The sequence below is a fragment of the Allokutzneria sp. NRRL B-24872 genome (genome assembly GCF_002155965.1).
Classification (GTDB): domain Bacteria; phylum Actinomycetota; class Actinomycetes; order Mycobacteriales; family Pseudonocardiaceae; genus Allokutzneria.
In genome coordinates this window covers 1-56,152 of the sequence record NZ_MUMH01000007.1, presented here as the reverse complement: position 1 = coordinate 56,152, position 56,152 = coordinate 1, and the positions used below count along the sequence as shown (strand labels likewise).

At 70.4% G+C, this 56,152-nt stretch carries 55 protein-coding genes (1 of these 55 cut by a window edge); 32 read left to right on the top strand and 23 right to left on the bottom strand.

The window, feature by feature from the left end; all coding sequences use genetic code 11:
• Together CCN37_RS01615 and CCN37_RS01610 are read right to left on the bottom strand one after the other, a co-directional pair.
• Positions 1–808, bottom strand: partial view of a class I SAM-dependent methyltransferase gene (locus tag CCN37_RS01615; protein ID WP_086818808.1) — the 5' portion only. 335 nt of this gene lie to the left of the window's left edge; only the first 808 of its 1,143 coding nucleotides appear in the window; it begins with the start codon at positions 806–808; the stop codon falls past the left edge of the window.
• 236 nt (positions 809–1,044) lie between these two features.
• Entirely contained in the window at positions 1,045–1,677 is a 633-nt protein-coding gene (locus CCN37_RS01610; protein ID WP_086818807.1) for a DUF4360 domain-containing protein, read from the bottom strand.
• Positions 1,678–1,950: 273 nt separating this feature from the next.
• On the opposite strand from CCN37_RS01610, the gene CCN37_RS01605 reads away from it, so the two are divergent.
• The 6 genes from CCN37_RS01605 (at position 1,951) to CCN37_RS01580 (ending at position 7,627) form a co-directional block, all read left to right on the top strand.
• The gene (locus CCN37_RS01605) at positions 1,951–2,595 is read left to right on the top strand and encodes a peptidylprolyl isomerase (protein WP_086818806.1); all 645 of its coding nucleotides are present in this window, start codon (positions 1,951–1,953) and stop codon (positions 2,593–2,595) included.
• 323 nt (positions 2,596–2,918) lie between these two features.
• Positions 2,919–5,231 carry a nitrate- and nitrite sensing domain-containing protein gene (locus tag CCN37_RS01600; RefSeq protein WP_143261361.1) on the top strand — a complete coding sequence of 771 codons (2,313 nt, stop codon included), beginning with the start codon at positions 2,919–2,921 and terminating at the stop codon, positions 5,229–5,231.
• An 8-nt stretch (positions 5,232–5,239) separates the two neighbouring features.
• Positions 5,240–5,653: a roadblock/LC7 domain-containing protein gene (locus tag CCN37_RS01595; RefSeq protein ID WP_210407826.1), complete on the top strand. Its 414-nt coding sequence runs from the start codon at positions 5,240–5,242 to the stop codon at positions 5,651–5,653.
• On the top strand, positions 5,650–6,087 hold the full coding sequence (locus CCN37_RS01590) for a DUF742 domain-containing protein (RefSeq protein ID WP_086818803.1): 438 nt from the start codon (positions 5,650–5,652) through the stop codon (positions 6,085–6,087). Before CCN37_RS01595 ends, CCN37_RS01590 begins: the two co-directional genes overlap by 4 nt.
• A complete protein-coding gene (locus CCN37_RS01585) occupies positions 6,068–6,694 on the top strand; it encodes an ATP/GTP-binding protein (RefSeq protein ID WP_210407825.1) in 627 nt (208 codons plus the stop codon). The genes CCN37_RS01590 and CCN37_RS01585 overlap by 20 nt, the downstream gene beginning before the upstream one ends.
• Positions 6,695–6,733: 39 nt before the next feature.
• Positions 6,734–7,627, top strand: coding sequence for a TIGR04222 domain-containing membrane protein (locus CCN37_RS01580; RefSeq protein ID WP_086818801.1), 894 nt, complete (start codon positions 6,734–6,736; stop codon positions 7,625–7,627).
• Positions 7,628–7,768: 141 nt separating this feature from the next.
• Here CCN37_RS01580 and CCN37_RS01575 read toward each other — a convergent pair whose 3' ends face one another.
• From CCN37_RS01575 to CCN37_RS01545, 7 genes are all read right to left on the bottom strand, one after another.
• On the bottom strand, positions 7,769–8,707 hold the full coding sequence (locus tag CCN37_RS01575) for a catalase family peroxidase (protein WP_086818800.1): 939 nt from the start codon (positions 8,705–8,707) through the stop codon (positions 7,769–7,771).
• Positions 8,708–8,771: 64 nt separating this feature from the next.
• Positions 8,772–9,695, bottom strand: coding sequence for an SRPBCC family protein (locus CCN37_RS01570; protein ID WP_086818799.1), 924 nt, complete (start codon positions 9,693–9,695; stop codon positions 8,772–8,774).
• 9 nt (positions 9,696–9,704) lie between these two features.
• Positions 9,705–10,025 carry a helix-turn-helix transcriptional regulator gene (locus tag CCN37_RS01565; RefSeq protein WP_086818798.1) on the bottom strand — a complete coding sequence of 107 codons (321 nt, stop codon included), beginning with the start codon at positions 10,023–10,025 and terminating at the stop codon, positions 9,705–9,707.
• Between the two features lie 4 nt (positions 10,026–10,029).
• Complete coding sequence (locus CCN37_RS01560) at positions 10,030–10,593, bottom strand: GrpB family protein (protein WP_086818797.1); 564 nt, start codon at positions 10,591–10,593, stop codon at positions 10,030–10,032.
• A gap of 20 nt (positions 10,594–10,613) precedes the next feature.
• Positions 10,614–11,009, bottom strand: coding sequence for a DUF3037 domain-containing protein (locus tag CCN37_RS01555; protein ID WP_086818796.1), 396 nt, complete (start codon positions 11,007–11,009; stop codon positions 10,614–10,616).
• On the bottom strand, positions 11,006–11,830 hold the full coding sequence (locus CCN37_RS01550; protein ID WP_086818795.1) for a HipA family kinase: 825 nt from the start codon (positions 11,828–11,830) through the stop codon (positions 11,006–11,008). The genes CCN37_RS01555 and CCN37_RS01550 overlap by 4 nt, the downstream gene beginning before the upstream one ends.
• A complete protein-coding gene (locus CCN37_RS01545) occupies positions 11,818–13,239 on the bottom strand; it encodes an amidase (protein WP_210407822.1) in 1,422 nt (473 codons plus the stop codon). Before CCN37_RS01545 ends, CCN37_RS01550 begins: the two co-directional genes overlap by 13 nt.
• A 51-nt stretch (positions 13,240–13,290) precedes the next feature.
• Here CCN37_RS01545 and CCN37_RS01540 point away from each other — a divergent pair, with 51 nt between their 5' ends.
• From CCN37_RS01540 to CCN37_RS01525, 4 genes are all read left to right on the top strand, one after another.
• Positions 13,291–13,884 carry a TetR/AcrR family transcriptional regulator gene (locus tag CCN37_RS01540; RefSeq protein WP_246842756.1) on the top strand — a complete coding sequence of 198 codons (594 nt, stop codon included), beginning with the start codon at positions 13,291–13,293 and terminating at the stop codon, positions 13,882–13,884.
• Positions 13,885–13,907: 23 nt separating this feature from the next.
• Positions 13,908–15,545 (top strand): ABC-F family ATP-binding cassette domain-containing protein, encoded by a 1,638-nt coding sequence (locus tag CCN37_RS01535; protein WP_086818823.1) that lies wholly within the window; start codon positions 13,908–13,910, stop codon positions 15,543–15,545.
• 13 nt (positions 15,546–15,558) lie between these two features.
• Positions 15,559–17,043, top strand: coding sequence for a HEAT repeat domain-containing protein (locus tag CCN37_RS01530; RefSeq protein WP_086818793.1), 1,485 nt, complete (start codon positions 15,559–15,561; stop codon positions 17,041–17,043).
• A gap of 198 nt (positions 17,044–17,241) precedes the next feature.
• A complete protein-coding gene (locus tag CCN37_RS01525) occupies positions 17,242–18,198 on the top strand; it encodes a hypothetical protein (RefSeq protein ID WP_086818792.1) in 957 nt (318 codons plus the stop codon).
• 88 nt (positions 18,199–18,286) lie between these two features.
• On the opposite strand, the gene CCN37_RS01520 is transcribed toward CCN37_RS01525, so the two are convergent.
• Positions 18,287–20,650 carry a Tex family protein gene (locus tag CCN37_RS01520; protein WP_086818791.1) on the bottom strand — a complete coding sequence of 788 codons (2,364 nt, stop codon included), beginning with the start codon at positions 20,648–20,650 and terminating at the stop codon, positions 18,287–18,289.
• A gap of 9 nt (positions 20,651–20,659) precedes the next feature.
• Complete coding sequence (locus tag CCN37_RS01515; RefSeq protein ID WP_086818790.1) at positions 20,660–21,469, bottom strand: putative RNA methyltransferase; 810 nt, start codon at positions 21,467–21,469, stop codon at positions 20,660–20,662.
• 121 nt (positions 21,470–21,590) lie between these two features.
• On the opposite strand from CCN37_RS01515, the gene CCN37_RS01510 reads away from it, so the two are divergent.
• Both CCN37_RS01510 and CCN37_RS01505 read left to right on the top strand, forming a co-directional pair.
• On the top strand, positions 21,591–22,199 hold the full coding sequence (locus tag CCN37_RS01510; RefSeq protein ID WP_086818789.1) for a UbiX family flavin prenyltransferase: 609 nt from the start codon (positions 21,591–21,593) through the stop codon (positions 22,197–22,199).
• A gap of 2 nt (positions 22,200–22,201) precedes the next feature.
• Positions 22,202–23,815: a UbiD family decarboxylase gene (locus CCN37_RS01505; protein WP_086818788.1), complete on the top strand. Its 1,614-nt coding sequence runs from the start codon at positions 22,202–22,204 to the stop codon at positions 23,813–23,815.
• A gap of 44 nt (positions 23,816–23,859) precedes the next feature.
• Here the strand turns inward: CCN37_RS01505 and CCN37_RS01500 are convergent, their stop codons facing one another.
• From CCN37_RS01500 to CCN37_RS01485, 4 genes are all read right to left on the bottom strand, one after another.
• The gene (locus CCN37_RS01500; RefSeq protein ID WP_086818787.1) at positions 23,860–24,390 is read right to left on the bottom strand and encodes a DUF305 domain-containing protein; all 531 of its coding nucleotides are present in this window, start codon (positions 24,388–24,390) and stop codon (positions 23,860–23,862) included.
• A 78-nt stretch (positions 24,391–24,468) separates the two neighbouring features.
• Positions 24,469–24,801, bottom strand: coding sequence for a hypothetical protein (locus tag CCN37_RS01495; RefSeq protein ID WP_143261359.1), 333 nt, complete (start codon positions 24,799–24,801; stop codon positions 24,469–24,471).
• Positions 24,802–24,827: 26 nt separating this feature from the next.
• Positions 24,828–26,405 carry a hypothetical protein gene (locus tag CCN37_RS01490; RefSeq protein ID WP_086818785.1) on the bottom strand — a complete coding sequence of 526 codons (1,578 nt, stop codon included), beginning with the start codon at positions 26,403–26,405 and terminating at the stop codon, positions 24,828–24,830.
• Between the two features lie 253 nt (positions 26,406–26,658).
• Entirely contained in the window at positions 26,659–28,353 is a 1,695-nt protein-coding gene (locus CCN37_RS01485) for a hypothetical protein (RefSeq protein WP_086818784.1), read from the bottom strand.
• Positions 28,354–28,486: 133 nt separating this feature from the next.
• On the opposite strand from CCN37_RS01485, the gene CCN37_RS01480 reads away from it, so the two are divergent.
• Positions 28,487–32,200 carry a PQQ-binding-like beta-propeller repeat protein gene (locus CCN37_RS01480; RefSeq protein WP_086818783.1) on the top strand — a complete coding sequence of 1,238 codons (3,714 nt, stop codon included), beginning with the start codon at positions 28,487–28,489 and terminating at the stop codon, positions 32,198–32,200.
• 55 nt (positions 32,201–32,255) lie between these two features.
• Here the strand turns inward: CCN37_RS01480 and CCN37_RS01475 are convergent, their stop codons facing one another.
• Entirely contained in the window at positions 32,256–33,146 is an 891-nt protein-coding gene (locus CCN37_RS01475) for an SGNH/GDSL hydrolase family protein (protein WP_086818782.1), read from the bottom strand.
• 355 nt (positions 33,147–33,501) lie between these two features.
• On the opposite strand from CCN37_RS01475, the gene ctaD reads away from it, so the two are divergent.
• The 3 genes from ctaD to CCN37_RS01460 all read left to right on the top strand — a co-directional run bounded on the left by ctaD (position 33,502) and on the right by CCN37_RS01460 (position 37,440).
• Positions 33,502–35,265 (top strand): cytochrome c oxidase subunit I, encoded by a 1,764-nt coding sequence (gene ctaD, locus CCN37_RS01470; protein ID WP_086818781.1) that lies wholly within the window; start codon positions 33,502–33,504, stop codon positions 35,263–35,265.
• Positions 35,266–35,403: 138 nt separating this feature from the next.
• Positions 35,404–36,606 carry a phosphoserine phosphatase SerB gene (serB, locus tag CCN37_RS01465; protein ID WP_086818822.1) on the top strand — a complete coding sequence of 401 codons (1,203 nt, stop codon included), beginning with the start codon at positions 35,404–35,406 and terminating at the stop codon, positions 36,604–36,606.
• A gap of 42 nt (positions 36,607–36,648) precedes the next feature.
• The gene (locus CCN37_RS01460; RefSeq protein ID WP_086818780.1) at positions 36,649–37,440 is read left to right on the top strand and encodes a peptidyl-tRNA hydrolase; all 792 of its coding nucleotides are present in this window, start codon (positions 36,649–36,651) and stop codon (positions 37,438–37,440) included.
• 401 nt (positions 37,441–37,841) lie between these two features.
• Here the strand turns inward: CCN37_RS01460 and CCN37_RS01455 are convergent, their stop codons facing one another.
• Positions 37,842–39,776, bottom strand: coding sequence for an ATP-dependent DNA helicase (locus CCN37_RS01455; RefSeq protein WP_086818821.1), 1,935 nt, complete (start codon positions 39,774–39,776; stop codon positions 37,842–37,844).
• A gap of 127 nt (positions 39,777–39,903) precedes the next feature.
• On the bottom strand, positions 39,904–40,674 hold the full coding sequence (locus CCN37_RS01450; protein ID WP_086818779.1) for a nucleotidyltransferase domain-containing protein: 771 nt from the start codon (positions 40,672–40,674) through the stop codon (positions 39,904–39,906).
• A gap of 205 nt (positions 40,675–40,879) precedes the next feature.
• On the opposite strand from CCN37_RS01450, the gene CCN37_RS01445 reads away from it, so the two are divergent.
• Positions 40,880–41,539: a hypothetical protein gene (locus CCN37_RS01445; protein ID WP_086818778.1), complete on the top strand. Its 660-nt coding sequence runs from the start codon at positions 40,880–40,882 to the stop codon at positions 41,537–41,539.
• Between the two features lie 35 nt (positions 41,540–41,574).
• Here the strand turns inward: CCN37_RS01445 and CCN37_RS01440 are convergent, their stop codons facing one another.
• On the bottom strand, positions 41,575–42,144 hold the full coding sequence (locus CCN37_RS01440; RefSeq protein WP_086818777.1) for a nicotinamidase: 570 nt from the start codon (positions 42,142–42,144) through the stop codon (positions 41,575–41,577).
• Between the two features lie 10 nt (positions 42,145–42,154).
• The gene (locus CCN37_RS01435) at positions 42,155–43,441 is read right to left on the bottom strand and encodes a nicotinate phosphoribosyltransferase (protein ID WP_086818776.1); all 1,287 of its coding nucleotides are present in this window, start codon (positions 43,439–43,441) and stop codon (positions 42,155–42,157) included.
• Positions 43,442–43,546: 105 nt separating this feature from the next.
• Between CCN37_RS01435 and clpS the strand changes: the two genes are divergently transcribed.
• The 9 genes from clpS to CCN37_RS01390 all read left to right on the top strand — a co-directional run bounded on the left by clpS (position 43,547) and on the right by CCN37_RS01390 (position 49,604).
• Complete coding sequence (gene clpS, locus CCN37_RS01430; RefSeq protein WP_086818820.1) at positions 43,547–43,846, top strand: ATP-dependent Clp protease adapter ClpS; 300 nt, start codon at positions 43,547–43,549, stop codon at positions 43,844–43,846.
• Positions 43,843–44,433 (top strand): DUF2017 domain-containing protein, encoded by a 591-nt coding sequence (locus CCN37_RS01425; protein WP_086818775.1) that lies wholly within the window; start codon positions 43,843–43,845, stop codon positions 44,431–44,433. Before clpS ends, CCN37_RS01425 begins: the two co-directional genes overlap by 4 nt.
• Positions 44,426–45,484 carry a P1 family peptidase gene (locus CCN37_RS01420; protein ID WP_086818774.1) on the top strand — a complete coding sequence of 353 codons (1,059 nt, stop codon included), beginning with the start codon at positions 44,426–44,428 and terminating at the stop codon, positions 45,482–45,484. The genes CCN37_RS01425 and CCN37_RS01420 overlap by 8 nt, the downstream gene beginning before the upstream one ends.
• Positions 45,485–45,579: 95 nt before the next feature.
• Positions 45,580–46,677, top strand: coding sequence for a ThiF family adenylyltransferase (locus tag CCN37_RS01415; protein ID WP_086818773.1), 1,098 nt, complete (start codon positions 45,580–45,582; stop codon positions 46,675–46,677).
• Between the two features lie 39 nt (positions 46,678–46,716).
• The gene (locus CCN37_RS01410; RefSeq protein ID WP_168200479.1) at positions 46,717–46,974 is read left to right on the top strand and encodes an ATP-dependent Clp protease adaptor ClpS; all 258 of its coding nucleotides are present in this window, start codon (positions 46,717–46,719) and stop codon (positions 46,972–46,974) included.
• The gene (locus CCN37_RS01405; RefSeq protein WP_086818771.1) at positions 46,967–47,686 is read left to right on the top strand and encodes a DUF2017 family protein; all 720 of its coding nucleotides are present in this window, start codon (positions 46,967–46,969) and stop codon (positions 47,684–47,686) included. The genes CCN37_RS01410 and CCN37_RS01405 overlap by 8 nt, the downstream gene beginning before the upstream one ends.
• 125 nt (positions 47,687–47,811) lie before the next feature.
• Entirely contained in the window at positions 47,812–48,288 is a 477-nt protein-coding gene (locus CCN37_RS01400; protein WP_086818770.1) for a Mov34/MPN/PAD-1 family protein, read from the top strand.
• An 82-nt stretch (positions 48,289–48,370) separates the two neighbouring features.
• Positions 48,371–48,649, top strand: coding sequence for a MoaD family protein (locus CCN37_RS01395; protein WP_086818769.1), 279 nt, complete (start codon positions 48,371–48,373; stop codon positions 48,647–48,649).
• Between the two features lie 4 nt (positions 48,650–48,653).
• Positions 48,654–49,604, top strand: coding sequence for a PLP-dependent cysteine synthase family protein (locus CCN37_RS01390; RefSeq protein ID WP_086818768.1), 951 nt, complete (start codon positions 48,654–48,656; stop codon positions 49,602–49,604).
• On the opposite strand, the gene CCN37_RS01385 is transcribed toward CCN37_RS01390, so the two are convergent.
• On the bottom strand, positions 49,605–50,447 hold the full coding sequence (locus CCN37_RS01385; protein ID WP_210407821.1) for an SMP-30/gluconolactonase/LRE family protein: 843 nt from the start codon (positions 50,445–50,447) through the stop codon (positions 49,605–49,607). It lies immediately after the preceding gene.
• Between the two features lie 80 nt (positions 50,448–50,527).
• On the opposite strand from CCN37_RS01385, the gene CCN37_RS01380 reads away from it, so the two are divergent.
• The 4 genes from CCN37_RS01380 to CCN37_RS01365 are packed head-to-tail and all read left to right on the top strand — an operon-like array spanning position 50,528 to position 53,516.
• Positions 50,528–51,133 (top strand): hypothetical protein, encoded by a 606-nt coding sequence (locus tag CCN37_RS01380; RefSeq protein ID WP_086818766.1) that lies wholly within the window; start codon positions 50,528–50,530, stop codon positions 51,131–51,133.
• A 35-nt stretch (positions 51,134–51,168) separates the two neighbouring features.
• Positions 51,169–51,819, top strand: coding sequence for a rhomboid family intramembrane serine protease (locus tag CCN37_RS01375; RefSeq protein WP_371503577.1), 651 nt, complete (start codon positions 51,169–51,171; stop codon positions 51,817–51,819).
• A complete protein-coding gene (murI, locus tag CCN37_RS01370; protein WP_086818764.1) occupies positions 51,816–52,640 on the top strand; it encodes a glutamate racemase in 825 nt (274 codons plus the stop codon). Before CCN37_RS01375 ends, murI begins: the two co-directional genes overlap by 4 nt.
• 48 nt (positions 52,641–52,688) lie before the next feature.
• Positions 52,689–53,516, top strand: coding sequence for an MBL fold metallo-hydrolase (locus tag CCN37_RS01365; RefSeq protein ID WP_086818763.1), 828 nt, complete (start codon positions 52,689–52,691; stop codon positions 53,514–53,516).
• Here CCN37_RS01365 and CCN37_RS01360 read toward each other — a convergent pair.
• Positions 53,472–53,987 (bottom strand): DUF2231 domain-containing protein, encoded by a 516-nt coding sequence (locus CCN37_RS01360; protein WP_086818762.1) that lies wholly within the window; start codon positions 53,985–53,987, stop codon positions 53,472–53,474. The two genes, CCN37_RS01365 and CCN37_RS01360, sit on opposite strands and share 45 nt — an antisense overlap.
• Positions 53,988–54,060: 73 nt before the next feature.
• Between CCN37_RS01360 and rph the strand changes: the two genes are divergently transcribed.
• Together rph and rdgB are read left to right on the top strand one after the other, a co-directional pair.
• The gene (gene rph / locus CCN37_RS01355; RefSeq protein ID WP_086818761.1) at positions 54,061–54,819 is read left to right on the top strand and encodes a ribonuclease PH; all 759 of its coding nucleotides are present in this window, start codon (positions 54,061–54,063) and stop codon (positions 54,817–54,819) included.
• Positions 54,816–55,424 carry an RdgB/HAM1 family non-canonical purine NTP pyrophosphatase gene (rdgB, locus tag CCN37_RS01350; RefSeq protein WP_086818760.1) on the top strand — a complete coding sequence of 203 codons (609 nt, stop codon included), beginning with the start codon at positions 54,816–54,818 and terminating at the stop codon, positions 55,422–55,424. Before rph ends, rdgB begins: the two co-directional genes overlap by 4 nt.
• On the opposite strand, the gene CCN37_RS39575 is transcribed toward rdgB, so the two are convergent.
• Positions 55,410–56,152 (bottom strand): serine hydrolase (locus CCN37_RS39575; protein WP_168200478.1); only part of this gene is annotated, 743 nt, incomplete at its 5' end. The two genes, rdgB and CCN37_RS39575, sit on opposite strands and share 15 nt — an antisense overlap.

The following is a 56,152-nucleotide window of genomic DNA, read 5'->3' as shown; positions in this document are numbered from 1 at the left end:
AAGTTGGCCGCGCGGGAAGCCACGGCGGGTTGCACACCACTAGTGGCGCTCGGCCGCGAGGGAAGAGATCAACGCGCTGCACCTCTGTGCGGCCCTCGTAGCCGAGCGCTGCCAAGTTCTCCCGTGCGCACGCCACGGCCCGTCTGTCCACATCGGTGGCGACGACATGTGCGACTCCGCGACGCGCTAGCACTGCGGCCAGCACGCCAGTTCCGGTTCCGATGTCGAAGGCCATCGTGCGCGCGGGTAGAGGAGCTTCGGCGACGAGTTGCACGTACTCGCCCCTTATAGGCGAGAAAACGCCGTAGTGCGGCCGAATCCGTGCACCGAGTGCTGGGATGCGCACGCCAGTCCTACGCCACTCGTGTGCGCCCACGACACCAAGAAGCTCGCGTAGGGGCATTGCGGACGGAGCGGTCGCTTCGTCGTAGACCTCGTTGCATGCCTGACGGACGTCGGGTGCACGCCGCAGGTCCAACGCGTAGTCGGAGTCCAGCAGCACCAACACCATCGCGAGCACGCGAGCGCGGCGCGCCTGATCTTGACGGTGTGCTTGAAACGTCGGGGCACGCGCTGTGGGGACGCGCCGGTCGAGAGCGCGTAGCAACTGGCGTGCGTTCTGGAAGTCGCCGCGCCACAACATGGCGACTCCGCGTTTGGCCAGGCGGTACGCGTGGTCGGCTGAGAGGTTGTCGTCCACCGCGACGGTGGAGGTCGGCGGCGGTGCGCCGTTCGCGGACCGCCACAGGGCAGTCCGGGGCTGGCCCGCCTCGGTCCACGAGACGAGCTGAGGTGCTGAAGTTGTCACGAGTCCGTTTCCGCTGCTGTGCTCGGCGATGCCTGAAAACGCGCCACCGGCCGCTGTGGGCGTGGTGGCGCGGAGGAGGGCTGGCTCGCCGGAGCTAGTAGAGGACAGCAGCGTGCGCGGGGTTCGTCACCCGGCAAGAATAGCTGAATGCAAACGTTGTTTCTTTGCTGGAGGTGAAGAAAGGAGAGCGCGACACTCCCGAAGGAAGTGCCGCGCCCCGTGCGCGTTTCGCGGGGTTACTGGTCGCACTTCTTCCACGCGAAGTGATAAATGGTGTTGACACTGCCGTCGGTGGAGTCCATCGACATGAAGCTGTGCCCGGTCGAGCTGCCCTTGCTCACCCGCAGCTCGCTGTTGACGTTCAGGTTGCGCTGTTCGCCGCAGGGGGCGTAGACCAGATCGGCGATGGCCGTCCTGTCGGTCGCCTGCCAGTTGTCGTTGAACGGGCCGCGGAAGGTGTGCCTGATGTGCGCGGTCGGCGAGGTGCCGGTGAAGTAGTAGTTCGCCTGCTCGATGCCGCTGGCGCCGCTCGCCAGGTTGGCGTAGCCGCGGTAGTCGGCCTGCGCGACCGCGTAGGTGAAGCCCTGCGGCACGTTCACCCTCAGGTTGAGCTGGCAGTTCTTCCTGATCTCGGTCGGGTCGGCGTCCCCGCCCGCCTGGGCGAGGTAGCGGCTGTAGGTCACGGTGAACGCGGTGTTGTCGTGGTTGACCGCCACCGCGGCGGTGCCTGCGGGGCAGCCGGAGCCGTTGACGCTGACCACGTCGACAGTGATCTTTCCGGGCGGAGGCGGCGCGTCGTCGGCCAGTGCCGGTGAGGGCACCGCCAGCAGGGATAACAGCACACCGGCGACCGTCGCGGTTCTCAACATGGAAATACCTCCGCTGCATTTAGGGCATGGGGGAAGGGTGTCACCTATATGGCGGTAGCAGGTGATTGAGGCGTTCTTTCTCGCTGCGCAGGGCTGAAGAACGCCACGATTGTAGGGGGATCCCGATGGGTGTGCATGCATCCAAATGGATGTCGTTACAGTGCTCCGTCCATCCCTTAACTGATTGCGCGATCAATATTTCCGCGATTGCGGAGAATGCTGCGCCGTTCAGTGGCCTTCCCCCTCGGGGGCGGGCTCGTTAGGTTGGCCCGTATGAGGAAGCGCTGGTCTGTCGCTGTGGTTGCTGCCCTGCTCGCCTCGCTGACGGTCGCGGCTCCCGCGCACGCGAGCGCGTCGGTCGCCCGGTGCGTGTTCACGCCGACTCCGGACGACCCCGCCGCGAAGCCGGTCCGCGCGCCACGCTCGCGTGCGAAGGCGCGCGGGACCGTCGACGTGACCATCAGGACCAACTACGGCGAGATCGATGTCGAACTCGACCGCGCCAACGCACCGTGCGCTGTGCACAACCTGCTTTCTCTTGCGCGGCAGCGCTTCTACGACAAGACGCGGTGCTGGCGGTTGACGAACTCCGCTCGGTTGGGCGTCCTGCAGTGCGGTGACGTCTACGCGGCCGAGAAGGGCGGTCCCGGCTACAAGTTCGACGACGAGGTCACCGGCAAGGAGACCTACCCGCGCGGAACTGTCGCGATGGGCAACTTCGGGCCTGACACCAACGGATCCCAGTTCTTCGTCGTGCACAGCTTCGCCAACATCAAGCCCGCGTACACCGTGCTGGGCCGGGTCACCAAGGGCATGCGCGTGCTGGACCGCATCGTGGCCAACGGGATCATCCCCGGGCCCACCGATCCGCTCGACGGCGCGCCCGCGAAGCCGGTGAAGATCCTCGGCATTCGGTGAGACGATATCCGCCCAACCACCCTCGTCTCGCACGAACGGGTGAGGTTTTCCGGGCTGTCCCAACGGGTCTGCCCAGGTGATGTCCGGAATGTCCTTGCTGATCACAGCGTGTCCACTGAGGAATTTTCGCGCTTCTAGCACAGGGGTTTGACGCGTTCTTCGACGGGTTCGCGGTGCCGCATGATGGATTGCGCGGTGCCAGCCGGTGCCGTATCACGGTTCAGCTTGAGTCGCGGGTCGACCGCGGAGCCCCGGGCTGGGTGGAGGTCCTTGTGAGCGCAGGTCACCGGTCGTCGTCCGGGTCCGACGACGTTCCCAGACAGGTGACCGCGCCGTCGAGCGAGACCCGTCCCTTCGGCACCATCCGCGGCAAGCTGCTGCGCATCCTCGCGCTCTGCCTGACCGTCGTGGTCGTCCTGCTGGGCATCGAGGTCGCCTCCGTCGTCCGGCGCGACTTAGCCGCCCGCGCCACCTCCGAATCGGTGACCGTCGAGATCACCGTGCAGCGGCTCGTGCACGAGGTCCAGCGCGAGCGCGGCATCAGCAGCGTGTTCCTCTCCGGCCACTACGAGTTCGGGCCGCTGTTCCAGGAGTACCGGGCCCGCACCGATGCCGCGCAGCGCGAGGTCGTCCAGCTCCTCGGCCAGGTGCCCGCCGACACCGCCGCGGCGGTGCGCCCGATGCTCGACCGGCTCAGCGACCTCTCCGCGACGCGGAGCAAGATCGACTCGAAGACGATCGGCTTCAACGCCAGCCACGACTACTTCACCGAGCGCATCGCGGCGCTCAACCAGGGCTACCTCGACTTCAACCTGATCAACGACAGGGAACTGCAGCACGGGCTCTTCGCCATGCGCTCCCTCGCCAACGCCAAGGAGCGCACCGGCCAGCAGCGGTCGTTCCTCAACGGCATCTTCAACTCCTCCGGCAACCGCTTCAGGGACGACGAGTACGTCACGCTCCTCGACATCCTCGCCAACAAGCAGGTCGCGCTCGCCGAGTTCACCCGCCAGGCCACGCCGGCCCAGCGGCAGCGGTTGGACCGCGCGCAGAGCACACAGGTCGCCGCGGACATCGCCAAGGCGGAGCGGATCGCGGTCGCGGCTTCCGGGGGCGCGTTGCCCGAGCGGGTCAACTCCCGCGCGCACCACGACTGGATGACCGCCTACATCGACGAGCTCCAGGGCGTGCTGCAGAGCGTCGCCGACGACATCCAGGGACGCGCCGACACGCTGCAGAACGAGGCCACGACGGAGCTGGTCGTCGTCATCCTCGTGGTGCTGCTGGTGATCGCGCTGCTGCTGTGGATGTTCGTCGACACCAACCGCTCCATCATCGGCCCGCTGGCGGTGCTCGCGGAGGACGCCGAGGACATCGCGACCCGGCGCCTTCCGGAGGCCGTCGCCGCGCTCCAGACCGCTCAGGAGCACGAACGACCACCACCGCCCGAGCCGATGCGGGCGCCAGCGGGGGCGGGAGCGGAGATCCACTCGGTGACCCGTGCGCTGGACCGCGTGCAGTCGACCGCCTTCGCGCTGGCCAACGAGCAGACCGTGCTGCGCCGCAACACCAGCGAGTCCATGGCGAACCTGGGCCGCCGCAACCAGAACCTGCTGCGCCGCCAGCTGGCGTTCATCACCGACCTGGAGCAGGAGGAGCTGGACCCGGCCGTGCTGGCCAACCTCTTCCAGCTCGACCACCTCGCCACCCGCATGCGGCGCAACGCGGAGAGCCTGCTGGTCCTCGCGGGCACCACAAGCCCTCGGCAGTGGACCGAACCGCTCCCGGCGGTCGACGTCGTGCGCGCGGCGCTGGCCGAGGTCGAGGACTACCACCGGGTGGTGTTCCGGCGGATCGACGACCAGTTGGTGGCGGGCGCGGTGGCCGCGGAGATCGCGCACATGCTGGCCGAGCTGATCGAGAACGGGCTGTCGTTCTCCCCGCCGGAGGTGGAGGTCGAGATCTACGGCCGCCGCGTGCCGAACGGCTACACGCTTGCCGTGATCGACCACGGCATCGGCATGTCCGCCGACGCGATGGCCAAGGCCAACACCCGGCTCGGGGGCAAGGAGAACTTCCTGGTCGCTCCGACCCGCTTCCTCGGTCACTACGTGGTCGGCCAGCTCGCCAAGCGGCTCGGTGTCCAGGTCAACCTGGCCGAGTCCCCGGCGAGCGGGGTAACCGCGCGGATCGTGCTGCCGACGTCCCTGCTGGTGACCGGCCCCGCGACGCGCCCCGTCGCGGAGGAGGAGCCCGAACTTCTCCGGCGGGCGCACGTCATCCCGCCACAGGCCGTTCCTGAGTCCGCCGAGCCGGTGCCCGCTCCGGTGGCGGTCGCCGTGCTGGAACCCGAACCCGTCCCGGACAACGTGACGCAGCACCAGCGGCCGAGCGGGGAGCGCACGCGCAACGGGTTGCTCAAACGCGTTCCCCGCAACCAGGGGAGCAACCAGAACCGCGGTGTGCGCGCCGTGCCCAAGCCCCCGGTCACCGACCGCACGCCCGCCCAGGTGCGCAGCATGCTCTCGGACTTCCGGGGCGGCCACAAGCGTGGTGAGCGCGCGTCCCGCGACTCGCCGATGGACCAGGCCGGTCCGCTCCCCGTGTCACACCAGAATGCAGAGGAACCCAGGTGACGGCCGAGCTGAACACAACACCCGAGACGTTCAACTGGTTGCTGGCCAACTTCGTCCGCAGCACCGACGCCGTGCGCGACGCGGTCGCGGTCTCCTCGGACGGGCTGCTGCTGGCGACCTCGGGTGGCCTGGACCGGACGGAGGCCGACCAGCTCTCCGCGATCGTCTCCGGCCTGGTCAGCCTCAGCCGTAGCGCCGCGCGGCGGTACGAGTTCGAGGGCTTGAAGCTGATCATGATCGAGATGCAGCGGGGCTTCCTGCTGGTCTCCTCGATCAGCGACGGCAGCTCGGTCGGCGTGCTGACGGAGCGGGACTGCGACATCGGCCTGATCGGCTACGAGATCGCCGTGCTCGCCGAGCGCGCAGGCGACCTGCTCACCCCGGCGTTGATCACCGAACTGCGAGGGCAGCTGGCGCTATGACCGATGGTCCCCGACTGCCGGACTCCCGCATGATCCCCGGCCTCGAGTCGCGCGAGGCGTGGTCGGCCGCGCGGCCCCAGGGGCCGGTCACCACCGGCTCGGCTGAGGCGGGCGACTCCTTCGTCCGGCCCTTCATCGTCACCGGTGGCCGCACCGCGCCCCGCACCGGCGGGCTCCGGGTGGACACCCTGGTCCGGGCGCGGCCCGGCGCCGTCGACTCCGCGCTGGAGTTCGAGCGGCTGAGCATCGTCCGGCTGTGCGCCGAGCGCGCGCTGTCCGTGGCCGAGGTGGCCGCCGGCATCGGTGTCCCCCTCGGCGTCGCGCGAATCCTCATCGCCGACCTCATCGCCGAGAACCTCCTGGACCACCAGGAGTCCACCGCCCTTTCTGGTCACGCCATCGAGAGGATCAGAGATCTTGTCCGGGCACTCTGAGCACACCCCGGCGGCCTGCCCGCTGCCGGTCAAGATCGTTGTCAGCGGTGGGTTCGGCGTCGGCAAGACGACGCTCATCGGGGCGATCTCGGAGATCGAGCCGTTGACCACCGAGGCGGCGATGACCGAGGTCTCGGTCGGCGTCGACGACACCGCCGTGCTCCCGGACAAGAGCACGACCACCGTCGCCTTCGACTTCGGCCGCATCACGCTGGACAGCTCCTACGTGCTGTACATGTTCGGAACGCCCGGGCAGGAGCGGTTCTCGTTCCTGTGGGACGACGTCTCCGACGGTGCGCTCGGCGCGATCCTGCTGGTGGACACCAGGCGGATCGAGGACTGCTACCCGGTGATCGACTACTTCGAGGAGCGGGAGATGCCGTTCGTCGTCGCGGTCAACACCTTCGACGGCGCCGACCGCTTCGAGACCGAGGAGGTTCGCGAGGCGCTCGGGGTCTCCGCGGACACCAAGATCGTGCACTGCGACGCCCGCAACCGCGCTTCGGTGAAGGGTGTTCTGGTCGAGCTCATCGAGAACGTGTTGCTGCAGCACGATTCTCGACACAGCTCGGACACGGAGGCGCCGGAGCGGCTCGTCACCGGTTAGCCTCGCCAGGAGTCCGTCGACTCCTGGGGGTGGCTGACCATGACCGATTCGTGGGGGATCTCCGGCCCGGCGTTCCTCGCCCTGTACGGCGTGTTGATCATCGGCGTGCTGCTGGTGAACAGCGTCTGGGCGCGACGTCAGCGGCGGGCCGGTGAGCACGGTGTGCCCGTGGGGACGTTGATCCCGCCGCCGTACCACTTGGCGTTCCTGGTGGGTGGCGCGCGCCGTGCCGCGGAGACCGCGCTGGCCACGCTGCTCGCGGACGGGCGGCTGCGCATCGCCAGCACCGGTGTGGTGAGTCGCACCTCCGGTGGGGTCACGTCGGACCCGCTGGAGAACGCCGTGCTGGACAAGGCGAACACCGTGCGGGCGCGGACCGTCGTGGATCGGGCGATGGAATCGTCTGCCTGCGCTGCGATCGCGGACGATCTCGCTGATCGGGGCCTGCTGGTGCCGCAGTCGGTGGCACGGAATCGACTGCGGTGGATCTCCTTGCTGTTCCTCGCGGTGGGCGCGGTCGGAGTCCTTCGCGTCGTTGACGGGGTGTCGGCTGCGCGGCCGGTCGGTTTCCTGATCCCGCTCGTGGTGATCGCCGGTATCGCCGCGCTGGTCGCGCGGGCTGCGTCCCGGCGCGTTCAGGCTGGTAAGCGGACCGCGCTCGGGGATCGTGTCGCCGCTGAGGCGCGTGGTCGCCATGACCACCACGCGGACGAGCCGGATCTGGTCGGAGTCTCCACCTTCGGCTTCGCTGCTGGGGCGGTGCTCTTCGGCGGCTTGGCGCTCTACCCCGATGCTCAGATCCAGGACGCGCTCACCTACGCCCCGCCACCGGTGTCCGGCGGCTCCGATGGCGGTGGTGGCGGTGACAGTGGCGGCAGCAGCTGTGGTGGTGGCGGCGGTTGCGGTGGAGGATGCGGGGGCTGTGGCGGCTGAGCCCCCGCGCGTTCGTCCTCCGTCGGGTGTCGTGCCAGTTCCAGCGTCGTGAGTCCAGGTTCCGCGTCGGTTCAAGGGCTGTCGCGGCGCGGGCGGTGCAGCAGCTCTGGGTGGCGTGACAGGTCAGGCGCTGCGGGTGGGTCAGGCGTTGTGGGAGCGGCGGTCGTAGGAGACCGCGTAGGCGTCGTGGCGGAACGCCAGGATCGGGTCGGCGGAGAGGGCGATGCCGTCCGTGACGCGGGTCGGGTCGAAGATCTCGGCGGCCCAGTGGGCCTGGTCGGCCACGGGCGCGGTGATCTCCAGACGGCCCGCGACGATCTCCTCGCGGTCGGTGGGCCACGTCCGGGTGGCGTTGTCGGTCGGATCGCCCGGCTCGGCCAGCTGAACGTGCAGGGTGAAGCCGACCGGGCCGTCCGCGAGGCGCTGCGCCAGTTCTGCGGTCAGGTACTCGGGCTCCTGGGCCAGACCGTCCACTTCGGACAGATCCTGGACGCCGGTGTCGGGCTCCCAGCGGTAGCGGACGAACTGGCTCTGTCCCTGGGCGTTCGTCCACTCGAACGCGTGGATGGCCCAGTAGCGGACCGTGCCGTAGCTGACCGGGATCGGCATAGTCGCCACGGCCTGGAAGCCCGCCGCGGCCTCGGGGTTCTGTTGGATGTACGCGCCGAGCCTGGCGGGGTCGGGCGCGCCGGTGACCGGGTCCTTTTCCAGTGCTCCCAGCAGGTTGAGGAAGTTCTGCGGAGTGGAGGCCAGGAACACCGGGAGGTTCACCGCGACGAGGTCGGTCGCCGTGCCGTTCGGCAGGTGGAACTTCACCGCCATGCCGCGCCCGGCCCGCGCGCCGTCGAGGATGCTCGGGCTGCCGTTGGAGTTGGAGAAGCGGACCGTCGCGGCCACCTCCGTGTGCTGGAGGTGGGCCGCGCTGGTCAGCCCCGCCGCGTCACCGCTCGGCGTGAACGTGGCGTCGAAGCACACGCCGCGCGCGTGGGCCCTGCGGTAGCCGGGGAACGCCCCGGAGACGCGTTCCATGCTGTCGACGACGTCGACCGCGAGCGTGGACGTGGTGGGGTGGCTCGTCATGGCCGCAGAGTAAGCGTTTTCCGCTGAAACTCCTGGTCAGGCTGTCGGTTGAGGGGTGTAGACCTCAGCCGAGATTCAATTGCTCGGTGTACTCCTGCGCGTATTCCGCGGCCAGGGCCTCGACGCGTCCTTCTGGCCAGCACGGGGTCTCGCCGCGCAGCCACTGTGCGAGCAGGTCGATGTGCACGTGCCACGCGCCGAGCGCCGTCGTGCGCTGGTCGGCCTGGGCCGAGGTCCCGGTCTGGGTGAGAACCAGCCGCGCGCCGCCGTTGCCCTGACGTAGCTCCCAGCGGATGACGCCGCCCTGCCACGAGTACTCCAGCAGCTCCCGCTCCTGGACCGCGGTGATGGGACCGACCTCGACGTAACCGGTGGTGAAGCGCAAGGGGGGCTCCGCGCCGACCTCCGGAGCGGAGTCGATCAGCAGGGCCCAGACCTCGGTCTGCGACTTGGTGAGGTTGCGCTCGAAGCGGACCGTCCAGCCGTCCTCGGTTTCCAGCAGCTCGCCGCGTGCCAGGCCGAACAGGGCCACGTACTCGTCGTGGCGCGGACCGTAGGGAGCGGCTTCGGTGATCTCCTGGCCGTCGAGGAGCTGTTCCAGCGCGGTGAGGCAGCCCTCCCAGCCGGTCGCGAAGCTCGCGGCGCCCGCGCGGTCGTCGAAGGCGTGCGTGAAGACGAGCACGCAGCCGTCGCCGTTCTCACGCAGCTCCCACCGCAGCGCCTCACCCTCCCAGGTGAAGGCGAACAGGTGCGGCGGCTCGAAGTCGGTGATCGTGCCCTTGGTCGGCGCCCCGTCATCACCCTCGAAGACGAAGAGGATGGTGGCGCCCTGCTTCAGCTCGGTGTGCATCGCGGCGGGGAACCACTGCTTCGAGTGCTCGGGGTCGGTGATCGCGCGCCACACCTTCGCGACCGGGTGCGCCAGCTCGCGCTCGAAGTGCAGCACGTTGCGGCCGTCGACCGCGCTCAGTTCGCCGTTGCGGGCCATGGTGGTCCCTCACTCGCTCTCGTTCTCGGTCATCACGTCGAGGTAGTTCTCCAGTGCGTCCAGCCGCCCCGCCCACAGGCGCCGGTACGGATCGAGCCAGCCGTCCAGTTCCGCGAGCGGCCCCGGGTTCAGCTCGTACCAGCGGCGCTGAGCCTCCTGACGGACCCTGACCAGGCCCGCCTCGCGCAGCACGCGCAGGTGCTTGGAGGTTCCCGGCTGGGTCAGGCCCAGCTCCTCGCTCAGCTCGCCGACGAGGTGCGGACGGCTGAGCAGCAGGTCAAGGATGCGGCGGCGGCTCGGCTCGGCGACGACCTCGAAGACGGTGGACACCGCGTCAATGTAACTCGTCGGGCATATAACCGCCAGGGCATGTTTGCAGAACGCGGGCGACGAATTCCGACTTGCCGGTCGTGTACGCCTCGCGGTCGGCGCCGTGCGAGGCGGACAACTGCCGCTTCAGCGCCGCGTACTCCCGCAGCAGGTCGGGGTTGGCGCGCAGCGCGTCGCGAAAAGCGAGCTGGTCGCGCCACCGTTGGTGCCCGGCGGAGACCAGGTGCAGGTGCGCGACGCGGTGCTGGCCGGACGCGTCGGGGCGGACGAAGAGCCGCCGCCACGGTCGCTCGTCCAGCTCGGGAGGCACGAGGTGCCATCCGTCGTCGAGCAGCGGGGCGTGCGCGGCGCCGTCGGTGTGCTCGCGAACGGAGGCCATCAGGTCGACGATCGGTTTTGCGGCCAAGCCGGGAACGGCGGTTGAGCCGATGTGCTCCACGCCCTCGGCCAGCCACGGCTCCAGCAGCTCAACGAGCCGTGCCCGTTCCGCGCCGGCGCGGTCGGCCCAGAGTTGCTGGTGCGAGACGACGACCGCTTTTTCGGTCGCCCACGCGGGGAAGTCAGCCACGCGATGACGCTAGCCGGAGCTCACCGGACGGGCAGGACGAGTTGTTCCAAGAGGCGGTCGGCGTCCGCGTCAGGGTCCAGCGTGAGGCCGGTGTGGACGGGACCGGCGCGGACGACCGTGCTGCGCGGCGCGGTCAGCCAGCGGAAGCGACGGCCGATCGCCTCCTCGGCGGCGAGTCCCGCGCGCTCTGACGCCGCGCAGACCTCGGCGAACGCCTGCACCGCCCGCCCGACCGCGTCAGGATCGGCGGTCGGGTCGAGCGCGCGCAGCCGGTCCGCGTCCAGGTGCGTCCGCGAGCCGAGGTAGTCCAGCCTGCGGCAGTACAGCAGCACTCCGGCGTTGATCGACTCGCCGCGTTCGGCGCGCGGCACGACCTGGAGCACGGCGTACTCGAAGACGTGTCGCCGATCGGTCACTTCCCGCCACCCTTGGTCAGCCAGTCCGGTCGGTTCGCCCCGACCTTCGTCGGCGTTCGATCCTTCCTGATCGTCGGGTCCGGCAGCCACGCGGTGCTCGCGGCGGCGCGCGCGGCGAGCTGGTCGACGTACGCCACGCGCAGGTCGTCGGGCGTGTCGAAGCCGGGCTCCTCGGCCAGCCACACGTCCGGGACCTCGGCCAGCGCGGCCTCCAGCACCTCGCGGGTGACCAGCGGCGCGAACGCGGCGTCGGCGGCGGCCACGTCGGGGACGAAGTCGATCAGGACGTGGTCGCTCGCGTCGTAGGGCTTGGCCACCCAGCTCTCCCGGCGTGGCCAGTTGTGGTGGAAGGTCAGCGCCGAACCGTGGTCGATGAGCTGCGGCGAGCCGTGCCAGGACAGCATGTTCGGGTTCTTCCACGACCGGTCGACGTTGCCGATGAGGCCGTCGAACCACACGACCCGCCCGGCGAACTCCGAGTCCACGGCGAACGCGGTCGGGTTGAGGTCCAGCGCGCCGGGCAGGTAGTCCATGCCCAGGTTGAGGCCGCCGCTGGCGCGCATCAGGTCCTGGATGTCCTGGTCGGGTTCGCTGGTCGCGAGCACCGGGTCCAGCTCGACCGCCACCAACCGCGGCACTGGAAGGCCCAGTGCGCGGGCGATGTGCGCGCTGACCACCTCAGCGACCAGCACCTTGCGGCCCTGGCCCGCGCCGCGGAACTTCACCACGTAGGTGCCGAGGTCGTCGGCCTCCATGATCCCCGGCAGTGACCCGCCCTCGCGCAGCGGTGTGACGTACCGGATCGCGGTCACCTGGTCCACGCTTGCTCGCCTTTCCAGTCGGGCGTGACGGGGGTGAAACTGCCGAAGCGCCGTTCGAGCGCCTCGGCGGCGGTGAGGCACAGGTCCTCGCGGAAGCGCGCGCCGATCACCTGGACCCCCATCGGCACACCGTCCACGACGCCGGTCGGCACCGCCACCGCGGGCACGCCGACGAGCGAGGTCACGGTGTTCAGGCTGATCGCCAGCGTGGCGCGCATGTGCTCCTCCGGGCCGGACACCCGTGGCCGCGGACCACCGATGAGCTGGGTGCTGACCGGACCGACCACGAGCGGGTACCGCTGCTGGAACCGCGCCCAGTCGCGCGCTATTCCGTGCCGCTCACCGGTGACCCGCACGTAGTCCTCCAGAGAACTCGGCGGCATGCGTTCCATGGACAGCTCCATGTGCCGGGCGCTCTCCTCGGTCAGCAGTGGTCGGATGCGCGGCCACGACAGACCGAACTCGGTGCTGATCAACTTCCCGTAGGCGGTCAGCGCGTCGGTGTAGCGCGGCAGCTCCACCTCCTCCACCGCGTACCCGGCATCGCCCAGGACCGCGGCGGCGCGTTCCACGGCGGCTCGGACGTCCGGGTGCACGCCGAACCCGCCCGGATCGGCGACCACGCCGACCCGGATCGGCTCGGACAGCGGAGGTCCGTCCAGTGGTACGGGCAGCGCGAGCGGGTCGTCCACGTCGGGACCGGCGAGCACGTGAAAAGCGGCACGGAGATCCGTGACGGTGCGTGCGATCGGTCCATCAACCGGCAGCAGCTGGGACGCCAGCGTCGGCTCGGTCCCACCGACGCGGTGGTCGGACGGCAAGCGCCCGTGACTCGCCTTCAGGCCCGTGACGCCGCAGCACATCGCGGGAAGCCGGATCGAGCCGCCGGAGTCGTTGCCCAATCCGAGCGCGGCCATGCCCGCGGCGACGGCCGCGCCATCTCCTCCGCTGGTCCCGCCGGGGGTCTTCGTCCGGTCCCACGGGTTCACGGTCGTGCCGAACAGTTGGCTGGTGCAGTCGTTGCCGTTGAGGGTCAGGTCGGGCATGTTGGAGCGGCCGATCGGGATCGCGTCAGCGGCGCGCAGCCGCCGGACCTGCGGCGCGTCCGACTCCGCTATCGCGTGTTCGAAGTGCGGGACGCCGTGCGTCGTCGCGGAGCCCCGGACGTCGATGTTCTCCTTCACCGTGAACGGGACCCCGGCCAGCGCACCGAGCCGCTCCCCGGACGCCCTGCGGCGGTCGATGTCCTCGGCGGCGGCCAGCGCCTCGCGCTCCAAAGTCCTGGTCACGGCGTTGACTGCCGGGTTGACCTCGGTGATCCGGTCCAGGTGCGCGCGGATGACCTCCACCGCGCCGACCTCTCCCGAGCGCACCGCCGCGGCCAGCTCGGTCGCGTTCTGCGTCCACATGCCAGTCAAGATACAAACCTGTATCTGAAAACACTAATGTATATTTGTGGGATGCGTCTGACCAGGGAACAGAGCCGCGCGCAGACTCGGGAACGGCTCCTTGCGGCCGCCGCGGAGCTGTTCGCCGAGCGTGGCGTCAACGGCGCCTCGGTGGAGCAGATCGCGGAGCGCGCCGGGTACACGCGGGGCGCCTTTTACGGGAACTTCGACGACAAGCACCAGCTGGTCGGCGAGCTGTTGAAGCAACGAACACTGCGCGAACTGGGCGAGGTCACCGCGCTCCAGAAGAGTGAGAACCCGTGGGAAGCCGTCCGCGAGTGGAACCGCGCCCGTGCTGAGAACCTGACCGAGTGGCTGGCACTGCGGACCGAGCTGATGCTCTACGCGCTGCGCAACGAGGAGATCCGGCCGCAGCTCGCGCAGCGCGAGACGATCGCCCGCGACGCGCACGCCCGGAGCATCGAGCGCGTCTTCGCGGGCAAGCAGCCGCCCGCCGATCCGGCGTTCCTGGCGCTGATCGTGCACGCGCTGGAGGACGGCCTGCTCATCCAGCGGCTGCTGTTCCCCGGCGAGATCGCCGACGACGTGGTCGTGGACGCCGTTGAGCTGCTGATGCGCACCTGGACCCGCTCGGCGGAGGGCTGAGCCCGACCAGCATGCTTCTCGGCATGAGCGCCACCCTCGTCGCCAAGGACCTCAGCGCCGGTCACGGCGATCGCACCCTGTTCTCCGGACTCGACCTCGTCGTCGCGCCCGGTGAGGTGATCGGCCTGGTCGGGGTCAACGGCGCGGGCAAGTCCACCCTGCTCAAGACGCTCGGCGGCCTCATCCCGCCGGAGCAGGGCGTCGTCCAGCTCAGCCCGCCGTCGGCGACCATCGGCTACCTCCCGCAGGAGCCCGAGCGCCGCGCCGACGAGACCGTGCGCGCGTTCCTCGGGCGCCGAACCGGGGTCACCGGCGCGCAAGCGGAGATGGACCGCGCGGCGGAGGCGCTGGCCACCGGCGACCCCGGCGCGGACGACGGCTACGCGATCGCGCTGGAGCGCTGGCTCGCGCTCGGCGGGGCGGACCTGGAGGAGCGGGCCGAGCAGGTGGCCGACGACCTCGGCCTGACGATCAGCCTCGACCAGCCCATGGCCTCGCTCTCCGGCGGCCAGGCGGCGCGCGCGGGCATGGCCTCGCTGCTGCTGAGCCGCTACGACGTCTTCCTGCTCGACGAGCCCACCAACGACCTGGACCTGGACGGCCTCGACCGCCTGGAGAAGTTCGTGACCGGCCTGCGTGCCGCGACGGTGCTGGTCAGCCACGACCGCGAGTTCCTGACCAGGACGGTGACCTCGGTCGTCGAGCTCGATTTCGCGCAGCAGCAGGTCTCGGTCTACGGCGGCGGGTACGCGGCCTACCTGGAGGAGCGCGAGGTCGCCAGGCGGCACGCCCGTGAGGACTACGAGGAGTTCGCCGACACGAAGGCGGCGCTGGAGGCCAGGGGACAGACGCAGCGGTCCTGGATGGAGAAGGGCGTCAAGAACGCGCGTCGCAAGGCCAAGGACAACGACAAGCAGGGGCGCGCGTTCCGGTCCGAGGCGACGGAGAAGCAGGCTTCCAAGGCGCGGCAGACCGAGCGCATGATCGAACGCCTGGAGGTGGTCGAGGAGCCGCGCAAGGAGTGGGAGCTGCGCATGGAGATCGCGGCCGCGCCCCGCTCCGGCTCGGTGGTGGCCTCGCTGCGGGCGGCGGTGGTGCAGCGCGGGGACTTCACGTTCGGGCCGGTCGACCTCCAGATCGACTGGGCCGACCGCGTCGCGATCACCGGCGCGAACGGCGCTGGCAAGTCCACGTTGCTCGCCGCGATGCTGGGACGGGTCGCGCTGGACGAGGGCCACGCCACTCTCGGCTCCGGTGTCCAGGTCGGCGAGATCGACCAGGCACGGGGAGCGTTCCTCGGCGAACAGTCCCTTTTGGACAGTTTCGCCGCGCAGGTGCCGGACTGGATGCCCGCGGACATCCGGACGCTGTTGGCGAAGTTCGGCCTCCGCGCGCAGCACGTCCTGCGCCCCGCCGCCTCGCTCTCGCCGGGCGAGCGCACGCGCGCCGGACTCGCGCTGCTCCAGGCGCGCGGGGTGAACCTGCTGGTGCTCGATGAGCCGACGAACCACCTCGACCTCCCCGCGATCGAGCAGCTGGAGTCGGCGCTGGAGTCCTATACCGGAACTCTGTTGCTGGTGACGCACGACCGGCGGATGCTGGACGCGGTTTCCACCACGCGGCGGATCGAAGTGGTGGCGGGCCGCGTGCACGACCGTTGAACAGGGGCGAACCGTGGAAGCACTGCGCGCTTTGGTCAGGAAGTGGCCGCGCCAAGGCACGATCACGTGGCCGCTTCCGTTGCGCGAGGACGTCTTCGAGCTGGCCGTTCTCGGCGGTCCCCTCGATGGCGAGAGCGCCGCGATGATGGTGCTCGCCGCTGCTCGCTCCGGCGACACCGCACACGCGGAAAGCGTGCTGGCCAAGGCGGATTCGCGGTTCTGGCGCCTCCTCGACATCGGGGTGCGGCGCGTGGTGTCGTTCCAGGTGATCAGGGAGCGGCTGCTCAGCACCGAGGTGTCTCGTCTTGATCTTGTGATCGCCGCGTGCTGGAACGACGGTCACGTGCGCGAGCTGGCGTTGGCAGAACTGTGCGCGGTGGACAGTCCGCTGGCGGGGCCGGTCCTCGCGCTGCGCGCGGCCGACTGGGTTCCGGAGATCTGTGAGCGGGCACAGGTGATCTGCGCGGAGCGCCTGGCCGTCGATCCTGTCACCGCGCTCGCCGGCCTCGGGCCGGTCGCCTTCGCGCTGGAGAACCGCGTGGCCGGGTCCTGGCTCGTGTCCGTTGTGGACAGTGCGCTGGTTGATGGGCGAGTTCTCCTTGCCGCAATGGGGAATCCGAGTCGCCGCGTTCGTCGCGCCGCCTACCTGAAGGGGATCGCCGAAGATCGCCTCGACATTGCGACCCTGAGCGACGCGGCACTGCGCGACCCGGATCAGTCCAACCGTCGTCTGTGCGCGGAGGCCGCCGCACGGCTGGCTCGGCTGAGCGGGGAAGTCGACGCCGTTCGCGTGCTGCTGAACAGTCGCTCGGCGGTGGTGCGCGCGGAGGCCATCTACACGCTGGGTGAGGTCGACGTCGCCGTCGACGCGTTGTGCGACCGCAGCGGCGCTGTCCGACAGGTCGCGCAAGTGTTGGTGCGCAGGGCCGAGCTCGACCCCGCCGAGCACTACCGCCGCCTCCTGCCCGATCCCTGGGCGGTGGCGGGGCTCGGAGAGACGGGAACGGCTGCGGATGTGGACAACCTGCTGCGGTGCTTGAAAGATCTACGCGTCCGCACCCGCGCGGAGGCGGTTCGAGCGCTGCGGCGGCTCGGGCACGCGGACACCAAGACCTTCGTGCCATTGCTCGACGACCCGGCGCCGGGAGTGGTGAAGCAAGCCACGACGTCCTTGCAGGGCAAGAGTTTGCCTGAGGAATTCCTGTTCGGACTCATCGAACCCGGCCGTGCCAGGGTGGTGCGCCTCGCCGGGCACCGCCTGCTCCGCGGGAGCGGTGTCGCGCCGCGGCTCATCGCGGACCTGGAGCTGCTCGGCGATCCTGAGCTGGGTGGGGCTGCGCGCGAGGACCTGCTGAACTGGCTGGCCAGAGAAGCGGCGTCCGCGTACCCGTCGCCGACCCCGGCGCAGGTGGGGCGACTGCGCGAGCTGACCGCCGCCGCCGAGGCCGAGCTGGGCCCCGGTGTCGTGCGCGAGCTGAGATTTCACCTTGATATGTAAGGGTTTCAGGTACGGCTGGTGGTCAGAGCCGGATGCCGTCCCGCGTGGGCGAATGACGGCGGGCCAGACGGGTGTACTTGGGTCGGGGGCCTGTCCTCCCCGGTGATCAGGTCTACTCTCCGAATTCGATCCAGCGTTCCAGCCCCAGACCCCGGCTGGCCTTGTTGCCTGAGTGCCTACCGAGGTCGGAGTTGGGTGATGACTGAGTCGGCGGAGAACGTGTTCGCGGCCATGCGTCGAACCGCGAGCCAGCCACGCAACCACGCGGAGACGCGACTGACCGCCAGGGTGTGCGCCGCGCGCCGCTCTGCCTACACCGGCGAGCCACCGACGCACGCCGTCGCCGCTGTCGGCTACCGCAGGACGAACCAGCTGGACAACTGCTCGGCCGCGCAGCGCCGGTTCCGCATGCTGCTCGCCCTGGTGGTGTTCAACGACGGCATCGGTCCCACGTCGATCGACCAGGGCCTCACAGCGCGGTGGCGGTTCGCGCGGTGGGGATTGAACTGGACAGCCGTCGAGTCGGTCGCGATCTCGCCGCTGCGGGACGAACTGGTGATCTTCACCGAGAACCCGCTCGCGCTGGCGCGGGCCCTGGCCGCGCGGCCTGCCAGGGTGAACCCGCAGGGCGTGCCGGGACTCCGGCCGCTCAACGCACATCCGAAGGGGCAGTGGTTCCGTTTCGTGCACCTGCCCACCAAGGCGTTGTTGCGGGTGCGCCTCGCGGAGACACAGCTACCGCCGCTGGACGGGTTGGGGCCGTGGAACGGGGCGGAGGGACTCACCACCGCGGAGCGGGAGACCATCGGCGCGCTGCCGGTCGTCTCGCCCGATGCTGAGCACCTGCTCGCGGCCCTGACCGTCCGGCTGACCGTGGACCACCCGGGAGGGCGGTGGGCGATCAGCTCCCAGGTGGTGCGCGGTCCCGACCCCGGCCGGGCGGGGCCGCTGTGGTCGCGGCTGTGGGGGGAGGGCACCACCTGGGAGCTGCGCGGCCGCAGCCTGATGGCCGCGGTCGCGCTCGCCTCGGCGCTCACCGATCCGGACATCGGCCTGTCCGGGGTGGGGGTGACCGAGATGAGCGAGAGTCTGATCGTGCTGCGGTACCGCGGATCGACGCTGCGCATCGTCATTCCCAAGCCGGGTCGTCGTTGAGCGAGGGCGAGCAACCGATCCCCAGGCAAGCTCGCCACGGCACGTGCCATGTCACCGTGCCGTGGCGAGCGCCTCCAGGACCTGAGCGCTACCGGTTGAGGCCCTTGTCGAACCCGGCTCGCCGCAGGGCGTCCGCGAGTGCGCCGCCGCCAGAACCACCGGCGGAGCCGCTGGAGCTGCTGTTCCCGCGCTGCTGACCGCCACCGCGACGTGGACCGCCTCCGCCGCCGCGCTGACCGCCGCCGCCGCTGGTGCGCGCGGCGGGCTCCGGAGTGTCCTGGAGCCGCAGGGTCAGCGAGATGCGCTTGCGGGGGATGTCCACGTCGAGGACCTTCACGCGCACGATGTCGCCGGACTTGACCACGTCGTGCGGGTCCTTGACGAAGGTGTTGGACATCGCCGACACGTGGACGAGGCCGTCCTGGTGCACGCCGATGTCCACGAACGCGCCGAACGCGGCGACGTTGGTGACAACGCCCTCCAAGGTCATGCCGGGCTTGAGGTCGGCCAGCTTCTCGACACCGTCGGCGAAGGTCGCGGTCTTGAAGGCCGGACGCGGGTCGCGGCCCGGCTTGTCCAGCTCCTTGATGATGTCGGTGACCGTCGGCAGACCGAACGTGTCGTCGACGAACGCCTGCGGGTCGAGGCTCTTGAGCACGCGGGTGTTGCCGATCAGCGACGCGACCTCGCTGCCGGTGTTCTGCAGGATGCGGTGCACGACCGGGTAAGCCTCGGGGTGCACGCTGGAGGAGTCGAGCGGGTCGTCGCCCTCGCGGATGCGGAGGAAGCCCGCGCACTGCTCGAAAGCCTTGGGGCCCAAGCGAGCCACGTCCTTGAGCGCCTTGCGCGAGCGGAACGGGCCGTTGGCGTCGCGGTGCGCGACGATGTTCTCCGCCAGGCCCTCGCCGATGCCGGACACCCTGGTCAGCAGCGGCACGGACGCGGTGTTCACGTCGACGCCGACGCCGTTCACGCAGTCCTCGACGACCGCGTCCAGCGAGCGCGAGAGCTTCACCTCGGACAGGTCGTGCTGGTACTGGCCGACGCCGATGGACTTCGGGTCGATCTTGACCAGCTCGGCGAGCGGGTCCTGCAGGCGGCGCGCGATGGAGACCGCGCCGCGCAGCGACACGTCCATGCCGGGCAGTTCCTGCGAGGCGTAGGCCGAGGCGGAGTACACCGACGCGCCCGCCTCCGACACCACGACCTTGGTCAGCTTGAGGTCGGGGCGGAGCTTGATCAGGTCACCGGCGAGCTTGTCGGTCTCGCGGGAGGCGGTGCCGTTGCCGATCGCGACCAGGTCGACCTTGTGCTGCTCGGCCAGCTTGGACAGCTTGACCAGCGACTGGTCCCACTGCTGCTGCGGCACGTGCGGGTAGATGACGTCGGTTGCGACGACCTTGCCGGTCGCGTCGACCACGGCGACCTTCACGCCGGTGCGGAAACCGGGGTCGAGGCCCATCGTGGCGCGCGAACCCGCGGGCGCGGCCAGCAGCAGGTCGCGGAGGTTGGCCGCGAACACGCGCACTGCCTCGTCCTCGGCGGCCTGGCGCAGGCGCAGCCGCAGGTCGATGCGCAGGTGCACCAGGATGCGCGTGCGCCAAGCCCAGCGAACGGTGTCGCTGAGCCACTTGTCCGCGGCACGGCCCTTGTCGGCGACGCCGAAGCGCGCGGCGATGCGGGTCTCGTACGTGCTGGGGCCAGTGGGGATCGCCGACGCGTCGCCCTCGGGCTCGGGGTCGAGGACGAGGTCGAGCACCTCCTCCTTCTCCCCGCGCAGCATCGCCAGCACGCGGTGCGACGGCAGCTTCGTCAGCGGCTCGTCGAACTCGAAGTAGTCGGAGAACTTGGCGCCGTCGGTCTCCTTGCCCTCGCGCACCTTCGACGCGAGCCGCCCGCGCGACCACACGGTCTCGCGCAGCTCACCGATCAGGTCCGCGTCCTCGCCGAAGCGCTCGATCAGGATCGCGCGAGCACCGTCCAGTGCGGCCTGCGCGTCGGCAACGCCCTTCTCCGCGTCCACGAACACCGCGGCGGCGGCCTTCGGGTCGGTCTCGGGGTTGTCCATCAGGCCGTCCGCGAGCGGCTCCAGCCCGGCCTCGCGCGCGATCTGCGCCTTGGTGCGCCGCTTCGGCTTGAACGGCAGGTAGATGTCCTCAAGGCGGGCCTTGGAGTCCGCGGCCAGGATCTGCGCCCGCAGCGCGTCGTCGAGCTTGCCCTGCGAGTCGATCGACTCCAGCACGGCCTTGCGCCGCTCCTCCAGCTCCCTCAGGTAGCCGAGGCGCTCGTCCAGGGTGCGCAGCTGCGCGTCGTCGAGCTCGCCCGTGACCTCCTTGCGGTACCGGGCGATGAACGGCACGGTCGAGCCGCCGTCGAGCAGCTCGACCGCCGCGACCACCTGGCGCTCGCGCACCCCGAGCTCATCGGCGATTTTCTGGGGAATGGACAGCATGGCGATCCTTCACTTCGGGCGGTAGCGGGTCAGCGACACCGACACGGTGGTCTTGAAGTCCTCGGGAAGGGCGGTCGTCCTGGCCGACCACGCGCTCGGTCCCATGCCCACGAGCTGGGCGAGCGCGGCGCCGCCAGGGGCGAGCGCGTACTCGACGGTCTCCCTGCCGAGCAGCGTGAAGTGCGGGTCCAGTGCCTCGTGCAGCCGTTCGTCCTTGCGCTCGTCCACCGTGAGCAGGTCCAGCTCCCGCACCAGTGACGCGAGGTGCGCCGGGGTGGGGGTGACCACGACCAGCTCGCCTTCGGGGTGCAGCACGCGGCGCAGTTCCGGGCCGTTGCGCGGGGCGAACACGTTGAGCACCAGGGCGGCCGTGCCGTCGTGCACGGGCAGCTCGCGCCACGCGTCCGCGACGACCGCGCCGATCCTGGGGTGCGCCTTGGCCGCGCGCCGCGCTGCGAACTTGGACAGGTCGAGCACGATGCCGTCGCGGTCGGGCAGGGCGTCGAGCACCGCGCGCAGGTAGTGCCCGGTGCCGCCGCCGATGTCGAGCACGCACCCCGCGGGCAGCGGGCGCCGCGCCGCGTTCGCGAGCGCTTCGGAGATCGGGGTGTAGTGGCCCGCGCCCAGGAAGGCATCGCGCGCGGCCACCATCTCGGCGGTGTCGACGCGGTAGGAGTGACCGCCGGCGAGCAGGCTCACGTAGCCCTGCCTGGCGATGTCGAAGCTGTGGCCGCCAGCGCAGGAAACGGTGTTCCCAGTCGCCGCGAGTGGTGCCGCGCAATGCGGACACCGCAGGTGTTCCAGGAGTTCGCTGCGCATGACGCGGCGAGTATATGCGTCGCCCGTGCCCACCCCGGCGGAGGCAAAGCCCTGGTGTCTTCCGAAAAGATGTCCGGATCTATACCATGCAGTCGCATTGTAAAAACTCGTGGAGGTTGCGATGCGCCTGGTAGTGGGGATGACCGGAGCGACCGGGGCCGAGCTCGGCGTGCGGGTGCTGCTCGCGCTGCGCGAGCTCGGCGTCGAGTCGCACCTGGTGCTGAGCAAGTGGGCGCGGGCCACGATCGAACTGGAGACCAGCCACTCCGTGCGCGAGGTGCGCGCGCTGGCCACGGCCGTGTACTCCGCCGACGACCAGGCCGCGCCGATCTCCAGCGGGTCCTTCCGCACGGACGGCATGGTGGTCGTCCCCTGCACCACCAAGACCCTGGCCACCATCCGGCACGGCACGGGCGATGGACTGATCAGCCGCGCCGCCGACGTGGTGCTCAAGGAGCGCCGCAGGCTGGTGCTGGTGGTCCGCGAGACCCCGCTGAGCACGATCCACCTGGAGAACATGCTCGGCGTGACGCAGGCGGGAGCGACGGTGTTCCCGCCCGTTCCCGCGTTCTACAACGCGCCGCACAGCCTCGACGACGTCATCGACCACACCGTCGCCAGGATTCTCGACCAGTTCGGTCTTGAGGTCCCCGGCGCGGCGCGCTGGACCGGGACGGCCGACGCCAAGGCGCAGCGACTGATCACCAACGGCTTCTCGTACAAGGAGTAGGCATGTCTGGCACCGGGATCTCCCGCAGAGGGCTCCTCTGGCGCGGCGGACTGCTCGCCGCGGGCTCGGTCGGCGCGAGCCTGGCCGGGATCACCGCGCAGAGCGCCGCCGCGGCCCCGCCGAAGTGGGACCCGCACGTCGCCGACGCCAAGCGGCGGCTGGGCAGCCTGCGCGAGTACCTGGACGCGCTGGACGCGCTCGGCGACCTGCGGCAGATCAACCGCGAGGTGGACACGCACCTGGAGATCGGCGCGATCGCCAGGCGCACCACCGAGATCAACGGTCCCGCCGTGCTGTTCAACCGGATCAAGGGACACCGCAAGGGCTTCCGCGTGCTCGGAGCGCCCGCCGCGCTCAGCTCGCTACCCAAGGCCCGCTACGCCCGCGTGGCGCTGTCGCTCGGCTTCAAACCGGACACCCACCCGCTGGCCATGGTGGAGGCGCTGACGCGGGCGCACGACCTCAAACCGATCGAGCCGATAACCGTCCACAGTGGACCGTGTCAGCAGAACGTGTTGCTTGGCAAGGACGCCGACCTCACCAAGATCCCGGTGCCGCTGCTGCACGACGGCGACGGCGGGCCGTACCTGAACACCTGGGGCACCTTCGTCGTCGGCACCCCGGACGGCAAGTGGGTCAACTGGTCGATCAGCCGCGCGATGCTGGTGGACGGCAAGCGCTTCGCGCCCCTGGTCGTCCCGTTCTTCCAGCACCTCGGCGTGATCGCGGCGCAGTGGGCGGAGCAGGGCAAGCAGGCTCCGTTCGCCCTCGTGCAGGGGGCCGAGCCCGGAGTGCCGTTCGCCTCGGCGATGTCGTTGCCGGACGGGGTGAACGAGGCGTCCTTCCTCGGCGGCTACTACGGCAAGCCCGTGGAACTGGTGCGCTGCAAAACGGTCGACCTGCGCGTCCCGGCGACGGCGGAGATCGTCATCGAGGGGCACATCGACTTCGAGAAGACCGTGCCCGAGGGGCCGATGGGCGAGGCGCCCGGCTACATGAGCACGCACGTGCGGCAGATGCCGACCTGCACGGTCACCGCGATCACCCACCGGGACAACGCGATCCTGCCGGTGGTCGCGGCGGGCAAGGCGGTGGACGAGGACCACACCGCGGTCGGCGTTCCCGCGTCCGCGATCATCCTGAACGCCTTGCGCAAGAACGGGATTCCGGCGACGAACGCGTGGATGGTGCCGGAGAGCGCCCTGCACGTGCTCGCGGTGACCGTGCCGAAGGACTGGCCCAAGCGCACCGGCATCTCGTCCTCGCGGGAGCTGACCAAGCGCATCGCGGAGATCATCTGCGACACGCGCGTGGTCATCTGGCTCTCGCAGGTGATGGTCCTCGACGACGACCTGGACGTGACCGAGCACCGCGACCTCATGTGGGGCTTCGCCACCAGGACGCACCCGGTGAAGGACCAGGTGGTGATCCCGCAGCGGTCGTTCAACGCGCTGATGGTCTGCTACGGCAAGGAGGAGCAGGAGAGCTACCTCGCCCCGCTGCTGGCCTTCGACTCGTTGCTGCCGCAGGGCCCCGAGCGCCCGCGCAACGCCGCCTTCGAGGACAACTACCCGGCGGCGCTGCGCAAGAAGATCCTCGACAACTGGGTGCACTAGCGGAGACGCCGCGGCGGGTCACGACCCCGCCGCGGCCACTCAGATCAGCGCTCCGCGAGGAGCGCGGTCATCTCGTCGATCTCCTTCTGCTGCGAGTCCAGGATCGACTGGGCGAGCTTCTTCGCGTCGGCGTCGGAGCCCTTGGCCAGCTCCGCGCGCGACATCTCCAGCGCGCCCCTGTGGTGCTCGATCATCATCCGCAGCCACGCCTTGTCGAAGCCGACGCCCTTGCCCGCCTTCAACTCGGCCATCTGCTGCGGCGTCATCATCCCCGCCATCCCGTGCCCGGCGTGGCCGCTGTGGTCGGTGGGCTCTGGGGCGCCCCAGCGTTTGAGCCAGCCGGTCATCGCGTCGATCTCCGGCTGCTGCGCCTTGCGGACCCGCTCGCCCAGCGCGAGCAGCTTCGGGTGGTCGCTGCGGCCCGGGATGAGGTCGGCCATCTCCACGGCCTGCCGGTGGTGCGGCACCATCCCGGAGGCGAAGTCCACGTCCGCCTGGTTGTGCGCCGGGGCCTGCTGGCCGCAGGCGGTGAGGGTGAGCGCGGCCAGTGCGGCCACGAGGAACCTGAGCTTCATCGCTTCTCGTTTCGAGGAGTCGTGACGGTGGGCCGGGTCCGGGGCGTGCCAAGAAACGCACGCTCTCCGGCTAACCGGTCACAACCGCAGTACGCACAACTCCGCGAGCTTCAGCCGAACCGGTGGCGCGCGACCGGACAGACGGCGCAGCCACCGCAGCAGCGACGGGCGGGCGAGCACGACGGGCTCGCGGCGCAGCAGCGCCACCAGGCTCAGCGCCCCGAGCGCGGCGACCACCACGACCAGTCCGGCGCACATGTGCGTCACCGGGTCCGCAGGGCTCCCGCCATCGCAGTGGTGTTGCTGCACAACGGAAACCGCGTGCGGGACCTGGTGCATCGCGAGCACGCTGAAGCTGAGCCCGGCCACGAGCAGCCCGAGCAGGAGCGTGCTCATGGGTGCCCGGCGCATACCCCCGAGGGTATACGCGCTCCCCGTCAGCCTCCGCAGAACAGGCGCTCCGCGGCGACCGGGTCGGCGGGCACGCGCAACGTGGTCCTGCCGAAGGAGCCGAGGAAGTTGTCCACGAACCGCTCCCACGACATGGGCGCGCGCACGGACTCCTGGAGCTCGGCGAGAGCACCGCAGGACAATGCCCGCCTGGCCGCCTCGTTCTCCTTCGTCGGAGCGCCGTAGTCAGCGGTGATCCACACCCTTGGCAGCTTCTTCTCGTGCCCGACGCGGCCACCGCGATCGGTCAGCTCCAGGTGCGCGGCCAGCGGGTAGGACAGGCCGATCGGGTCCACCACGGTCTCGTCGAGCGTGGTCAGCGCGCCCGCCGTGCCCAGGACCGGCCAGACGAAGGCCACGCGCTCCTCGCGGTGCGGCGCCAGCGGCTCGGTCCTCGGCTTCTCCAGCGCGAACACCAGCTCGCCCTCGGCGGCGCGCACCCAGTTCCGCTTCTCCGGCTGCGCCTCGACGTAGTCCCGCTTGGAGATCGGGTTCACCACGTGGGTGGAGTTCACGTAGTGGCTGCGCTCGTCGGCGACGCCCATCGGGCCGAAGTGCGGCGCGTAGATCGGGCGCAGCAGGGCGGCGGAGAGCAGGGCCCAGCCGATGAGCCCGGCGCTGGCCCACTTCATCATCTCGGGGTTGGCGGGCCTGGGCATGCAGAAGAACGGCAGCAGGATCAGCAGCAGACCGGGCAGCAGCATCCGGCCGTGCATGAAGTCACCGCCGACCTTGATCACGTAGACCATGGACAGCGCGCCCGCGATCACCGGCGCGAACACCAGCACTCGGTCGCTGCGGTTGTAGTGCCGCCGCAGGCCGACCCAGAGCACGATGCCGACCGGGATGATCGCCCCGTAGGTGAGGAACAGGTCGAAGAAGTAGGAGAAGCCGCGCAGCCAGTACGAGCCGGAGGCTTCCTTGCTGATCGCGGGCAGCGGCACGAGGATGCCGTAGTAGCCCATCCGGAAGATCTGGTAGGCCACCGGCAGCGCGCCCGCGACGCCGAGCATCGCGATCGTGGTCCGCCGCGCGGGCCGGTGCAGCAGCCACAGCGCGACCAGGAACACGATCGAGACCAGCGCCAGGTCCGGCCGCACCAGCGGGCCGAGGCCGAACACGAAGGCCAGCCCGAAGTGGGTCTCCCGGTCGCTGTCCCGCGAGTGCACCAGCAACCACCAGCTGCCCGCGATCCAGGCGAAGGCGAACCCGGTCTCCAGTCCGGAGGTGGCGAAGTCCCACATCGGCGACAGCGCGAGCAGGATCACCACGCCCGCCGGGACCGGGGCGCCGCCGTGCAGCCGCTGCGAGGCGGTCACCCCGAGCGCGAACGCCGCACCGGCGAAGCCGAGCCCGAGGTAGACGGCCAGCTGCGGCAGGCTGTCCGGCAGCACGAACCCGACCACGGTGAGTAACCACTGCCAGAGGGTCCCGGTGGAGGTCTCCGCCCGCTCCCCGGCGTTGAAGACCGGGCCGTTGCCCTCCAGGATCTGCTCGACGGCGCGCACGTAGATCAGGCCGTCATCGGAAATCCAGCGCCTGGAGTATCCCGCGACCAGGATCACCGCGACGGCCGCGACCGCGACCCCGGTATTCCAGCGCCGGGAAGAACTCTCCGTAGTCGTTTCGTTATATGCGGTTGCGACACCGAAGGTTGCTTTTGGATTTCCGATATCGTCGAACGGGGTAACTGTCACGTATTTCACTCCATGCCGTGCCGCAACCCCGTTCGGGGCGCCCCCCATTTATAGAGTGAAGCTCGTTGTGCGTGTTCACCGGGGTGCGGCACGGCGTCCCAAAAGACGGGAATTGCGGGCCTCAGCCGCAGAAGCGGCGCTCCGCCTCGACCGGATTCTCCGGTATGCGCAAGGAGGTCCTGTCGAACGCGCCGAGGAAGTTGTCCACGAATCGGCTCCAGGTGAGCGGCGCCCTGACCGACTCCTGGAGCTCGGCCAGCGCGCCGCAGGACAGCGCCCTGCGCGCCGCCGCCGTCTCCTCCGTCGGGAGGCTGTAGTCCGCGAGCACCCACGCGTTCGGCAGCCGCTTCTCGTGGCCGACCCGCCCGCGCGGCTGCGGTTCGAGGTGCGCGGCCAGCGGGTAGGACAGCCCGATCGGGTCGATCACCGTCTCGCTCAGCGGCGTGATGGCTCCCCCGGAGCCCAGGGTCGACCAGACGGTGCCGACGCGCTCGGTCCGCTCCGCGGTCAGCGGGTGGTACTCCCCGGTGAAGCCGATGAAGACCAGTTCGTGCCGCGCTTCGCGCACCTGTTCGATCAGGTCGCCGAAGCGGTCCAGGTACGGCTGCTTGTCGACCGGGTTCCTCGTACCGACGTCCCTGGTCCAGAACGCGCGCTCGTCGGCGATGCCCGCTTCGCCGATCAGGGGCGAGTAGGACGGGCGCGGGTTGATCACGCAGAACGCCGTCGTGGCGACCAGTGCCAGCGAGAGCACGCCGAGACCCGCCCTGCCGGGGCGGGGCAGGCAGAAGAACGGGAGCATGACCAGCAGCAGGCCGGGCAGCAGCATCCGGCCGTGCATGAAGTCGCCGCCGACCTTGACCACGTAGAGCACCGACAGCGCGCCCGCGATCACCGGCGCGAACACCAGGATGCGATCCGCCCTGGTCAGGCGCGTGCGCAGGCCCAGCCAGAGCACCACGAGGATCGGGACCCACAGCCAGTAGGTGACGAACAGGTCGGCCAGGTAGCCCACGCCGCGCTCCCAGTAGGAGGTGGAGGCCTCCTTGCTGATCGCGGGCAGCGGCACCAGCACGCCGTAGTAGCCCATCCGGAAGACCTGGTAGGCCACCGGCAGCGCTCCCGCCACCGCGACCAGTCGCAGCGTCACGCCCAGTCGGGGCCGGTGCAGCAGCCACAGCGCCACCAGGAACACGATCGACACCAGGGCCAGGTCGGGCCGCACCAGCGGGCCGAGTCCGAGCACCACCGCGAGCAGGTGCAGGCCGCCGTCAGCGTCTCGCGAGCGCACCAGCAGCCACCAGCTGCCCGCGATCCAGGCGAACGCGAAGCCCGTCTCCAGGCCAGAGGTCGCGAAATCCCACATCGGAGGCGTCATCAGCACCACCACGACACCCGCGGGAACGGTCACTGAGCCGTGCAGCCGCTGCGCGCCGGTGACGCCGAGAGCGATCGCGGCCGTGGTGCACGCCAGGCCGAGGTAGACGGCGGCGAGCGGCACGTTCGGCACGATCAGCCCGGCCAGTGCGAGCAGCCACTGCCAGAGCGTCCCGGTCGAGCTCTCGGCGCGTTCGCCGGCGTTGAAGACCGGGCCGTTGCCCGCCAGGATCTGCTCCACGGCGCGCACGTAGATCAGGCCGTCATCAGCGATCCAGCGCTGCGCGAACCCGGCGACCGCGATGATCGCGACGGCGCCGATCACGACCGTGCGGTTCCAGCGGCGAACGTGCGCCGGTGTCTCGCGCGGCTTTCCGGTGATGGCCTCATCACTGACCGCAGTACCGACCGCGCCGTCGTGCGCGGAAGAAATGGTCACGAATTCTCCCCAGGTTTTCCTGCCCCGAACGGGCTCCTTTCCGGTGTATGTCGCGTCACGTTGTCCGGCTCGGCGCGGGTAGGGTGGACAAACAACGGCGGACAACATCCGTCCCGGTCAGGAGGGTGTGCGAGTGCCCCGACCCGAGCGCCCGCTGGCCGCCGACGACAGCGCTGTGGCCCGCTTCGCGGCCGCACTCCGCGAATTGCGGGAAAGCGCGGGGAGTCCTGGATATCGCCAGCTCGCGAAACTCGCTCACTACTCGGTCACGACGTTGTCCGACGCCGCCGGAGGGCGGAAGCTGCCCAGCCTCGCGGTGGCGCTCGCCTACGCCGAGGCGTGCGGCGGTGACCGCGCGGAGTGGGAGCGGCGGTGGCGAGAAGCCGACCGCGAGCTGCTCGGGGACGCCGACCGGCTCGCGGAGGACGGTCAGGACTCGCCGTACCGAGGCCTCGCCGCGTTCCGCGAACAAGACGCAGAGTTGTTTTTTGGCCGCGACGAGCTGGTCACCGACCTGGTCGACCGCCTCGGCCGGGACCGCTTCCTCGTGGTGGCCGGGGCCTCGGGAGCGGGGAAGTCCTCGCTGCTGCGCGCGGGCGTCGCGCACCGGGTCTCCGTCGACGGCCTGGCCGGGCAGCAGGGCTGGCGCACCGTGGTGTTCGCGCCGGGCGCCGCACCGCTCGCCAGGTGGGTCGAGCGGCTGGCCGATGCGCTCGGTGACGTGCCTGGAGACGTCGACGCCCGCGCCGCGCTGACCGAGGACCCGACCGCGCTACCGCGTCTCGTCGAGCTGGCGGGCGTCTCGCTGCTCGTCGTCATCGACCAGTTCGAGGAGGTCTTCGGCACCGAGGTCGTGAAAGAGGACCGAGAGGTCTTCCTCGCCGCTGTCCTCGCGACCCGCGGCACCAAGCGGCTGCGGATGGTGCTCAGCGTGCGCGCGGACTTCCTCGGGCACTGCGCGCGCCACACCGACCTCGTGGACGCGATGCGCGACCGGCACGTGCTGGTCGGCCCGATGACCGTCCCGGAGTTGCGCAGCGCGATCACCGAGCCCGCCTTGCGAACGGGCTGCACCGTCGAGGCGGCGCTGCTGGCCACCTTGGTCGCCGAAGCCGCCAACGAGCGCGGCGGACTGCCACTGGTCTCGCACGCGCTCCTGGAGACCTGGCGCCGTCGACGGGGACGCGTGCTCACGCTCAGCGGCTACGAGGCCGCCGGTGGAATCCACGACGCGGTCGTGCGGACCGCGGAGGCGGTGTACGCGCGGCTCGGCGAAGAGGAGGAGGTCGCGGCCCGCGCGCTGTTCCTGCGCTTGGTCGACGCGAGCGAGGGGATTCTGCGCAGGCGAGCCACGAGCGCGGAGCTCGACCGCGAGAACGCGATCAACGCGGGCGTGCTCGAAGCCTTCGCCGACGCGCGACTGCTCACCGTGGACGCGGGCGCCGTCGAGATCGCGCACGAGGCGCTGATCAGCTCATGGCCCCGGCTGACCGACTGGATCGCCGAGGACCGCGAGGGCCACCGCGTGCACCTGCGCCTCGCCGTCGCCGCCGCGGACTGGGACGAGCTCGGCCGCGACCCCAGCGCGCTCTACCGGGGCACCAGGCTGGCCGTCGCCCGCGAATGGGCGGCGGGGGACAAGGTCGTCCTGGCCGCGCGGGAGAGGGACTTCCTCGACGCCGCCGACGCCGCTGAGCGGGCTGAACAGGGCCTGCACGACCGCAGGACACGACAGCTGCGGCAGCTCGTCACGGGGCTCGCCATCGCACTGGTCGTGGCGGTCGTCGCGGGACTGATCGTGCTCAAGCAGCGGCAGGACGCCATCGACCTGCAACAGCTCGCCCTGTCCCGCCAGCTCGCCACGCAAGCCAAGGAGGAGGCGCCGCGCGATCCGCACACGGCCATGCGCCGTGCGCTGGAGGCCTACGAGGCCGCGAGGACGGAGGAAGCTCGCAGCGCCGTCCTCAGCCTCGCCTCGCACCAGGCCAACCACGGCGTGATCACCAGGGAGCCGACCGCCAAGGCGCTCGTCGCGGTCAGCCCGGACGGGTCGCTGGTCGCCACCGACACCCCGGTCGGCGTGCGGCTGTGGGACACGCGGACGTCGGCGGAGCGGGGGGAGCTGCGGATGAAGGACATCGGGCACGGCCTGTCCGCGCTCGCCTTCAGCCGCGACGGCACGCGGCTGAGCGCGGCCAACCTGCACGGCGGGACAGCCACGTGGGAACTGACGAGCCGGGCCGTTGTCACCGAGACAGCTGACCTGGGCGTGGGAATGGCGCCCGAGCTGCTCAGCCCCGGCGGCGATCTGATGGTCATCAGCAACCGCGGCGGCGGGTTCTCGATCTGGCGCACCGGGCAGCGCCAAGCGCAGTACCAGCTGCTGCCCGGCGTGGACTGGCTCGACACGGTCAGCACGACCTTCTCCTCGGACGGCCGAACCCTGTTCACCTCGGACGAGACCGGGCTCGCCGCGAAGTGGGACTCGGCCACCGGTGCCAAACTCGCCGAGTTCCAGCACGGCCAGGGAGCGCTGAGGGCGATCGCGGTCGCCGAGGACGGCCACACCGTCGCGCTCGGCACCAGGGAGGGGCGGCTGCTGCTCTGGGACTCCGCCAGCGGTCGGACCGAGGTCGGCGACAAGCCGCTGCCGGGCCCGATCAGCGACATCGCCTTCATGCCGGGCGGCGCGAGCGTGGTCGTCACCGGCGGCGTCGCGACGACTCTCGTCCGGACCGAGGACCTGCGGGTCCTCACCCACCTCCGGTTGCCACCGGAGCAACTGGTGCACCAGATCGCCACCGGGAAACCGGGCACGGTCGCCGTGGCCAGCACGGACGCGGTCGTGCTCTTCCACATGGAGTGGCTGCCGATGCTGGGGCAGGACGAACTCGGCCAGAAGTCCATCGCCTTCCGCCTCGACGGCGCCGTGGTCGCCGCCGGGCCCCGGCAGGTGTTCACCTGGGCCCTGCCGCGCCCGACCGAACCGCGCCGGGTCCCGCTGGCCACCTCACCCGTCGCGGACCGGATGCGACGGGTCGCCGAGGACCACCTCCCCGTCCCCGCGCGGCCGGTGCTCAGCCCGGACCTCCGGCTGGTCGTGGCGCGCTCCGACGACGAGATCACCCTGTACGACCCGGAGACCGGGGAGGTGGTCGGCTCCCTGCCGGTCTCCCTGCCCGCCCGCCTCGGCGACATGCGGATCAGCGCGGACGGCAGCAGGCTCGCCGTTGGCCGCGACGACGGCTCCGTCACCGTGTGGGACCTGCGCGAGCGACGGGCCGTGGCCACCATCGCCGACGTGACCGCCGAGTTCGCGCTCAACGCCGACGGCACGCGGCTGGCCAGGCGCGGCGAGGACGGGATCGTCGTGTGGAACGTGGACGGCACGCCCAAGCCGACCCGGCTGCCGAGCCCGGGCAGCCCCTACCCGGGGCAGATCGTGTTCAGCCCGGACGGCGCGACGCTGGCCCGCCCCGAGTTCACCGCCGTGACCCTGTGGGACGCCGCGACCGGCGCGCTGAAGAGCCGCGTCGAGACCGGTGCGAGCGTGGTCACCGCCGTGGAGTTCTCCCCGGACGGCCAACTGCTCGCGCTCGGGCACGGCAAGGGCGAGATCACCGTGTGGTCCAGGGCGAACGGACACCTCGTCACGAGCCTGACCGGTGGGCACAGCCGCACCATCCACGCGCTCGCCTGGAAGAAGGACGGCAGCGCGCTCGCCTCCACCAGCTGGGACCGCGACGTCATCGTGTGGCAGTTGCGGCCCGAGGACGCTGTGCGGACGCTGTGCCGGATTCTCGGCGAGTCCAGCGGGGGAGAGCTGCCGGAGAGCTGCCAGACCTAGACCGCGTGCCGCGTTCGGCGGTCTTCAAGCACCTCGACCCCGTGCGGGACGGGCCCTAGTCCTTGCCCCTGAGCACGGCGTGCACGAGCTTCGCCACCGCCGTCATCCCGGCGGCGTTCGGGTGCGCGGGCGCGGTGGGCGAGCTGGGGATGACGCCCTCCATCCACCTGACCTCGGGCGCCTGGCAGGCGTCGCGGCCCTCGCTGGCCCGGTAAGCGTCGACGAAGGGAATCCCGTTCGCGGCGGCCTGCGCGGCGAGCGCCTTGTTCAGCTTCTGCTGGAGCCCGTCTAGGTACTCCACGTCCCCGAAGGCGATCGGCACGGTCGGGAAGCAGCCGACGGCCGCCGGCACCAGACGGGGGTAGCCGACGAAGACCACCTTCGCCTTGGGCGCGCGCCGCTTCAGCTCCGCGAGCACCGCGTCGACCTTCGGCGCGGCGGCCTCGATGCGCTTGCCGATCTGCTCGACGCCGTCGACGGTGTGCTTCTTCTTGCACGGGGTGCCGAGCGGGTCGCTGAAGCTGGCCAGCGCGCAGTCGATCGCCAGCTGCATGAAGCCGATGTCGATGCCGCCGGTGGTGATCGTCACCAGGTCCGTGTCGGGGGTGAGCCGGTCCAACTGCGGCGGGTTGTCGATGTCCCACGACGGCTCGTCCTGCGCGGTGGTCATGTGGTGGGTGAACGCGCCGATACAGCTGGCGTCGGCGTGCTCCCGCACCTTCAGCGCGGCGGCCAGCACCGTCGGGTAGTTGCCGGTCGTGCGCAGGCAGCCGCGCGACTCCGGCCGCGGCTGCGGGATGTACGGGCCGGAGACGAAGGAGTCCCCGAGCGAGACGTAGCGCTCGAACCTCGCCGGCTTCGCGACGGCGGTTGTCGTGCCCGCGCCCAGCGCGGTGATCACGAGCGGCAGGACGAGCAGGCGGCGGAGCGCGGCGGAGAGTGCCATCGGGAGCCCTCGGTGAAAGGAAGCGGCGGCTGGGATGGCTCCGGATGTTGATCTAACTCGGCCGAACGGGTCAATCGTCGATAGGAGTCTCGATAGCGCGGATCGCCGAGCGGGGCACGGCCGTTCGGAGCAACGGCCCGGTGTGAGCCGACCGGCGCCGCACCGCGCGGCGAGGTCTCCGGGCGCGGGTGGTTGTGACCTGGCCTACGCCCCCGGTGGTGGGAGAGCCGTGGGAGCGGCCCAGGCGCGCCGCCGTCGGGCGAGCGGTCTACGATCCTCTCGGATGTCCGGGCAGGCTACGTATGCCGGACGTCGACGGCCCAGAAAGGCGCCGCAGTAGAGCTCAGGAGGCATCGTGACGGCCGTAGCCCCCCAGCCGATCGCCACGCGTCCTTACCCGACGCGTGACTCGGTCAAGGGTTCGTTCCTGCTGCGGATGTTCAGCACGACGGATCACAAGCAAATCGGGATCATGTACATCGTCACGGCGATGGCGTTCTTCCTGGTCGGCGGCGTCATGGCGATGCTGATGCGGACCGAGCTCGCCGTCCCGGGGATGCAGGTCCTCTCGCAGGAGCAGTACAACCAGCTGTTCACCATGCACGGCACGGTGATGCTGCTGCTGTACGCGACGCCGATCGTCTTCGGCTTCGCCAACTTCATCATGCCGCTGCAGATCGGCTCGCCCGACGTGGCGTTCCCGCGGCTCAACGCCTTCTCGTACTGGCTCTACCTCTTCGGTGGCCTCATCGTGATGGCGGGCTTCATCACCCCGGGCGGCGCCGCGGACTTCGGCTGGTTCGCCTACACGCCGCTCTCGGACGCGATCCACTCCCCGGGCGTCGGCGCGGACCTGTGGATCTCCGGCCTGGTCGTCGGTGGTCTCGGCACCATCCTCGGCGCGGTCAACATGATCACCACGGTGATCTGCCTGCGCGCGCCCGGCATGACGATGTACCGGATGCCGATCTTCACCTGGAACATCCTGATCACCAGCCTCCTGGTGCTCATCGCGTTCCCGATCCTGACCGCCGCGCTGCTCGGCCTGCTGGCCGACCGTCACCTCGGCGCGCACGTGTTCGACCCGGCCAACGGCGGCGTGATCCTCTGGCAGCACCTGTTCTGGTTCTTCGGCCACCCCGAGGTCTACATCGTGGCGCTGCCGTTCTTCGGCATCGTCTCCGAGATCTTCCCGGTGTTCAGCCGCAAGCCGATCTTCGGCTACAAGGGCCTGGTCTGGGCGACCCTGGGCATCGCGGCCCTGTCCGTGGCGGTGTGGGCGCACCACATGTACGCCACCGGCGCCGTGCTGCTGCCGTTCTTCGCCTTCATGACCTTCCTCATCGCCGTCCCGACCGGCGTGAAGTTCTTCAACTGGATCGGCACGATGTGGAAGGGGCAGCTCACCTTCGAGACGCCCATGCTCTTCAGCATCGGCTTCATCGTGACGTTCCTCTTCGGTGGCCTCTCCGGCGTCCTGCTGGCGGCCCCGGCGATCGACTTCCACGTCTCGGACAGCTACTTCGTGGTGGCGCACTTCCACTACGTGCTCTACGGCACCATCGCCTTCGCCACCTTCGCGGGCATCTACTTCTGGTTCCCGAAGATGACCGGCCGGATGATGGACGAGCCGCTGGGCAAGCTGCACTTCTGGACCACGTTCATCGGCTTCCACCTGACGTTCCTGGTGCAGCACTGGCTGGGCAACGAGGGCATGCCGCGCCGATACGCCGACTACATCCCCACCGACGGCTTCACCACGCTGAACATGATCTCCACCATCGGCGCCTACATCCTCGGCGCGTCGATGCTGCCGTTCCTGTGGAACGCCTTCAAGAGCTACCGCTACGGCGAGGTCGTGACGGTGGACGACCCGTGGGGCTACGGCAACTCGCTGGAGTGGGCGACCTCCTGCCCGCCGCCTCGGCACAACTTCACCGAGCTGCCCCGCATCCGCTCCGAGCGCCCGGCGTTCGAGCTGCACTACCCGCACATGGTCGAGCGCTTCCGCGCGGAGGCGCACATCGGCGGCAAGCACGGCAAGGCGGCCCCCTCCGAGGTGGCGGCGGCAGCGGTGCAGCCGGATGATGAGACCAAAGGCGACCCCAAAGCCAAGTAGCTAGGCAGTACCAGCAGCTGTGCTCGACGACGAGCCCCTGGGCAGTGATGCCCGGGGGCTCGTTCGCGTTTTCCCAGGCAGTTACCCCGTGAAGAGGAGCCAGACACCGTGACCGGCCCGAACGCGACCCCCGTGCTGATGACCGTGACCGGCCCGGACAAGCCGGGTGTCACCTCGGTCCTGTTCGCCGCCCTGACCAGGCACGGCGTCGAGGTCCTCGACGTCGAGCAGGTGGTGATCCGCGGCAGGCTGGTGCTCGGCGTGCTGGTCTCCACCGACCACGATCCCGAGGGCCTGCACGAGAGGGTCGAGCAGGCCATGGCCACCGTGGGCATGCAGGTCGACGTCGAGGTCGGCGCCTCGGTGTCCAGCGCGCAGCTCGGCTCCACCCACCACCTGATCGTCATGGGGCGCCCGGTCACCGCGCGGGCGTTCACCGAGGTCTCGCGCAAGCTCGCCGCGCTGGAGACCAACATCGACTCCATCCGCCGCGTCGCCGACTACCCGGTCACCGGCCTGGAGCTGTCGGTGACCACCGCGGACCAGACCCCCCAGGGCGACGCGGAGCTGCGCGCCGCCATGGTCGAGCTGTCCTCGCGCATCGGCGTGGACATCGCCGTTGAGCAGTCCGGCCTCACCCGCAGGGCCAAGCGCCTGGTCGTCTTCGACGTGGACTCCACGCTCATCCAGGGCGAGGTGATCGAGATGCTGGCGGCGAAGGCGGGCCACGAGGACGAGGTCCGCGAGATCACCGAGGCCGCCATGCGCGGCGAGCTGGACTTCGGCCAGTCGCTGGAGCGCCGCGTCGCGCTGCTGAAGGGGCTGCCGGAGAAGGCGCTCGACGAGGTCGCCGACGCGGTGGAGCTGACCCCGGGCGCGCGGACCACCGTGCGCACGCTCAAGCGGCTCGGCTTCCGCTGCGGTGTCGTCTCCGGCGGCTTCACCCAGGTCGTGCTCCGCCTCGGTGAGGACCTCGACCTCGACTTCTGCGCCGCCAACGACCTCGAGGTGGTCGACGGCGTGCTCACCGGGCGGGTCGTCGGCGAGGTGGTCGACCGCGCCGGCAAGGCCGAGGCGCTGCGCCGCTTCGCCGGGGAGTACGACATCCCGCTCGCGCAGTGCGTGGCGGTCGGCGACGGCGCCAACGACATCGACATGCTCTCCACAGCGGGCCTCGGCGTGGCCTTCAACGCCAAGCCCGCGCTGCGCGAGGTCGCCGACACCGCGCTGTCGCTGCCGTTCCTGGACGCCGTGTTGTTCGTGCTCGGCGTGACCCGTGCCGAGGTGGAGGCCGCGGACGCGGCGGACGGCCTGCCCGCCGACCGCATCGAGATCGGGTGAGCGGCCAGCTGGTGGTCGACCAGCCGGTGGTTGACTAACGGGGTGCTGGCAACCGCCTCGATCCTGGACCCGCTCGCCGACCGCTACGTGTCGTGGCTGCGCCGGTCAGCAGAGTCCACTGTGGACACTTCTGATGAGGTGCCCGAGCTGGTGCGCGCCATGCCCATGGTGCTGCGCATCGAGAAGGCCGACCCGCCGTCGCGTTCTGCCGTGCTCGCGGCGGCGGCGTCCTCAGCGATCGCCGTCTGCCTTGACCCGCTCGCCGCGCCGGGGCAGCCGTGGCACGACGAGGTGCACGCGTGGATGTGCGGCCGCATCCGCAAGGTCTCCCGCCGTGCTCGCGGAGCGCACTGGACCGCCGTCCAGGACCTGCCCGGCGTGACGGTGTCCCACTCCGGCGCCGAGGTGCGGTCGCTGCTGCCCGGCCTCGTCGTGGAGACCCCGCGCGTGCTGGGCCGCCTCCAGATCTCTGGCAGTGAGCTTCCCGAGGACGAGCAGTTGCCCGCCCCGCCCGCGAACGCCCCGGTGCTGTGGCTCAACCCCGGCGTGGCGATGACCGTGGGCAAGGCGGCGGCGCAGGTCGGTCACGCCACGATGCTGCTCGCCGCGCTGCTGCACGCCGACGGCCGCCACGCGGACCTGGCCGACTGGGCCACCGCCGGGTTCCCCTGCGCGGTCCGCAAAGCCGACCCGTCCCGCTGGCGCGACCTGCACCCCGGCGAGGACCCCGCCCTCGCCTGGAAGTCCAAGCGCGTCGTCGCCGTTCGCGACGCGGGCTTCACCGAGGTCGACCCCGGCACCATCACCGTCATCACCCAGTGGCCCCACGTCTGACGGCTTCAAGACCAGCAAACCCCCTGTCGATCATCGTTAACCACGACAAACCCTCGTTCCCTCGGTCGCGAACCGCAGCAAACCCGCGCGTGCCGCGAACCACGGCAACCCCGCTGATAGCGACACCACCAGCGGTCGCGCGCCTGCGTCACGGAAACCGGTGATCGGACCGGCGCACAGTCCAGCGGCCGCACCAGCGCGGATGAACGACCACGCCGGTACCGCAGACCACCGATCGCACGGGCGCGACGACCGGTGACCACGCTCGCGCGGCCCGGCGCACAACAACGTCCCGACCCATCCGGAAGGGCGCCGCGCGCCAGGGCGGTTAGCGACTCCGCAGGCGGGGGTTCGCCGGTCTTGAAGACTGCCCAACCTCCGCGCGGCGGGCGGAGCGGGCGTCAGGTGTTGATGCGTTCGAGGGCGCTGCGCACGACGGCGGGGTCGGTGGTGGTCCAGAACGGCGGCAGGGACGCGCGGAGGAAGTTGCTGTAGCCGGCGGTCATCAGCCGTGGGTCGAGGACCGCGATCACGCCCTTGTCGTCGTTCGAACGCAGCAACCGGCCCGCGCCCTGCGCGAGCAGCAGCGCCGCGTGCGTCCCCGCCACGGTCATGAAGCCGTTGCCGCCGCGCGCCGAAACAGCCTTCTGCCGCGCGGACGCCAACGGGTCGTCAGGGCGCGGGAAAGGGATGCGGTCCATCACGACGAGCTGCAACGACGGCCCGGGAACGTCCACGCCCTGCCACAGGGACAGCGTGCCGAACAAGCAGGTCTCGACGTCTTCGGCGAACTTCTTCACGAGCTGACCGGTGGCGTCGTCGCCCTGGCACAGGATCGGCTGCTCGATGCGCTTGCGCAGCTCCTCCGAAGCTTGCTTCGCCGCGCGCATCGACGAGAACAGGCCGAGCGTGCGCCCACCCGCCGCCTGCACCAGCTCGGTCAGCTCGTTCAAGTACTCCTCCGGCAGGCCGCTGCGGCCGGGCTGCGGCAGGTGGCGAGCGATGTAGAGGATGCCGCTGCGCTGGTGCTCGAACGGCGAGCCGACATCGATCCCGGTCCACCGGGGCGCGCTGGAGTCGGAGGGCACCTCCTTCTCGATGGCGGCCCCCTCCGCCCGGGTCGCGGTGGACGACGGCGGCAGCCCCCACTGCCTGCCGAGCGTGTCGAACGAGCCGCCGAGCGCGAGCGTCGCGGAGGTGAGCACGACCGAGCGCGGCCCGAACAGTTTCTCGCGCAGCAGCCCGCCAACCGACAGCGGCGCGACGTACAGCGAGGGCGGCCGGACGCGCTCCCAGTCGGCGGAGAGCCACACGACGTCGCGCCGCTCGCCCTCGGGCGCCTCGAACGCGCCGAGCAGCCGGTAGGCGGTGTCGTGCACCTCGTCGAGCGACGCGCGCGCGATCTTGCGGTTGGCGGTGCCGTCCTGGTCCTCCTTGCGCTCCGGCCCGAGCGCGGTGATGCACGCGTGCGCGGCGTCGCGGATGGCGGCCAGTGCCCCGGCGAGCGGCTTCGGCAGCGCCTCCAAACGGCCGGAGGAGACGTCGTCCATGATCAGCGCGAGCCCGTCGGCGGTCTCGGCGAGCCGGTCGGCCACGTCTTGGTCGATCATCCTGCCGACGCGCCGGGCCGCGGCGCCGACCATGCCCGAGGTCAGCTCGTTGGTGGCCACCGAGGTCACGCGGTCCACCAGGTCGTGCGCCTCGTCGATGATCACCACTTCGTGCTCGGGCAGCACCTTGTAGCCCTCGAGCGCGTCGATGGCCAGCAGCGCGTGGTTGGTGACGACGACGTCGGCCTTGCCGGCCTCACTCCGCGCGCGCTCGGCGAAGCAGTCCACGCCGACCGGGCACTTGCTCACGCCGAGGCACTCCTTGGCGGTCACCGACACCTGCCGCCACGCCTGGTCGGTCACGCCGGGCACGAGTTCGTCGCGGTCCCCGGTCTCGGTGTCCGATGACCAGTCGTGCAGCCGCTTCACCTGGCGCCCCATCGCCGAGATCGCGAACTGGTCGAAGAGCGCGTTGTCCTCGGGCTCGTCGTCGATCTCGCCGTGGATCTTGTGCATGCACAGGTAGTTGCGGCGGCCCTTGAGGATCGCGAAGCGCGGTTCGCGGCCGAGCAGCGGCTTGAGCGTCTTGGCCAGCCGGGGCAGGTCGCGGTCGACCAGCTGGCGTTGCAGCGCGATCGTCGCCGTCGACACGACCACGGTGGACTCCGCGGCGACGGCGTGCCGCAGCGCGGGAACCAGGTAGGCCAGCGACTTGCCGGTGCCGGTGCCCGCCTGCACGGCGAGGTGCTCGCCGCTGGAGATCGTGTGCGCGACCGCCTCCGCCATGGTCAGCTGGCCTGGCCGCTCGGTCCCGCCGACGGCCTCGACGGCGGCGGCGAGCAACGCGCGCACTCCGGGGATCTCGTGCGGTTTCCGCGTCGCGGTCAGGGTGCTGGGGGAGGCAGGGGACACGTCACGAGACGGTACCGCCCGCCCCCGACAACTCGTGCAGCACGCGCTCGCCCAGCTGCACGGCGGCGTTCCCGTGCCGTGCCGTCAGCTTCACGTTCTGCCCGGACCGCGCCGCCAGGACGTCGCCCAGCTCGGCCGCCAGGTCCGGCCAGCGCGCCGCCGCGAGCCGACCGGCCTGGGACTTGCCGATCACCTCGCCGGTGCGCGCGGTGTGCCACAACCGGGGCGGCCCGAGCGCGACCCACTCGACGCCCTTCGGGTCCGCGTCGGCGCCCGGGGCCAACGTGGCGAGCAGCTGCCGCGCTCCGTCCAGCACCGGCGCCCAGTACTCGGTGATGTTCCCCAGGCAGAACCGCTTCGCCGCCTCGACGTCGGCGCGCGGCTTCGGCGCGGGGCCGCGCAGCGTCTCGGCGGGGCCAGCCAGCTGGAGCCAGGTGATGGGGTTGAGCTGGAAGGAGCGCTCGGTGGTGTTGAGGACGCCCAGGTTCGCCCACGGTCCGTCCGAGACGTCCTCGACGCGCCCGTTGAGCTCGCCCTCGCGCACGTAGACGGCTTCGACGGCGGTTCCGGGACCGGTGTGCAGGCCCGCGAGAACGGCGGGATCGACGGGACCGGAGAGTTCGACGACGACGTCGAGGTCGGAGTGGCCCGCCCGGTAGTCCTCCAGCACCGCGGAGCCGACCACGTGCAGTCCGGCGACGAGCCCGGGGGCCGCCTCGTCCAGCTCGGCGAGGAACCGGAGAGCGACCTCGCGAGCGGCAGTGTCGATCATGTCCGCCGACGGTACCTGGGTTTCGTCGCTCTCCGTCGCAATCCGCCGTGTCGGTGACCCGGACGAGCGGATGGTTTTCCCGATCGGGTGGCTGCCGGTGAATCTTGTACAGCGTTAGGCCGTTCGGCCGATGAACCGAGCAGGAACGCGTCCGTCCTCAATGGACGGGCCGTCGCTGTCCCTGGCGCGGAAGAAGGTAGCAACAATGAGCACCAAGTCGGTTTTGCGACGCAGCGCCGTCATCGGCGCAGTGCTGGCCACCACCGTGGCGATGGGCTCGCCCGCCTACGCGGCGGCGGAGATCCAGGACGGCGCGGCCAACGTCGGCGACGTCAACGTCACCAGCGGTGAGACCACGACCAGCAGCGGCGAACTCGCGCTCTGCGACGTCGACCCGGACACCCCCACGCCCGCCAACGGCACGGTGCCCGCGAAGACTTTCGGCAGCATCGCCAAGTTCGGCAAGGGCACGACCACGTGCAAAAAGAACGGCGATGACAACATCGTCAAGATGAGCGGCACGAAGTTCGAGCTGACCGCGCTCAAGCAGTACGGCTACACCACGATCACCCGCGTCTCCACGTACTCCGCGGAGTGCACCTCGACGCCGACCGGCACCAGCGGCAAGTTCTCGCTCGGCGGCGTCAGCGGCCTGGACATCCCCAACCCGATGCCGGCGGGCCACATGATCCCGCTGAAGAACAAGAAGGGCGAGCTGCTCGCCCGCGTGTTCTTCAACGAGGTCACCAAGGACCAGGGCGCCATCCGCCTCAACGTGATGCGCGTGGCGTTCCCGCCCGCCGGGGTCACCCCGCTGCGCGGCAGCATCATCGTCGGCAGCGTGGAGTGCCGTCCCAGCTTCTGAGGCTGACCCAGCAAGACGGCGAACCCCGGTGGGCCCTAGCGGACCACCGGGGTTCCGTCTGTCCGGACACCCGCCTCGCCGAGCGCGGTCAGCGCGGTGTCCACAGTGGACTGCGCGACACCCGCGGTGAGTCCGAGCAGCACTGTCACCGCGAAGCCCTCGCGCGCCGCGTCCACCGCTGTCGCGCGTACACAGTGGTCGGTCGCGATGCCCACGACGTCCACGGTGTCCACATTCCGCTCACGCAGCCACTCTGCGAGCGTGCGCCCCACAGTGTCCGCGCCCTCGAAACCGGAGTACGCGGCCGAATAAGCGCCCTTGGAGAACACGGCCTCCACGCGGGTGATGTCCAGCTCCGGGTGGAATGACGCGCCCGCGGTGCCCGCGACGCAGTGCACGGGCCACGAGTCGACGTAGTCCGGGTTGTCGCTGAAATGCGCACCGGGGTCCACGTGGTAGTCCCGTGTCGCCACGACGTGGTCGTAGGCGTTGTTCGCCATGTGTTCGGAAATCGCGACCGCGACCGCGGCGCCGCCGTTGACCGCGAGCGAACCGCCCTCGCAGAAGTCGTTCTGCACGTCCACAACGATGAGCGCTCTTGTCATCGAAGCCCCCTCACGCGAAGACAGTCGGGATGACCGGCTCGCCGCCGGAGAGCGCCAAGCCCTCCCACGGCACGCTGACCAGTGCCTGGCGCAGCCGCTGCCTGCCGTCGTCCAGGGTGGGCAGGTCCGGCACCACCTGTCCAGCGCGCACCAGGGGGATCTGCATCTCCCTGTCGTGATCGTGACGTTCCGGCGTGGGACCGTCCACGTGGTAGACGACCTCCTCCAGCGCGGTGCCGGTCGCCTTGTAGCGGCGCAGCGCGGCCTTGCGCCCGCCCCGGGACTCCTTGTGGGAGCTGCGTTTCGCGACCGGGCGGCCGTCCACCTCGACCAGCTTGTAGACCATGCCCGCCGTCGGAGCGCCGGAGCCGGTCACCAGCGAGGTGCCCACGCCGTAGGCGTCCACCGGCTCGGCGCGCAGCGCGGCGATCGAGTACTCGTCCAGGTCGCCGGAGACCACGATCTTGGTCTCGCGCGCGCCCAGGTCGTCGAGCTGTTCGCGAGCCTGCCTCGCGAGCACGCCGAGGTCACCGGAGTCGATGCGCACCGCGCCGAGCTTGGGCCCCGCGACGCGGACGGCGCGCTCGATGCCCCTGCTGATGTCGTAGGTGTCCACGAGTAGCGTGGTCCCCACGCCGAGCGCGTCGACCTGTGCGCGGAACGCGTCCTCTTCACTGTCGTGCAGCAACGTGAACGCGTGTGCGCACGTGCCCCCGGTCGGGATGCCGTAGCGCCGACCAGCCTCCAAATTGGACGTTGAGGTGAACCCGGCGAGGTACGCGCAGCGAGCCGACGCGACGGCTGCCTCCTCGTGCGTGCGCCGCGAACCCATCTCGATGAGCCTGCGACCGTTGGCAGCGGAGGACATCCGCGCCGCGGCGGACGCGACGGCGCTGTCGTGGTTGAGGATCGACAGCGCGAGCGTTTCCAGCAGAACGCCCTCGCCGAAGGACGCGGTCACCGTCATGACTGGAGAGCCCGGGAAGTACAGCTCGCCCTCCGGGTAACCGACGATGTCGCCGCTGAAGCGGTAGTTCGCCAGCCAGTCCAGCGTTGCGCGATCGACGACGTCGGACGCTTCGAGCTTCGCCAGTTCCTCGTCGCCGAAGCGGAAGTCCGCGAGCGCGTCCAGGAACCGACCGGTGCCCGCGACCACGCCGTAGCGCCTGCCCGTCGGCAGTCGCCGCGCGAACAGCTCGAACACGCACGGCCGGTCCGCCGTGCCGTCGCGCAGCGCGCTGGCCAGCATCGTCAGCTCGTAGTGGTCGGTGAGGAAAGCGGTGCTCGGCGCCGTCATGAGCAGGAAGCCTACGACCGCGCTTCACCCGTGAGCGGCGAATGTCATTCAATGCACTGATCGTGCCGTTCGCAGCTGTCGTGGGAGCGTGACACCATGGTTCCCATGTCCACGCTTTTCGCGCAGGATCGGACACAGGTCGAGCCGACCGAAGACGCGGTCGGAGCTCAGGACAGACCGTGGATGACGGTCGTGTGGAACGACCCGGTCAACCTGATGTCCTACGTCACCCACGTCTTCCAGAAGCTCTTCGGCTTCAGCAGGGACCACGCCGAGAAGCTGATGCTCGACGTGCACAACAAGGGCAAGGCCGTGGTGACCTCTGGTGCCAAGGAGAAGGTCGAGGTCGACGTGGCGAAGCTGCACGCCGCGGGCCTCTGGGCGACCATGCAGCGGGACTCGTGAACAGTTGGCGCCGTGAAGGGGATCGCCTCGTGGCGACCCTCGCGCAGCAGGAGGCCGCGCTCATCCGCGGCATGGTCGACCAGATCAGGGACATGCTCGTCGGCAGGGCCGAGGAGGCCCCGCAGGACGAGCTCGCCGAGCTGACCGGCATCCGCACCGGGCCGTCGCTCCCCCCGGAGAACCCGATCATGGCTCGGCTGTTGCCCGACTTCCACCGGGCCGGGCTCGACGACCCGGACGGGGAGCTGGACGCGGAGCACGCGAACTCGGCCGCCGCGCTGCGGTCGCTGCACGAGCCCGCCGTGCTGGAGGCGAAGACCGCCGCGACCACCGTCGTCATGGAGACCTGTCCGGTCGACGGCGGGATCGCGCGGCTGACCGAGGCCGAGGCCGAGTCCTGGGTCGCGGCGCTCAACGACGTCCGCATCGCGCTCGGCACCGCGCTCGACCTCACCGACGACATGCCCGACGAGCTGGACCCGAGTGATCCTCGCGCTCCGCACTACGGCGTCTACCAGTGGCTCACCTGGGTGCAGGGGAGTCTGGTCAACGAGCTCTTGTTCGACGACGATCCTGCTTATGACTGATTTGCCCGGTGTGCACAACGCGATCACGGACGTTCCTGGGGTTCGCGTCGGGCACTACGAGCAAAACAGTCGCGGGTGGGCGACCGGGACCACGGTCGTGTTGGTGGACAAGGGCGGCACGCCCGCCGTTGACACGCGCGGTGGGGCTCCCGGCACACGTGAGACCTCCGCGCTGGAGCCGTCCACGCTCGTGCAGCGCGTCCACGGGGTGTGCCTGACCGGCGGCAGTGCTTATGGGCTCGCCGCCGCTGACGGTGTGATGCGGTGGCTCGGCGAGCGCGGGATCGGGTTGCAGGTCGGCGCGGAGCCGGGGCAGGTCGTGCCCGTGGTTCCCGCTGCGGTGCTGTTCGACCTCCCGTTGTCCGACTGGGGGAACCGTCCGGACGCGGAGTTCGGCTATGCCGCGTGCGCCGCCGCGACTGACGGTGCTGTTGCGATGGGTTGTGTCGGCGCGGGCACTGGTGCGACTGCGGGAGTGCTTAAAGGCGGTATCGGTACCGCTAGCACTGTTCTGGCCGACGGTTGCACTGTGGGCGTTCTGCTCGCCATGAACGCCAGCGGCGACGCCGTGGACTTGAAGACTGGTCTGCCGTGGTGTGCGTCGTTGGAGGTAAACGGCGAGTTCGGCGTCGTGGCGCCCAATACGGGTGAGATCGAAGCCGCGCGTCAGCGGCTCGCCGTGAAACCCGCGCCGTTGAACACCACCATCGGTGTCATCGCGACGGACGCGGCGCTGAGCAAGGCGGAGTGCCAGCGGTTGGCGATCGCGGCCCACGACGGGCTCGCACGCGCGGTCCGGCCCGCGCACACGATGTACGACGGCGACACGTTCTTCGTGCTCGCGACGGGGGAGCGTGAGTTGCCGGCCGACGAGGCGCACCCGTACCGCGCCGACGAGAAGCGCCCGCCCCGGCTCGACCTGCTGTGCGCGGCCGCCGCGGACGCGGTCGCCCGTTCGGTCGTGCACGCCGTGCTCGCGGCCACCGAGATCTCCGGAAGGCCCGCCTACCGCGACCTCTACCCGTCGGCGTTTCGGGGCGTCCCGAAATAATTTCGAAGTCAATTGTCAAATCCTGCTCAGGTTTTCGCCAACGGAGTATCAGATCAATTGACGCTCGCTTCCCGGCGCCGCTAGGTTCGCCGCGAATGGGGGTGCTGACCGTGAAGTTCGTCGAGCGCGCGAAGCCGAGGGTGAAACCGGAGCACGCGCCGCACAGGATTTCCGCTGATCGAATCCGGGTCGGTGGTTCCGTGCACGGAATCTCGACCGAGATCGCCGATCCCACCGGTGCCGTGTGGACGCTGCTGGAGAGCCTGGACGGCACCCGGTCCGCGGGAGAGGCCGTCGACCACGTCTCGCAACGGCACCCGGACAGCACCCGCGAGGACATCCGGGGCGTCCTCGGCCAGCTCATCGGCATGGGCTACATCGAGGACACCAGACCGGACGAGCCGAAGGAACTGACCGAGCGCGAGCGGACGCGGTACGCGCGCGGAGCCCGCTTCTACCGGTGGGTCGACCTAGCGCCGAGGCCCAGCAGGTGGGAGGCCCAGCTCAAGCTGCGGGACGCCAGCGTCGCCGTGATCGGGCTCGGCGGCACCGGGGGCGCGCTGGCGTTGTCGCTGGCCGCGAGCGGTATCGGGCATCTGCACTGCGTCGACGGGGGCACTGTCGCGCTCGCCGACCTCAACCACCAGGTGCTCTTCGCCGAGTCCGACATCGGCCGGGGCAAGGCCGAGGCGGCGGCGGCCCGGCTGCGCGCGGTCAACTCCGACATCAGCGTCACCATCGGCTCCGAGCGCGTCTCCGCGCCGGAGGACCTGACCGCCCTGGCGCGCCGCTTCGACGTCCTGGCGCTGGCGACCGGGCGGCCCGGCGGTGTCCGGGAGCGGCTCAACCGCTCCTGTCTGCGCACGCGGACGCCCTGGGTGGACGTCGGTTACCACGGTCCGCGCACCGCGGTGGCGGTTCACGTTCCCGGACTCGGTGCCTGCCACGAATGTCTTCGGCCCGCCGATCCCGTTCAAGAGGCTGAAATCGCGAGCAATGCGGCGCATGTCGCTTCCGCCGGTATCGCGGGATTCGCGGCGTCTTATGCGGTCATTTCCCTGATCGCCGGAATAAGCCCGGTCCGCTCCGGGCGGATCGACGGCGTCAACCTCGTCTCCCCGGAGCGCGCGCACGTCGTCGAGGCACCGAGGCGTGCCGACTGCGCGGCCTGCGGGGTGAAATCGGGGCGGTGACCTGTTCGGATGGCGGAGCCCTCCCGCCATACTGGCCCGATGAACGACGCGAGCTGGCGCGTCCTGGTCTGGGACGACGACGTCAACACCACCCACGTCGTGCAGTACGTGCTGTATCGCGTGTGCGGCATGTCCCTCATCGACGCGGCCCGCACAATGATCATGATCCACCAGCACGGCTACGCCGAGGTCGCCAGGTTCACCGAGCGCGCCGAGGCGGAACGCCTGGTGGCGGGGCTGATGGTGTGCGGGCTGCGCGGCGGCCTCGCCAGGACCGAGGTGGCCACCGTTGGCTGAGAAGGGCCTCGACCCCAGCACGACCGGGTCCTCCGAGAAGGTGCTCGACCCCGAGAACGGGTCCTCCGGCACGGCGACCGACACCGCGTCTCCGGAGATGCTGACCTCCGCCACCGAGCGGCAGACAGCCCCCGAGGACGTCCCGGCGCAGACGGCCCGCGAGGGCGACCGGGTCTTACTCAGGCTCACCCCGACCGCCGCCGCGACGGTGCGGATGGTGCTGCGCCAGCTGCTGGACGTGCTGGAGTCGGGGACGGTGCCCGACGCCGGGCGCGGGCCGTTCGGCAGGCGCGTGCGGCTCTCGCAGACGATCCTCTTACGCCGGATGTTCCCCGCTGTCAGCGCGGACCCGACGATCTCAGCGGACTTCCGCGCCCGCCAGGAGCCAGGGGTGCGGGCGGAGGTACTGGTCTCCACGCGCAGGGTGCTCGGCACCTGGACCGGGGTCGCCGAGGTGCGACTGGACCCCGACGAGTTCGACGACTGGATGACCGCGCTCGGTGCGGCCCGGTTCCTGTTCTCCCCACGCAAGGGCACGCGGCTCATGCACCGCACAGTCGGGGGCCACGACGCCGCGGCCACGCTCACGATGCTCCAGGACCTGATGGAGGTGCTGGTGCACGCGGCCTGCCCCGATCTCGCGCAGCAATTGGAAGCCGCAGTGGCGTGGGGGCACAGCGAGCCCGCTACAGCTCCTCGGGAATCCTTATAAGTGGTTGAGCAGCTGAGGCCGGTGGGTTCTCAGCGAACGGGACCTCGTCAGCGTGCCCGGCGCTGACCAGCGCGTGCTGGGCTCACATTCTGGGACGGCCTTCCTCACCCCCGTAGGATGGCCGCGTGCTGGTGATCCGACGTGACCTCGTGGACGCGATGGTCGCGCACGCCCGCGAGGACCACCCCGACGAGGCGTGCGGCGTCCTCGCCGGTCCCGAGGGCTCAGACCGGCCCGAGCGGTTCATCCCGATGACCAACGCGGCGCGCTCGCCGACCTTCTACCAGTTCGACTCCATGGAGCAGCTGCGCCTGCACCGCGAACTGGAGTCCAACGACGAGGTGCCAGTGGTCATCTACCACTCGCACACCGCGACCGAGGCGTACCCGTCGCGCACCGACGTGAACATCGCCGCGGAGCCGGGAGCGCACTACGTGCTCATCTCCACCCGTGACCCGCAGGAGCACGAGTTCCGCTCCTACCGCATCGTCGACGGTGTGGTGACCGAGGAGCCGGTGGAGATCGTGGACGCCTACGACGCGTCCATCGAGCGCTTCATGCTCTCCAACACCGGCCCTGACGACGTCCCCGACTGTCGCTGAGACCGCCGCGCCCTCGGGGAACATCCCGGCTCGCGCGCGGGTTCAGGTGTTGAAGTCCGTTCGCTGACTGGAGGAATCCACCATGGCCGTCACCGTTTCCGTCCCCACCATCCTGCGCACGCACACCGGTGGCGAGAAGACGGTCGAGGCGTCCGGCGTCACGCTCGCCGAGATCATCGACGACCTGGAGAGCCGCCACGGTGGCCTGAAGACCCGTCTGGTCAAGGACGGTTCGCTGCACCGCTTCATCAACGTCTACGTCAACGACGAGGACGTGCGCTTCGCCGGTGGCCTGGAGGCAGCGGTCAAGGACGGCGACAACGTCACCATCCTCCCGGCCGTCGCCGGCGGCGCGCGCTAAGCGCATGGCCAGGTACGACTCGTTGCTCGACGCGCTCGGCGACACCCCGCTGATCGGGCTGCCGAGGCTGTCGCCGAGCGCTGACGTGCGCCTGTGGGCCAAGCTGGAGGACCGCAACCCGACCGGCTCGATCAAGGACCGCCCCGCGCTGGCCATGATCGAGGCGGCGGAGCGGGACGGCCGGCTGCGCCCCGGCTGCACGATCCTGGAGCCGACCTCCGGCAACACCGGGATCGCGCTGGCCATGGTCGCCAAGCTCAAGGGCTACGCGCTGGTCTGCGTGATGCCGGAGAACACCTCGGTGGAGCGGCGGCAGCTGCTGCTGGCCTACGGCGCCAGGATCATCACCTCGCCAGCGGCGGGTGGGTCGAACCAGGCGGTGGCCACGGCGAAGAAGATCTCCGCCGAGAACCCGGACTGGGTCATGCTCTACCAGTACGGCAACCCCTCCAACGCGGAGGCGCACTACCGGGGCACCGGGCCGGAGCTGCTGCGCGACCTGCCGACGCTGACCCACTTCGTCGGCGGGCTCGGCACCACGGGCACGCTCGTCGGCGTGGGCCGGTACCTGCGGCAGCACAGGGAGGACGTGCAGATCGTCGCGGCCGAACCCCGCTACGGGGAGCTGGTCTACGGCCTGCGCAACCTCGACGAGGGTTTCGTCCCGGAGCTGTACGACCCGGACGTGCTGACCGGGCGCTACTCGGTCGGCTCGCTCGACGCGCTCCGCCGCACCCGCCAGCTGCTGGAGCAGGAAGGCATCTTCGCGGGCATCTCCACCGGCGCGGTGCTGCACGCGGCGCTCGCGGTCGCGGAGAAGGCCGTCGGAGCGGGGGAGACCGCCGACATCGCGTTCGTGGTCGCGGACGCCGGGTGGAAGTACCTGTCCACTGGCGCCTACTCCGGCACCCTGGAAGAGGCCGCCGCGCGCATCGACGGCCACCTCTGGGCGTAGTCAGCCCGTGAAGAGCGGCGTGGGCACACCCTGGCCCACGTTGGGGAAAACGAACACAGAGCCTGCGTGCGTCTCTTCTGGGAGACCGGAGCGCGCCGACGTGACGTAGAGGTCCGTGAAGCCGTCTCCGCCGAAACAGCACGCGGTGGGACGCGACACCGGTAGTGCCAGTTCGCGGTCCAAGCGACCGTCAGGCGTGTAGCGGCGTACGGCGCCACCGTCCCACAGTGCCACCCACACGCATCCGTCCGCGTCCACGCACAGTCCGTCCGGCACGCCGTCACCGTCCACTGTGCAGAGTGGACGTCGGTTGACCGCGTTGCCTGATTCGCGGTCGTAGTCGAAGACATCGACACGACGCGTCGGTGTGTCCACGTAGTACATCAGCGAGCTGTCAGGGCTCCAGCCGATGCCGTTGCTGACGGTCACGTCGTCGAGCACGACCTTGGCCGCGCCGTCCGCTTCCACGCGCGCGAGCCAACCGCCGCCCTGTGCTTCGTCGTAGCGCATCGTTCCGGCCCACAAGCGCCCCGCGGGGTCCACGGCAGCGTCGTTTCCGCGCACGCCGTCACGGGCCCAGTAGACGAGCCACCGCTTGCTGTCGTCCCTGTCCCACAACGCGATCCCGTCCCGGAGGTTGAGCACGAGACCGCCACGCGTGCGCGGTTTGGCCGCGCCGACGTGCTGGCCCATCACCATCGAGTCGTCGGTGCCGCGCTCGGGGTGGAACCGGTGGACCTCCTTGCGGAGCACGTCCACCCACAGCAACGTGCCCGTGGTGATGTCCCAGGTCGGCCCCTCGCCCAACTCGGCTTCGGCCTTCAGCGCCACCTCAGCGATCACCAGGCGACTTTAGCCCCCTGAGACGTGAATCCGGGTCACCCCTGATGTGCGCGGACCACCGCGGACCTAGCGTTTCCTTCATGTTCGCCTCCACTCCGCTCCACCAGGCCAGCCAGCGGGGCAACGCCGTCTCCGAGCAGGCCGCGGGCCGGATCATGCTCGGCGTGGCGGCGGTGCTCTTCGGCGTCTCCGTCTTCCAGTCCGTGGTGTCGCCGGTGCTGTGGCTGCCAGGCATCTCGCACGACAGCCCGTTCGGCTTCTTCGCGGTGCTGTGGGCGCCGTTGATGACCAGCGGCCTGGGCCAGCTCGTCGTCGCGCTCGCGTGGACGGTGCCGATCGGCTTCCTGGCGCTGCGGCACCTCGGCGTGCGCCACGTCGCCGTGATCACCGCGGTGAGCTGGGTGGTCGGCGGCCTCGCGCTGTGGATGAACGCCTCGCACATCGGTCACACCGGCCCGTACGTCGTGGTCGCCGGGTGGCTCGGCGTGCTGGCCGCGCGGAAGGCCTTCGGGACCGATAAGGAGGCAGGGACCACGGCCACGTGGCTGTTCCTGCTCTTCGCGCTGACGCTGTTCTTCGTGACCCACGCGTCGGTGTCCGGTATCGCCGCGCACGCGATCGCCGCGGCCGCCGCGTGCGGCGCGTCGTGGCTGATCACCGCCGAGGGAATCAGGGTTCGACCCTGATGTCCTGGCCAGGGCGCTGACGTAGCCTCGAAAGCGTGCAGCCGGTTCCTGGAACGACCCCGACGCCCCGTGCCGACGCGCGCGTGCTGCCCGCGAAGCCGAAGCAGGCGGCCTTCGCGATCGCCGGCTTCGTCGCCGTCCTGTACCTGCTCGAACTGGTCGACGTGATCACCAACGGCGCGCTGGACGCGGGCGGGATCACCCCGCGCGAGCTGTCCGGGCTCACCGGCGTGATCTGGGCCCCGGCGCTGCACTTCGGCTGGGACCACCTCGCGGCCAACACGATTCCCGTGCTGGTGCTCGGATTCCTGACGATGGCGGGCGGAATCGGCCAGTTCGTCGCGGTGACCGCGTCCATCTGGGTGGTCGGCGGCCTCGGCGTCTGGCTGACCGCGCCGACGGGCACGATCCACGCGGGCGCGTCGATCCTGATCTTCGGCTGGCTGACCTTCCTGCTGCTGCGCGGGTTCCTCACCCGGCGCTTCCTGCAGATCGGCCTGGCCGTGGCGCTGTTCTTCCTCTACGGCAGCGCGCTGTGGGGCATCCTGCCGGGCCAGCCGGGGATCTCCTGGCAGGGCCACCTCTTCGGCGCGGTCGGCGGCGTGCTCGCCGCGTGGCTGGTGGCGAAGGCGGGGCGGCAGCAGGCGGCGAGCAAGCCCGAACTCCCCGGTAACCTCGGGATGTGAGCAGCGCTCCGATCGGAATCCTCGACTCCGGGGTCGGCGGTCTGACCGTCGCCCGCGCCATCCTCGACCAGCTGCCCGCCGAGCGGCTGCGCTACGTCGGCGACACGGCGAACTCCCCGTACGGGCCGCTGCCCATCGCGAAGGTCAGGGAGCACGCGCTCGGCGTCGCGGACCGCCTGGTGGCCAGTGGGGTCAAAGCCCTCGTCATCGCCTGCAACTCCGCGTCGGCCGCGTGCCTGCGCGACGCGCGCGAGCGCTACGACGTACCGGTGGTCGAGGTTGTGCTGCCTGCCGCGAGGCGCGCCGTGGCGACCAGTCGCACTGGGCGCATCGGTGTGATCGGTACGCGCGCCACCGTCACTTCTCGTGCTTATGAGGACGCGTTCGCGGTCTCTCCGGGCACGCGTGTCACCAGCGTGGCGTGCCCGCGCTTCGCGGACTTCGTGGAGCGCGGCGTCACCTCGGGCAGACAGATCCTCGGGTTGGCGCAGAGCTACCTGGAACCGTTGCAGCGCGCGGAGGTCGACACCGTCGTGCTGGGCTGCACGCACTACCCGATGCTGACCGGGGTGATCCAGCTCGTCATGGGCGACGCGGTCACGCTGGTCTCCAGTGCGGAGGAGACCGCGAAAGACGTCCTGCGCGTGCTCACCACCGAGGACCTGCTCGCCGAGCCCGCTGACGAGCCGCCGCACCACGAGTTCGTCGCGACCGGGCCGCCGCAGCCGTTCACGAAGCTGGCGAACCGCTTCCTCGGGCCCGTGCTCGGCACGGTGACCGGCTCGGGTGACGGATTGCTACCGGCGCCGAGCACTGGTTGACCGGAACGACCTCTGGGCGCGCGAGCCCGGTCGTGCCACTCTCGACGGGTGCTGCTGACCATCCTCGGCTGCTCGGGCAGCCTTCCGGGTCCCAACGCCCCCGCATCCGGCTATCTCGTTGAGGCGGAAGGGTTTCGTCTGCTCATCGATCTGGGCAACGGAGCACTCGGCGCGCTCCAGTCGCGGTGCGACCCGTTCTCGGTCGATGCCGTGGTGCTCTCACATTTGCACCCCGACCACTGCGCGGACTTCTCGGCGCTGACGGTGCTCCGCCGCTACCACCCGGCGCCGCCATACGACCCGCGAGAGCAGCGGTTGCCGGTGTTCGCGCCCGAGGAGGCGCCGACCCGCCTCGCCGCCGCGTACGCGCCGAACGAGGAAGAGCGCGCGCTGACCGACCTTTCAGACGTGTACGAGTTTCACGCTCTGGCGGAAGGAACTGTCCACATAGGACCGTTCGAGGTGACGGCAGCGCGTGTTGCGCATCCGTGCACGGCGTTCGGATTCCGCGTTTCGCACGCGGGGCAGCACCTCGTCTACACCGGTGACAGTGGACCGTGCGACGCATTGGCGCGACTGGCCCAGGACGCGAGCCTGTTGCTGTCCGAGGCATCGTGGCCACACAGTCCCGCGAATCCGGTGGACGTGCACATGTCCGGTAGGGAGGCGGGAGAGCTGGCCAGGACTGCGGGCGTCCGTCAGCTACTGCTCACCCACGTGCCGCCGTGGACCGATCGACGCGCGATGCTCGCTGAAGCCCGCGCGGTGTTCGCGGGGCCGATCCAGCTCGCTGAGCAAGGCGTCACCTACCCGATCGGTCCGCAGAACGGCTCAGCCGCCATTCGTCGGCACGCGACCGTCCCACACAGCCGATGAGCCCGAGTGCCCCGTGCGCACCACCTGCACCGTGGTGCCCACGGCGAGCACAACGGTGAGTACGGCCGCCGCGACGCTTATAAGGCGCCAAACGCGCGCACGCGAGTCCGTGGGGTCCGCTTCGCGGTCAGCGACGCGTCCGGACAACACGAGCACGAGTGTCACCACGGCGAAGCCGATCGCGAGGGGCAGCAGCACCGACGCGCGGGCGGAGTGCTCGGCGATGACCGGGTTGCCGCCGCCCAGCGCCGCGTTGAGCTGGTCACCGCTGAAGGCGGCCACGGGCACGGAGGCGGCGCCGAGCACGGTCACCGCGAGCACCGGCCAGCCGAAGCGGCGGCGCCACGCCGGGCGCAGCGCGATGAGGATCGCGCTGACCGCGGCCAGGGGGAGCAGCACCACGACGGCGTGCACGACGAGCGGGTGCAGCGGCAGTCCGTCGATCGTGGTCAAGTCCTGTGCGAGCACCATGTAGGTATTCAACGCGGCGCGGCTCGGGGTGGTTCAACGACAAGCCGATCTGGTGAACGCCTAATCTGTGCGGGTGGCGCGTAGCGACGGCAGGAACGATGAGGCACTCCGCGATATCCGCATCACCCGTGGCTTCCAGGAGTGGCCAGCGGGTTCGGTGCTCGTGGAGTTCGGCAAGACGAAGGTGTTGTGCGCGGCGAGCGCGCAGGACGGTGTGCCGCGGTGGCGCGCGGGCTCGGGCAAGGGCTGGGTCACCGCCGAGTACGCGATGCTGCCCTCCGCGACGCACACCCGCAGCGACCGCGAGTCCGTCAAGGGCCGCGTCGGCGGGCGCACCCACGAGATCAGCAGGCTGATCGGCCGCTCGCTGCGCGCGTGCATCGACCTGTCCGCGCTCGGCGAGAACACCATCGCGATCGACTGCGACGTGATCCAGGCCGACGGCGGCACCAGGACCGCGGCGATCACCGGCGCCTACGTGGCGCTGGCCGACGCGATCACCTGGCTGGGCGCGGCGGGCAAGCTCGCCGACCCGAAGCCGCTGTCCTGCTCGATCGCGGCGGTCAGCGTGGGCGTCGTCGACGGCAGAGTGCGACTGGACCTCCCGTACGAGGAGGACTCGCGCGCCGAGGTCGACATGAACGTGGTCGCCACCGACGCGGGCACCCTGGTCGAGGTGCAGGGCACCGGCGAGGGCGCGACCTTCGCCAGGTCCACGCTGGACCGCATGATCGACGTGGCGCTCGCGGGCTGCGCGCAGCTGTCCCGGCTGCAGGCCGAGGCCCTCGCGGCGCCGTACCCGGGCGAGCTGCCCGGCGGGCCGAAGGCATGACCCGCGTCCTGCTCGCCTCGCGCAACGCCAAGAAGCTCGGCGAGCTGCGCCGCATCCTGGAGGCCGAGGGCGTGCGCGGGGTGGAGATCGTCGGGCTCGACGACGTCGACCCCTTCCCCGAGGCCCCGGAGACCGGCGCGACCTTCGAGGAGAACGCGCTGGCCAAGGCGCGGGACGCGGTCGCGGCGACCGGTCTGCCCGCGATCGCCGACGACTCCGGTATCGCGATCGACGCCCTCAACGGCATGCCCGGCGTGCTCTCCGCGCGCTGGGCCGGCGGTCACGGTGACGACGCCGCGAACACGGCCCTCGTGCTCGCCCAGCTCTCCGACACCCCGGACGAGCGGCGCGGCGGCGGTTTCGTGTGCGCGGCCGCGCTGGCGCTGCCGGGTGGTCAGGAGCTCGTCGTGCGCGGCGAGTGGCGCGGCACCATCGCCAAGCAGCCCAGCGGGACCAACGGCTTCGGCTACGACCCGATCTTCTTCCCCGAGGGCTCCGAGCGGACCTCCGCGGAGCTGGACCCGTCGGAGAAGGACGCCGCCTCGCACCGGGGGCTCGCGCTGCGCGCCCTGCTGCCGCACCTGCGCGAACTAGCGGACCAGTAGCGGGCGCAGGGCGAGCGTGGCCGCGGTGGTCATCCGCGACCCCCAGCCCCACTCCGCCCCGCCCGCGGTCTTGGTGAGCACCACGACCACGAAGCGCTCGTCGTCGCCGATCGCGCCGGTGGTGTGCAGCTCCATGCTGCCGCCACCGGCCGACCAGCCCTGCTTGATCGCCCATGGAAGGCCGTCGAGCGCGCGCGGAATGCCGAAGTGCTGGTCGAAACCGTCCGCGGCGATCTCGGGGGCGGACCGCAGCGCGCGCATGATCGTCTCGGAGTCCGCTCTCGGCAGCTCGTCGAGGATGTGGTCGTAGATCTTCACGACGTCCCGTGCGGAGATCATCGTGTTGCCCCAGCGCCCGTCCGGCTGCGGCGGCTCGGCGTCCAGGTCGAGCCGGTCCGCGATTCGGCGCACGATCTGGCCACCTCCACCGGCCACCCACAGCGCGCTGGCCGAGTCGTCGTGGCTCAGCGAGAGCATCTGGGTCATCCGGGTGCTGCCCGCGCGCTCGGAGCCCCTGGCGAGCGCGTCGATCGCGATCATCAGCTTGACCAGCGACGCGGAGCGGAACTTGCGGTCGGCGCTCTCCTCGAACAGCGAGGTGCCGCGCTGCCGGTCGAAGACCTGCGCGGAGACGGTCGAGCGGCCCACCGCCTTGGCCAGCGAACTCCGCACGAGCTGGTCCACCGGCTGCCGAGGGCCGGGCTGGCGGGGCGGCGGTGCGGGGGTGT

What these genes read in the sequence shown, in the direction of transcription:
- CCN37_RS01610 (WP_086818807.1), bottom strand. Translation starts at nt 1,677, where the DNA reads ATGTTGAGAACCGCGACGGTCGCCGGTGTGCTGTTATCCCTGCTGGCG.
- CCN37_RS01605 (WP_086818806.1), top strand. Translation starts at nt 1,951, where the DNA reads ATGAGGAAGCGCTGGTCTGTCGCTGTGGTTGCTGCCCTGCTCGCCTCG.
- CCN37_RS01590 (WP_086818803.1), top strand. Translation starts at nt 5,650, where the DNA reads ATGACCGATGGTCCCCGACTGCCGGACTCCCGCATGATCCCCGGCCTC.
- CCN37_RS01580 (WP_086818801.1), top strand. Translation starts at nt 6,734, where the DNA reads ATGACCGATTCGTGGGGGATCTCCGGCCCGGCGTTCCTCGCCCTGTAC.
- CCN37_RS01575 (WP_086818800.1), bottom strand. Translation starts at nt 8,707, where the DNA reads ATGACGAGCCACCCCACCACGTCCACGCTCGCGGTCGACGTCGTCGAC.
- CCN37_RS01570 (WP_086818799.1), bottom strand. Translation starts at nt 9,695, where the DNA reads ATGGCCCGCAACGGCGAACTGAGCGCGGTCGACGGCCGCAACGTGCTG.
- CCN37_RS01545 (WP_210407822.1), bottom strand. Translation starts at nt 13,239, where the DNA reads ATGTGGACGCAGAACGCGACCGAGCTGGCCGCGGCGGTGCGCTCGGGA.
- CCN37_RS01540 (WP_246842756.1), top strand. Translation starts at nt 13,291, where the DNA reads ATGCGTCTGACCAGGGAACAGAGCCGCGCGCAGACTCGGGAACGGCTC.
- CCN37_RS01535 (WP_086818823.1), top strand. Translation starts at nt 13,908, where the DNA reads ATGAGCGCCACCCTCGTCGCCAAGGACCTCAGCGCCGGTCACGGCGAT.
- CCN37_RS01525 (WP_086818792.1), top strand. Translation starts at nt 17,242, where the DNA reads ATGACTGAGTCGGCGGAGAACGTGTTCGCGGCCATGCGTCGAACCGCG.
- CCN37_RS01520 (WP_086818791.1), bottom strand. Translation starts at nt 20,650, where the DNA reads ATGCTGTCCATTCCCCAGAAAATCGCCGATGAGCTCGGGGTGCGCGAG.
- CCN37_RS01515 (WP_086818790.1), bottom strand. Translation starts at nt 21,469, where the DNA reads ATGCGCAGCGAACTCCTGGAACACCTGCGGTGTCCGCATTGCGCGGCA.
- CCN37_RS01510 (WP_086818789.1), top strand. Translation starts at nt 21,591, where the DNA reads ATGCGCCTGGTAGTGGGGATGACCGGAGCGACCGGGGCCGAGCTCGGC.
- CCN37_RS01505 (WP_086818788.1), top strand. Translation starts at nt 22,202, where the DNA reads ATGTCTGGCACCGGGATCTCCCGCAGAGGGCTCCTCTGGCGCGGCGGA.
- CCN37_RS01500 (WP_086818787.1), bottom strand. Translation starts at nt 24,390, where the DNA reads ATGAAGCTCAGGTTCCTCGTGGCCGCACTGGCCGCGCTCACCCTCACC.
- CCN37_RS01495 (WP_143261359.1), bottom strand. Translation starts at nt 24,801, where the DNA reads ATGCGCCGGGCACCCATGAGCACGCTCCTGCTCGGGCTGCTCGTGGCC.
- CCN37_RS01475 (WP_086818782.1), bottom strand. Translation starts at nt 33,146, where the DNA reads ATGGCACTCTCCGCCGCGCTCCGCCGCCTGCTCGTCCTGCCGCTCGTG.
- serB (WP_086818822.1), top strand. Translation starts at nt 35,404, where the DNA reads ATGACCGTGACCGGCCCGGACAAGCCGGGTGTCACCTCGGTCCTGTTC.
- CCN37_RS01455 (WP_086818821.1), bottom strand. Translation starts at nt 39,776, where the DNA reads ATGGCGGAGGCGGTCGCGCACACGATCTCCAGCGGCGAGCACCTCGCC.
- CCN37_RS01450 (WP_086818779.1), bottom strand. Translation starts at nt 40,674, where the DNA reads ATGATCGACACTGCCGCTCGCGAGGTCGCTCTCCGGTTCCTCGCCGAG.
- CCN37_RS01445 (WP_086818778.1), top strand. Translation starts at nt 40,880, where the DNA reads ATGAGCACCAAGTCGGTTTTGCGACGCAGCGCCGTCATCGGCGCAGTG.
- CCN37_RS01440 (WP_086818777.1), bottom strand. Translation starts at nt 42,144, where the DNA reads ATGACAAGAGCGCTCATCGTTGTGGACGTGCAGAACGACTTCTGCGAG.
- CCN37_RS01435 (WP_086818776.1), bottom strand. Translation starts at nt 43,441, where the DNA reads ATGACGGCGCCGAGCACCGCTTTCCTCACCGACCACTACGAGCTGACG.
- clpS (WP_086818820.1), top strand. Translation starts at nt 43,547, where the DNA reads ATGTCCACGCTTTTCGCGCAGGATCGGACACAGGTCGAGCCGACCGAA.
- CCN37_RS01420 (WP_086818774.1), top strand. Translation starts at nt 44,426, where the DNA reads ATGACTGATTTGCCCGGTGTGCACAACGCGATCACGGACGTTCCTGGG.
- CCN37_RS01415 (WP_086818773.1), top strand. Translation starts at nt 45,580, where the DNA reads ATGGGGGTGCTGACCGTGAAGTTCGTCGAGCGCGCGAAGCCGAGGGTG.
- CCN37_RS01410 (WP_168200479.1), top strand. Translation starts at nt 46,717, where the DNA reads ATGAACGACGCGAGCTGGCGCGTCCTGGTCTGGGACGACGACGTCAAC.
- CCN37_RS01395 (WP_086818769.1), top strand. Translation starts at nt 48,371, where the DNA reads ATGGCCGTCACCGTTTCCGTCCCCACCATCCTGCGCACGCACACCGGT.
- CCN37_RS01390 (WP_086818768.1), top strand. Translation starts at nt 48,654, where the DNA reads ATGGCCAGGTACGACTCGTTGCTCGACGCGCTCGGCGACACCCCGCTG.
- CCN37_RS01380 (WP_086818766.1), top strand. Translation starts at nt 50,528, where the DNA reads ATGTTCGCCTCCACTCCGCTCCACCAGGCCAGCCAGCGGGGCAACGCC.
- CCN37_RS01360 (WP_086818762.1), bottom strand. Translation starts at nt 53,987, where the DNA reads ATGGTGCTCGCACAGGACTTGACCACGATCGACGGACTGCCGCTGCAC.
- rdgB (WP_086818760.1), top strand. Translation starts at nt 54,816, where the DNA reads ATGACCCGCGTCCTGCTCGCCTCGCGCAACGCCAAGAAGCTCGGCGAG.